Here is a 56,144-nt window from a genome sequence, read left to right as displayed (position 1 = left end):
AGCCCGCAGTCGGCGAGGGCGTGTCGGACCGCCTCGACCGACAGCTGCAGCTCGGAGCGGCCGGAGGCCTTGGAGAACTCGGTCGCCCCGATCCCGACGATCGCGGCCTGGCGCGACAGCGTGCTCACACCGTCACCCGGACCGTCCCGGTGACGTGGTCGCCGAGCGACACCGATCCCACGACCGCGATGGTCGCCACGCCGTCCTCGACCGACGACACGGTGCCGCGGAAGGTCAGCGTGTCGTAGGGGTACGCCGGCGCGCCGAGCCGGATCGCGATGCCCCGCAGCGTGGTGTCGTGACCGAGCGCGTCGACGACGTACCGCTCGACCAGGCCGTTGCTGGTCAGGATGTTCATGAAGATGTCCTTCGACCCGGCCGCCTGGGCGACGTCGCGGTCGTGGTGGACGTCCTGCCAGTCGCGGGTGGCGATCGCGGTGCTCACGATCGTGGTCGGGGTGAGCGGCAGGCTCCACTCGGGGAGCTGGTCTCCGACGTTCATCACTCTGCCTCCGGTCGTCGAGCAGCCGAGGAACGAGGCGTATCGAGACGCCACACGGGCAGCGTCAGCTCGTCGTCGACCCGCTTGAAGTCCACCCGCAGCCGCTGGCCGATCGCGATCTCCTCGGGCGGTACGTCGACCACCTCGGCCACCATCCGCACGCCCTCGTCGAGGTCGACCAGCGCGATCACGATCGGCAGCTCCTTGCCCGGGACGGGCGGGTGGCGGTGCACGACGTACGAGAAGACGGTGCCGGTGCCGGCGGCCACCTCGAACCCGCGGTCGTACGCCTCGCACTCCTGGCAGGCCGGACCGGGCGGGAACCGCTTCGCCCCGCAGGCGTTGCACGTCTGGATGCGCAGCTCCCCGGCGGCAGTGCCGTCCCAGAAGAACTGCGAGTCCCGGTTGATCATGGGACGCACGGTCATGAGCGCTCCCGGGGAATGAACTTCAGGACGCGGAAGAGCATCGTGGCGACCGCCTCGTCCCCGACGTACCAGGTGTTGCGCGACGTCACGAAGTAGCCCTCGCCCATCGCCGTGCTCTTCGGCCCGACGACGGAGTCGAGAGCACTGGTCACCCGCACCTGCTCGCCCACCCGCAGGTAGCGCTCGTAGGTCTGCTCGCAGTTGGTGCCGAGCACCGCGGTGTAGCCCTCCGCGGTGAGGAAGTCGGTCATCCGGCTGAGCGGCTCCTCGGGTGGCCGCTTGCGGCCCAGCCCGGGCATCGTCCAGACCTGGGCCATCGACGGGGGCGCCTCGTCGCCGTCGCGGAAGCGCGGGTTGTCGTAGCCCATCGCGTCCAGCCAGGTGCCGATCGTCGCCTCGTTGACCGGGTACGGCGCCTGCGACTCGCTCGCCTCGCCGAGGGCCTTGATCCGCTCCGCCTCGGCGACGATCCGCTCGTGGGTCTCGAGACGCGCCTGCTCGTCCCTCGCAGGCGCTACTCGACCACCGGACGCCCCATTCATCGCGGCACCCGCGGCAGACCGAGGCCGAACATCGCGATCAGCTCGCGCTGCACCTCCTGGACGCCGCCGCCGAAGGTGAGCACCAGGTTCCGCTTGGCCTGCCCGTCGAGGTAGGTCAGCAGGTCGTCGGTCTCGGTGTCGGAGGGGTCGCCGTACTTCTGCACGAGCCCGACCAGGGCGGCCGAGAGGTGCTGGACCTGGTCGGCGGCGAAGACCTTGGACGACGACGCGTCGCCGACGGAGACCTCGCCGGAGGCGCCGGCGCGGGCGACCTCCCAGTTGAGCAGCTCGTTGACCCGGAAGACCGCGGTCGTCCGGCCGAGCACCTCCTGGACGTCGGGCCGGTCGAGCACCCCCGCCTTGGCGCACCACTCCGCGACGCGGTCGCGCAGCCCCTCGATCCGGCCGGCCGGCCCGAGCATCACCCGCTCGTGGTTGAGCTGGGTGGTGATCAGCTTCCAGCCCTCGTTCTCCTGGCCGACCAGCATGTCGACCGGCACCCGCACGTCGTGGTAGTACGTCGCGTTCACGTGGTGCGAGCCGTCGGCGGTGATGATCGGGGTGAACGAGTAGCCGGGGTCCTTCGTGTCCACGATCAGGATCGAGATGCCCCGGTGCTTGGGCGCGTCGGGGTCGGTGCGGACGGCGAGCCACACGTAGTCGGCCTGGTGACCGCCGGTGGTCCACATCTTCTGGCCGTTCACGATGTAGTGGTCGCCATCGCGGCGGGCGCTGGTGCGCAGCGAGGCGAGGTCGGTGCCGGCGTCCGGCTCGCTGTAGCCGATCGCGAAGTGCACGTCGCCCTCGAGGATCCGCTTCAGGAACAGGTCCTTCTGCTTGTCCGTGCCGTAGCGGATCAGCGTCGGCCCGACCGTCTGCAGGGTGACCGCCGGCAGGTGCACGTCGGAGTACTGCGCCTCGTTGGCGAAGATCGTCTGCTCGACCTCGCCGAGCCCGTGCCCGCCGTACTCCTGCGGCCAGCCGACGCCCATCCAGCCGTCTGCGCCCATCTGGCGCACCACCTTCTGGTACGTCGGGCCGTGCCGGTCGACGCCCATGTCGCGGTGCTCGTTCTCGTCGGCGAGGCCGCCGAAGTAGGCGCGCAGCTCGGCCTTCAGCGCGCGCTGGGACTGGCTGAGCTCCAGGTTCTTGCCGGCCGGGTCCTCGACCGGGACGTCCTCGGCGCGGGCGCCCAGGGCGTGCGCGAGGTCGGTGGCCCAGGAGAAGTAGTGGTGCAGCGGGTAGGTCTCGTCGACGCCCATCCCGCCGTGCAGGTGGTGGCAGGTGCGCAGCGCCTGCGGCGCCTCCGTCGTCACCCAGTACGACGCCACCGCGAGGTCGTCGGCCGCCTCGATCCCCTGGGCGACCCGCCAGACCGCGTTCTCGGCGGCCAGGTCGAGCGTGCGCGAGGCGATGTAGACGTCGGCGATCTGCATCGCGACGGCCTGGAACTGCGCCAGCGAGCGGCCGAACTGCTCGCGGCCCTTGATGTACGTCGCGGTCAGGTCTCGGGCGCCGGTCACCACGCCGGCGGCGGTCAGGGCCAGGCCGGCGATCGCGAGCTCGCGCAGCAGCCGGGCGGCGTCGGCACCGCCCCCGAGCAGCTCGGCCGGGGCGCCGTCGAGCGCGACCGTGTGCTGCGGCTCCTTGCTGGACGAGGTCGACGCCAGCAGCTGGACGCCGGGACCGCTCGGGTCGACCAGGGCCACGGCCGGCGCGCCGTCGTGCGTCACGGTGACGAGCAGGCGGGCCGCGTCCTCGGCGTACGAGACGCCGACCTTGCGACCGCTCACCACGCCGTCGGCGTACGTCGTCGCGGGCGTCGCGGTGATGCCGGAGCCGACCTCGCGCAAGGCCGGAGTGAGCACGGTCTCGCCGCTCACCACCCCGGGCAGCAACGCCTGCTGCTGCTCGTCGGTCCCGTACGCGGCCAGGGTCAGCGCGCCGCAGCAGAGCGTCTCCCAGACCGGGAGGTGGACCGCACGCGCCGCCGTCTCGCGGAGCAGGACGCCGACCTCGGGCAGACCGAGCCCCTCCCCGCCGTACGCCTCCGGGACGGGCAGGGCGAGCATCCCGGCCGCAGCGAGCGCCGGCCAGTCGGCCGAGCGGTCGAGGGCCTCGCGGATCACCGATCGGACGGCCCCGAGGGCCTCCGCCTGGTCCGCATCCGCCTGGATGAATCCGTCCGAGCTCACGCCTTCTCCTCACCAGCCCACGGGGTCGCTTCTCGACGAAACTGTAACGTGTTCTACCCTGAAACGACACGAGCCGTCGAGTGGGAGGACGACGATGGGCCTGCTGTCACCGCGCGACCTGCTGCGTCGCAGCGTCTACATGCCCTGGGCCCGGATCCCGCTCGGTCGGCCCCTCGAGCTGGACGGGCGGGGCACGACGTACGTGACCGACACGCCAGGTCCCACGCCCGATGCCCCGACCATCGTGCTGCTGCACGCGCTGGGCTGCACCGGGCTGCTGACCTGGTACCCGGCGATCGAGCCGCTGTCGCGGCGCTTTCGGGTGGTCACGCTCGACCAGCGCTGGCACGGGCAGGGCATCCGCAGCGACGAGTTCTCGCTCTACGACTGCGCGGACGACGTGGCCGCGCTCCTCGACGTCCTGGAGCTGGAGAGCGTCGTGGTGGCCGGCTACTCCATGGGCGGCGTGGTCGCCCAGCGGATGTGGCGACAGCACCCCGACCGCGTGCAGGGGCTGGTCCTGGCCGCCACCAGCGACCGCTTCCAGCTCAACCTCGCCGAGCGGGCGTTCTTCACCGGCATGGGCACGGCGATGCTCGGCACCCGCAGCCTGTCCCGGTCCCGTACGGCGGTCCGCGCGGCGCGCACCGCCGTACGCGCGCTGTCGCTGGAGCCGAGCGACATCCACGACTGGGCGATGCACGAGTTCCGCAGCACCAGCCCCTGGGCCGTCGGCCAGGCCCTCGCCGCGCTCGGCCGCCACCACTCGCGCCCCTGGCTGGGCCGGATCGACGTCCCGACGGCCGTCGTGGTGACCGGACGCGACCACATCATCCCGCCGGCCCGTCAGGTCGCCCTGGCCCGGGCGATCCCCGGCGCGACCGTCCCCGACCTCGAGGGCGGGCACGCGGCGTGTGTGCTCGAGGCCGAGCGGTTCGTGCCCGTGGTCGTGGAGGCGGCGATCACGGTGTGGGCTCGGCGGCGCGACTTCGCGCGCGGCGCCTCCTGAGCGGCGTCGCGGTGTTCCTGGCCGCGACGGCGGCCTTCAGGGCGGCCAGCTCGGCCGGGAACCGCTGGACCAGGTCGTCGACGTCCGGCATCGACTCGCGGCAGGCGATCACGCCGACGTGGACCTTCCCGTTGTTGGACATCACCGTGATGTTCAGGCCGGCACCGTGGAAGACCGGGCCGAGCGGGCTGAGCACGTCCACGCGCGCGCCGGTGAAGTAGAGCGGCACCGGCGGGCCCGGCACGTTGGAGATGACCAGGTTGTGCACGACCGGGTGCTTCTCGGCGAGTCGCAGGTTGGCGTAGGCCCGCACGGCGAGGCCGAAGGTCCGCGGCGCGGCGAACTCGGCCCAGTCCTGCAGGGCGTCGGCACTGATCGCGTGGTGGTGGTCCTTGGCGTTCTTGTTCCGCAGGGCCATCTCCGAGAGCCGCTCCAGGGGGTCCTCCTCGTCGGTGCCGAGCTTGGTGAACAGCGCGGAGACCTTGTTGGCGCCGCTGGAGCGACGGGTCGACTCACGCACCGAGACCGGGACGGTCGCCAGCAGCGAGTCGTCGGGCAGCTCGCCCCGGTCGTCGAGGTAGGAGCGCAGCGCACCGCCCGCGACGGCCAGCACCACGTCGTTGACGGTCGTCCCCGTCTCCCGCTTGATCGCGCGGACGTCCTCGAGGTCCAGGTCGGCGAGCGCGATCGCCCGGTGGCCGGTGATGGTGCCGTTGAACGACGTGCGCGGCGCGCGCAGCGGCGCGGCCATCGCGGTGCCGGCGCGGGCGCGTCCGACGGTCTTGGTGACGAGCGCCGCCGACGGCGCGAGCAGCCGTACGGCGCTCAGCGGCTTGGTGACGTTGCTGACCACGGCGCGGCCGAGCAGCTCCAGCTGGCCCGGGTCGTGAGCGGGGGCCGGCGGCTCGGCCGAGGCGAGCGGGTCGGCGGCCGGCTCGAGGCTGCACAGGTGCGAGACCAGGTTGGCGCCGGAGACGCCGTCCACGGTCGCGTGGTGCATCTTGGTGAACACCACGATGCGGTCGGACCCGCTGCCCCCGTCGTACCCCTCGATGATCCACATCTCCCACAGCGGGCGGGAGCGGTCGAGCGGCAGACCGGCCAGGTGCCCGACCAGGTCCATCAGCTCGCGGTAGCCGCCGGGCGTGGGCAGGGCGAGGCGGTGCACGTGCCGCTCGATGTCGAACTGCTTGTCGCGGACCCAGACCGGGTGGTCGAGGCCCATCGGGACCCGGCGCAGCTTGCGGGTGAACTCGGGGACGTCACGCACCCGCCGGTCGATCTCGGCCTGCATCGTCGCGAACGAGTAGCCGTCAGGGATCGTGCTCGGGTCGAGGACGATCACCCCGCAGACGTGCATCAGCTGGGCGGGCGTCTCCAGGTAGAGGAAGCTCGCGTCGAGTCCTGACAGGCGGTCCATCACCGTACGTTTCCCTCGGTCGTCGTTCTGGAACGTGTTCTACCCCTCAACGACGGGAGATCGGTCAGGTCCCGTGTCTAGGGTGTGACGCATGTCCTTCCTGCGCCGTCAGGTCGTCACCGCCGCCCTCACCGCCAACGCGATCCGACCGCTGCCGGGCTTCCGGGTCGGCATCCCCGCCTTCTTCGCCGGCTGGCTGACCGGCGAGCTCGCGCCGCACCTGCTGGCGGTGACCGCGGCCGACGCGGCCACGCACGCCCGCGGTCGCAGACGCAGCGTCCGCGGCCTGGCCCTGGCCGCCGCGAACGCCGCCGGCCTGGCCTTCCTCGTCGACCAGGCCCGCCGGGTCGGGACCCGGGCCGAGGAGTCGCTGACCGAGGGCCTCGGTCTCGACTACGTCGAACAGCTCGACGCCAAGCCGACCCCGGCCGACCTCGCCGTCCCGTGGCGGCGGCTGGTCAACCCGTTCCGGATGAGCAGTCCCGACGTGCACCGCCAGCGCGACATCGTCTACGACGACCGCCACGGCCGACGGGGCCTGCTCGACGTCTACACCCCCGCGGCCGGCGTACCCGAGGGCGGTGCGCCCGTGCTGCTGCACGTGCACGGCGGTGCCTGGACGGTCGGGGCGAAGGAGCAGCAGGGCATCCCGCTCATGCAGCACCTCGCGGCGAAGGGCTGGGTGTGCGTGTCGATCAACTACCGACTGGCGCCGCGCGACCCGTTCCCGGCCCAGATCGTCGACGTCAAGAGGGCCATCGCGTGGATCCGCGAGCACATCGCCGACCACGGCGGCGACCCCGACTACCTGGCCATCACCGGTGGCTCGGCCGGGGGTCACCTGGTGTCGCTGGCCGCGCTGACCCCCAACGACCCGGCGTACCAGCCCGGCTTCGAGGACGCCGACACCACGATCCAGGTCGCGGTCCCCCACTACGGCGTCTACGACCTCGCCGGCTCGACCGGGCTGCGCAGCGCCGAGCTGATGCGCGACCGGTTCCTCGGCCCGCGGGTGTTCAAGCGCCGCTGGCGCGAGTCGCCCGAGGCGTTCGAGGACGCCTCGCCGATCCTGCGGGTCAGCGCCGACGCCCCCGACTTCTTCGTCCTGCACGGCTCGCTCGACACCCTCGTCGGGGTCGACCAGGCGCGGCTCTTCGTCGAGCGGCTGCGCCAGGTCTCGAAGCGCACGGTCGTGTACGCCGAGCTGCCGGGCGCCCAGCACGCGTTCGACGTGTTCCCGTCGATCCGCAGCTCCCACGTCGTGCGCGCGATCGACCGCTACCTGCACTGGCACTGGAACGGATACCGCCGCGAACGGCTCACCGACCCAGCTTGAGCTCGTCCAGCACGTGCCACTGGTAGTGCCGGTCCCGGCGGGTCACCACGGCCAGGGTCAGCCGGTCGACCGGCACCGTCGCGCGTACGACGGACGCGTCGGCGACCGCTCGGTCCAGATCGGCCGCCGGGACCGCCCGGTTGAGGTAGGCCAGGCTGACGTGCGGCCGGAACCGGGTGGGGTGCACCACCGGTCGCTCCTCCCCGAGCACCTCCTGGGTCCGGCGCCGCACCAGCGCCTGCAGCTCGCGGAGCGTCTCGTCGGGACCGGCCGTCAGGGCGATGGCGGTCCGGAACCGCACCACCGGGCCGAGCTCGAGCTCCAGCGGCCCCCGACCGGCCAGCCGGCTCCGGACGGTGGCCGCCACCTCGGCGAGCAGGTCCGCACCGAGCTCGTCGTCGTACCCGATCTCGGTCAGCGTGAGGTGCCACCACCGCGGCGGCACGGGGTCGAGCCACGGGGACCGGCCGAGGGCGTCGACGTACGCGTCGAGGGCGGGCAGCCGCACGGCGCCGTCGGGGACCGTGACGTACCAGAACGCGCACGTCCGCTCGTCCGCCCAGTCGGGCCGCCACTGCCAGTGGTCGGCACCGTCCTCCGCGACGGTCACCCCGTTCGTGGTGTCCACGAGAGCCGACGGTAGCCAACCGACGGGCGTCCGCGGTCCCACCGGGACCGACTCCGGGGCGCCTGGGCTCGGGGGCACAGGGTGGTCCGGGCGACTGCACGATCGTGGAGTGCCGCACACGCCAGGTGCGTGCAGGACTCCAAGATGACGCAGGGACCCGGCCCGCAGCCCACCCCGACCCGCGCTGACCTCGCCCCGCAGCCAGCCAGGGCGAGGAGCCAAGCGGACCCGAAAGGCCGGTCCGCGAGGGTGGGAGGAGCTGACGCCCTAGCTCGTCCTACCGGGTTTCGAGGCTCGGGCCTGGCGGCCCTCACACCTCAACCAGCGGATCCTGGGCCAATCCCCCCGGATCCTGGCCGCCGCTTCCTCCCGCTAGCGCGGCAGTCCCAGGATCCGCTCGCCGGCGACGTTGCGGAGGATCTGGGTGGTGCCGCCGGCGATGGACAGGCAGCGGGTGTTGAGCATCTCCCAGACGTCGGCCCGCACGTCGTCGTCGGCCGTGGCGACGACCGCCCGGTCGCCGTGCAGCGCGACCACGAGCTCCGAGCCCTCCTGGCGGTTGCGGACGCCGAGCAGCTTGGCCACCGAGGACTCCGGGCCGGGACCCTGCCCGGCCAGCGACCGCAGCACGGTGCGGACACCGAGCAGCGAGCACACGGTCGACAGCGCGACGGAGTGACCGACGGCCACCCGCTGCGCGGGCGACGCCGAGGTCGCCAGCGCGACCGCCCGCTCCGTCGACTTCGACAGCCGACTGGTGGCCATCGCGACCCGCTCGTTCGCGAGAGTCGTCCGGGCCAGCTTCCAGCCGTCGCCGGGCTGCGCGACCACCATCGAGTCCGGCACGAAGACCTCGTCGAGGAACACCTCGTTGAACAGCGCCTCGCCCGTGATCTCCCGCAGCGGCCGGACGTCGAGGCCGGAGGAGTTCTTCATGTCGACCAGGAAGTAGGTGATGCCGCGGTGCTGCGGCACGTCCGGGTCCGTGCGGGCCAGGCAGATGCCCCAGTCGGCCTTCTGCGCGACCGAGGTCCACACCTTCTGACCGGTCAGACTCCACCCTCCGTCGACCTTCACGGCTCGCGTGCGCAGCGAGGCGAGGTCGGAGCCGGAGCCGGGCTCGGAGAACAGCTGGCACCAGATCAGCTCGCCGAGCAGCGAGGGCCGCACGAACCGCTCGCGCTGCTCGTCGGTGCCGTGCTCGAGGATCGTCGGCAGGGCCCAGCCCGCGATCACGATGTCGGGACGGGTCACGGCGGCCCGGGCGAGCTCCTGGTCGATGACGATCTGGGCGACCGCATCGGCGCTCAGGCCGTACGGCGCGGGCCAGTGCGGGGTGAGGAAGCCGGCCTCGACCAGGCCCGCGCGCTGCTCGTCCGCCGGTCGGGCCGCGATCGCCTCGACGGCCGCCCGCACCTCCTCGCGCAGGCCGTCGTCGCGGCCGTCGAGGTCGACCTCGAGGCGCCGCCGTACGCCGTCGACCGCCCGGTCGGTGAGCCGGGCGGCCGCGGCGTCGGCGTCCCCGAGCAGAGCCCGCAGCCCAGCCGCGCGACGGTAGTAGAGGTGGGCGTCGTGCTCGTAGGTGAAGCCGATGCCGCCGAGCACCTGGATGCAGTTCTTGGCCACCGAGAGGGCGCCCTCGAAGCAGGTCGCGGCGGCCACGTCGCCCGCGAACGCCCACTGCTCGTCGTCGGGACCGAACGCGACCGACGCGACGTCCCAGGCGGCGGCGGTCACCGATTCGGCGGTCTCCAGCATCTCGGCGCACAAGTGCTTGATCGCCTGGAAGCTGCCGATCTTCTGGCCGAACTGCTCGCGCACCTTCGCGTAGTCGACCGCCGTCTCCAGGCACCAGCGCGCGACGCCCGCGGCCTCGGCGGCTCCCAACGTCACCGCGGTACGACGCACCAGCTCCGCGTCCAGCCCGGGTACGCCGACGCCCGCGGTCGGGTCGTCGACCCGCACCGACCCGAACCGGCGGCTCAGGTCCAGCCCGAGGACCGGCGTGAGCGTGACCGCCGAGCGCGGCAGCACCGTCCACGTCCCGTCGAGCTCCAGCAGCACGTGCGTCGCCGACGGCACGTCCCACACGACGTCGGAGAGCCCGAGCGCCACCACGGCTCCGTCGCCGATTACGGACGCCACCGGTGACTCCCCCAGCAGCGCCGCAGCGACCGCCGGGCCGAGCAGCGGACCGGGCGCCAGCTCGTGGGCGCACGCCTCGAGGGCGACCGCGACGTCGAGCACCGACCCGCCCCCACCCCCGGCGGCCTCCGGCAGCCCGATGGTGGCGACGCCCATCTCGCCGACAGCGGCCCACGGCTCGGCGAAGGTCGCGGCCGGCTCGGTGTCGACCGCGCGGACCACCGCGGGACCGTCGAGCGTCGCCGCCCACTTGCGCAGGCTGTCGGCCAGCTCGACGTGCTCGTCGGAGATCCCGATCGACATCGGCGTCCTTCCGGTCGGAAACTAGAACGTGTTCCAACTCTACTAGTCTGAAGCCGTGACCGACATGCCTGCCGACCTGATGGACCACGCGCGAGCAGCGAAGGGGTTCATGCCCGAGGACGAGGGCCGCCTCCTCCACCGCGCGGCCCGCGAGCGACTCCCCCACGGCCCGGCCCTCGAGGTGGGCACCTACTGCGGCAAGTCCGCGGTCTACCTGGGCGCCGCGGCGCGCGAGGTCGGCGGCACCGTGTTCACGGTCGACCACCACCGCGGCTCGGAGGAGAACCAGGCCGGCTGGGAGCACCACGACGCCGAGGTGGTCGACCCCGAGCTCGGCCTGATGGACACGCTGCCGTTCTTCCGCCGCACCATCGCCCGGGCCGGCCTCGAGGACCAGGTCGTCGCGGTCGTCGGCCGGAGCACGACGGTCAGCGCCCACTGGCGCACCCCGCTCAGCCTGCTGTTCATCGACGGCGGTCACGCCGAGGAGCACGCCCAGAACGACTACAGCGGGTGGGCGCCGTGGGTGCAGCCGGGCGGGTTCCTGGTCATCCACGACGTCTTCCCGGACCCGGCCGACGGCGGGCAGCCGCCTTACCACGTCTGGCTGCGCGCGATGGAGAGCGGCAGCTTCGAGGACGTGGAGACGGTCGGGTCGATGCGGGTGCTGCGCCGGGTCTCAGGCGCGGCGGGCGACCCGGTCGGATGAGCCGGACGGGCAGCCGCACTCCAGCGCCAGCTCGGTGAAGTGCGGCGCCAACGAGGTGCCGCGCATGATCCCGGAGCCGGCCGTGCCGTGCCCGGCGACCTCCCCGAGGGCGTCGACGGCGAGGATCACCGCCGCAGCGGTGTACGTCGTGTGCTCGACCGGCCAGTAGACGTCGCGCGGCTCGTCGGTCTCCGCGCCCTCGTCGTACACCCAGCCGGTCCAGTAGCTGCCGTCGCTGTCGCGCAAGTGCTGCATGTCGGCCAGCAGCGCCAGCGCGCGCCGGTGGTCGCCGAGGCAGTCGAGGGCCATCGCGAGCTCGCAGGTCTCGGCGCCGGTCACCCAGGGGTTGGTGTCGACGCAGAGGATCCCGAGGCCGGGCCGGACGAAGTCGTCCCAGCGGCTCTCCAGCAGCTCGAAGGCCGCGCGACCGCGGACCGCGCCGCCGAGGACCGGGTAGTACCAGTCCATCGAGTGCGCCGACTTGTCCGCGAACAGGTCGCGGTGCTCCCGGACGGCGTGGCCGAGCCGGCCGCCGGAGAGCTCCCACTCGGGCTGCGGGTCGTCGAGCAGATCGGCCAGGGCGACGCCGGCGCGCAGCGACTGGTAGATGCTGGCGTTGCCGGTGAGCAGGCAGAAGTCCTCGGTGGGCGTCCAGTTGATGCCGCCCCACGCGACCTGCTGGGCGACCACCCAGTCGAGGGCCGCGCGCACCACCGGCCAGTAGCGCTGCACGAAGCGCAGGTCGCGGCGGACCAGCCAGTGGTGCCAGACGCCGACGGCGAGGTAGGCCGTCATGTTGACGTCGCCACGCTCGTCCTCGGGCGAGCCGGCGACGATCTTCATCGGGAAGGAGCCGTCCGCGCGCTGCAGGCCGGGCATCCAGGCGTAGGCGCGCTCGGCGGCCTCGACCTCGCCGCCGACCAGCATCGCCATCGCCGCCTCGACGTGGTTCCACATGTCGACGTGCTCGCCCACCGCCCACGGCACGGCGCCGCAGGGCTCCTGCATCCGAGCGATGGAGGCGGCGGTGGTGGCGACCTGCCGGGCGGAGAGGACCTTGTCGACGTACGGGAGGCTCATGGTGTCCCGGGCTTGCGAAAGTAGAGCACCATGCTCTTGCCGATCAGCGGGTCGAGGACCTTGCCGGCGTACTGCAGGGTCTTCGGCTGCTTCATGATCTCCCACACCAGCAGCTTGTGGTACGCCTTGGCCAGCGGGTGGGTGTCGTTCTCGACGCCGACCGCGCACTTGATCCACCAGTACGGCGCGTGCAGTCCGTGGGCGTAGTCCTTGCCCTCGTAGACCATCGCCTCGCCCGGCGTGCCGTCGTTGAAGCGGCCGCCCTTGGTGACCTTGTCGACCAGCTCATGGTCGGTGTAGATCCGGATGTGCCCGCCGGCTGCGTTGTGGTACTCGTCCGACAGCTTCCAGTTGATCACCTCGGGCAGCCAGCGAGGCACCGAGATGGCCAGGGTGCCGCCCGGCCGCAGGACCCGGATGAGCTCCTTGATCGCATCCACGTCGGCGTGGATGTGCTCCAGCACCTCGGCCGCCACGATCCGGTCGAACTCGCCGTCGGCGAAGGGCAGCTCGAGCGCGTCGCCCTGCTTGATGTCGGCGGAGGCACCCGCGGGCACCTCGCCGTTCTCCTTCATCGCCCCGAAGATCTCCAGCACGCCCGCCAGCTCGTCGGCGTCCATGTCGAACGCGACGACGTCCGCGCCGCGGCGGTACATCTCGAACGCGTGCCGGCCCCCGCCGGCGCCCATGTCCAGCACCCGCTCGCCGGGACGCAGCCCCAGACGGTCGAAGTCAACGGTCAGCACGCGCGTTCTCCTTCTCGTAGTCCTCGATCACTTCCTGGTACGCCGCGGCCACGGTCGCCGCGACCGCGCGCCAGCTGAACAGCTCCTCGACCCGCTTGCGGCCGGCGGCGCCGTACCGCTCGCGACGCTTGGGGTCGTCCAACAGCGCCCCGACCGCGGCGGCCAGCTCACCGACGTCGCCGGCGGTGACCAGGTCCGCACAGAGCCCGTCAGGCCCGACGACCTCCGGGATCGCCCCGGCCCGGGAGACCACCAGCGGCGTGGCGCAGGCCATCAGCTCGGCGGTCGGCAGCGAGAAGCCCTCGTAGAGCGAGGGGACGCAGGCCAGCTCGGCCGAGCCCATCAGCTCGACCAGCTGGGCGTCGGTGATGCCGTGCACGAAGCGCACCGAGTCGCCGATGGCCAGCTCGCCGATCAGCCGCTCGGTGCGGCCGCCCGGGCGCGGCTTGGTGACCAGCACCAGCTCGATGTCGCGCTCGGTGCGGAGCTTGGCGAAGGCCTCCAGCAGCGTGGCGATGCCCTTCATCGGGGCGTCGGCGCTGGCCATGGCCAGGATCCGGCCCTTGATGCGCGGCTTGGTCGGCGGCACGAAGCCGTCGTCGACGCCCAGCAGGATCACCTGCATCCGGGCCGGGTCGACGCCGAAGTCCTTCGCGATGTCGCGCTTGGACGTCTCCGAGGGCGTCATGATCTTGCGCGCCTTCCGCGCGACCCGGGCCTGCATGCGCAGGAAGCCGTACCAGCGGCTGAGCGTGAGCTTGCGCCACGGGTTGCGGGTCTGACTGATGTCGATGCGCCGGTCGAAGGTGATCGGGTGGTGCAGCGTCGTGATGAGCGGGAGCCCGAGCTTCTCGATGTCGAGCATGCCGTAGCCCAGCACCTGGTTGTCGTGGACGATGTCGAAGTCGTCGACCCGGTCGGCCAGCACCCGGGCGACCCGGGTGCTGAACGTCTTCGGCTCCGGGAAGCCGGCCGTGCACATGGTCGCGAACTCCTCGACGTCGACCAGGTCGCGGAACTCGCGCAGCTTCGGCACCCGGAACGGGTCGGGCTGGCGGTAGAGGTCCAGGCTCGGCACCTTCGTGAGCTTCACGTCGGGGTGGTCGAGCTCGGGGTAGGGCTGCCCGGAGAACACCTCGACGCGGTGGCCGAGGTTGGCCAACTCCCGGCTCAGGTGGCGCAGGTAGATCCCCTGACCGCCCGTGTGGGGCTGGCTGCGATAGGACAGCAAAGCGACGCGCATCTCGTCCCGACTCTCTCTACGACTTGCTGGGCTCATGAACGGCATTCGGACACTTGCCGGGAACGGTGACCCGCCGGGCCGGACGAAGTGGAACGTGTTCCTATCATGTCCCACCGGTTGATAGCCTAGTGCCGCCATCTGGTTTCCTCATCGCCACGCACGCGACAGCGCCGTCGCCACCACGTGTCGGTGACCACGACTCCACCGCAGACGCGACGAACGCATGGGGGCCCCCTTGAGCACCGTAAACACGGCGAGCACCGCCAACTCGCTCAGTGTCGAGGACCTGGGGTCCGCCGCCCAGCGCGATCGGCGCAAGCGCATCCTCGACGCGACCATCGAGCTCGCGTCGACCGGCGGCTTCGACGCGGTGCAGATGCGGGCGGTCGCCGAGCGGGCCGACGTGGCCCTCGGCACCCTCTACCGCTACTTCCCCTCGAAGATCCACCTGCTCGTCTCGGCGCTCGGCCGCGAGCTGGAGCGGGCCGACGTGGCCCTGCGGGACAAGCCGGTCCCCGGCGACACCGCGGCCGAGCGCGTCATCCACGTCCTCAAGCGCACCACCCGCGGCATGCAGGGCGATGCCCACCTGACCGAGGCGCTGACCCGCGCCTTCATGTTCGCCGACGCCTCCGTGCAGGCCGAGATCCACACGGTCGGCATGCTGCTGACCCAGATGATGACCCGGGCCATGCACCCCGAGCAGACCGACCTGACGGACCTCACCGACACCGACGTCGCCATCGCACGCGTCATCGGCGACGTGTGGCTCTCGGCCCTGGTCGCCTGGGTGACCGGCCGTTCCTCGGCGCCGGAGACCGCGCAGCACATGGAGACCGCGGTCGGCCTGCTGCTGCGCGACTGAGCTGCCGGACCTCATTCGAGGAAGGCCGCGGTCGAGCCGCCGAGCTCGATCGGGTCCATCCCGAGCTTGCGGTGGTCCCAGGTGCGCACCCGGTCGACGTCCAGCCGGACGGCCACCCGGTTGTGGGCCATGAACTCCACGAAAGGCCGCAGCTCCTCGGTGTACGGCGCGTTGTAGCGCTCGAAGATGTTCACGCAGACGTCCCAGACGACGCTCTCGTCGTCGACCACCTCGGCCGTGCCCTCGATGGCCAGGCCGCGCAGCTGGTCGTAGGTGTGGCCGGCCTCGACGAGGAAGCTGCACCGCGGGTCGCGACGCAGGTTGACCGTCTTCTGGGCCTTGCGCTTGGTCTCGAACCAGATCTGGCCGTCGAGCACGCCGTACCACATGCCGACCAGGTGGATCTGGCCCTGGGGGCCGAAGGACCCGAGCGTGCACGAGCGCTGCTGCTGCAGGAACTCGAGCTGCTCGGCCTCGCTCATGACGATCTGCGCGCGCTGGTTGGCCATGGCTCAGACTCTCACAGTTCCACTGTCAGGGTGGGCAGGGGTAGAGACGTGTCTCACTCAACCGCCGAAGGCGTGGGTCGCGGTGACCCCACCGTCGATGGCGATCTCGGCCCCGTTGATGTACGACGACTCGTCGCTGCCCAGGAACACGTAAAGCGGGGCCACGTCCTCGGGGTGGCCGACGCGCCGCAGCGGGACCTTGGCGGCGCCGTACTCCATCGCGGCGTCGCCGCCGTGGACCCGGGTCATCGGGGTGTCGATCATGCCGGGGTGCACCGAGTTGACCCGGATGTTGTGGGGGCCGAGCTCGTGGGCCGCACCCTTGGTCATGCCGCGGACCGCGAACTTGGTCGCGCCGTAGGCGACCGTGCCGGCCATGCCGCCCAGGCCCTCGGTGGACGAGGCGTTGATGATCGAGCCGCCGCCGTTCGTGCGCATCGTGCGGGCGACCGCCTTCATCCCGAGGAACGGGCCGAGCTGGTTGACCCGGAACAGCAGCTCCAGGTCACCGATGTCCTGGCGCTCGATCTGGCCGAAGCGGAGCACCCCGGCGTTGTTGGCCAGGATCGAGACCGGGCCGTAGCGCTCGTTGGTCTCGGCGACCAGGGCCACCCAGGAGGCCTCGTCGCTCACGTCGTGGTGGTGGAAGGTCGCGACGTCGGCGCCGAGCTCGTCGGCGAGCGCCTGACCCTCGTCCTTGGCCACGTCGGCGATCGCGACCTTGGCCCCCTCGGCGACGTAGGCGCGGACGATGCCCGCCCCCTGCCCCATGGCACCGCCCGTGACGATCGCGACCTTGCCCTCGAGCCGCCGGCCGCTCACGCCTGCAGCCTCATGATCGAGTCGGCCGCGAAGCCCTGCAGCGGGTCGCGGTCCCCGAAGTAGGAGCCGATCTGCTTGTCGAGGTCGTCGAGGTCCCAGACCGACCCCGACGCGTCGAAGCGCTGCTCCAGGGTCGGCGGGGCGATCAGCGCGACCATCCCGCCGTACACGACGAAGACCTGGCCGGTGATGTTGGCGGCGGCCGGCGAGCTCAGGTAGGCCACCAGCGGGGCGACGTGGTCGGGCGAGTACGGGTCGACCGACTCGCCCGACGTGTCCTCGCCGAAGACCTGGGCCGTCATCGCGGTGCGGGCCCGCGGGCAGATCGCGTTGGCCCGGACGCCGCTGCTGGCCATCGCCCGGGCGGTCGAGACGGTGAGCGCCGCGATGCCGGCCTTGGCCGCGCCGTAGTTGGCCTGTCCGGGCGGCCCGCTGAGGAACGCCTCCGAAGCAGTGTTGACGACGCTCGCCTCCACCGGGGCGCCGGTGGACTTCGCCTGCGCCCGCCAGTACGACGAGGCGTTGCGGCTGAGCAGGAAGTGCCCGCGGAGGTGGACGTGCATGATCGCGTCCCACTCCTCGTCGGACATGTTGAAGAGCATCCGGTCGCGGGTCATCCCGGCGTTGTTCACCACGATGTCCAGCCGTCCGAACCCGTCGACCGCGGCGGCGACCATCGCGTCGGCCGTCGTCCGCTCGCCGACGTCGCCGGCGACCACGCTCGCCTCGCCGCCGCGCGAGCGGATCTCCTCGGCGACCTCGTCGGCACCGCCGGGCAGGTCGTTGAGGACGATCCGGGCCCCGGCGTCGGCCAGGGCCAGCGCCTCGGCGCGCCCCAGCCCGGCTCCGGAACCGGTGACGATTGCGACCTTGCCGTCCAGGTTGACGGACATCCTCAGCCCTCCAGGGTGATCGCGGCGCGCGGGCAGGCCGCCACGGCACGCTTGACGTTGTCGACGTTCTCAGGCGTCGTCTCCTCGGTCTTCAACTGGAGGAAGTCGTCGTCGTCCAGCTCGAACACCTCCGGTGCCATCGCCTCGCACAGGGCGTTGGACTCGCAGAGGTCGAAGTCCACCTTGATCTTCATGGCTACTAGGTCCCTTCACTGGAGTGGCCGGGGAACACGTGCGCGGTCGGGTCGATCGCGACGGTCGCGTTGTTGACGGCGGTCGCCGCCTCGCCGAAGCCGACGGCGATCAGCCGGACCTTGCCGGGGTACTCCGTGATGTCGCCCGCCGCGAAGACGCGGGCGAGGCTCGTGCGCATCGACGGGTCGACCACCACGTGGCGCTTGCGGACCTCGATCCCCCACTGCTGGAGCGGCCCGAGGTCGGCGACGAAGCCGAGCGCGGCGACCACCGCCTGGGCGGGGTACGTCGTGGTCTCCTCGCCGACCGTCACGTCGACCGACGCGACCGTGCCGTCACCGTCGATCGCGGACACCTGGGCCTGGGTGACGATGCGGACCGACGAGTCGCGGACCTGCCGGACGGTGCGCTCGTGGGCGCGGAACGCGTCGCGCCGGTGCACGAGGGTGACCGAGCGGGCGATCGGCTCCAGGTGGAGCGCCCAGTCGAAGGCGCTGTCGCCGCCGCCGACGATCACCACGTCCTTGCCGGCGTACGGCGCGAAGCTCGGGACGAAGAACTCCAGCCCCCGGCCCAGCCAGTCCTCCCCGACCGGCAGCGGGCGCGGGCTGAACTTGCCGATGCCGGCGGTGACCAGCACGGCCCCGGCCCGCACCTCGGTGCCGTCGTCGAGGCCGACCGTCACCCCGTCGTCGCGGTGCTCGAGGGTCCGGGCGGTGCGACCCAGCAGGTACTCCGGCTTCGCGGTGTTGGCCTGCTCGACCAGCCTGGCGACCAGGTCACGACCCTTGACGCTCGGGAAGCCGGCGACGTCGAGGATCTGCTTCTCCGGGTACATGGCGGTGATCTGGCCGCCCAGCTCGGGCAGCGAGTCGACGACCGCGACGCGGTGTCCCCGGAACCCGGCGTAGTAGGCGGCGAACAGCCCGGTCGGGCCGGCGCCGACGATGAGCAGGTCGGTCTCGACGATCACCGCGGTTCGGCCCCTTCCGCTCGGCGCCCCACAACTGGAACATGTTCTAGTTCAGCCAGAAACCTAACCGGCACCCCAGGGGTTGTCCAGCACCGTCCCGCGCCCCGCGAGGACCCGTCACCTGGTCTCCATCTCGGAGACCAGCCACCCGCCGTCGGTGTTCACGACGGTCACCAGCGCGCGGTAGGGCGAGTACGTCGTGTCGCCCCCGTCGCGGGTGATGTACTGGTTGAGGAAGACCAGAGCCTGCACCTCGGTGCGGTTGGCCCGTACGACGCTCTGCGCCACGACCCGGGCCTGCACCTCGATCTTGTCCGTGACGACACCCTCGCGGACGTCGCTCTTGGTGGTGCTGAACTCCTCGGCGAAGGACGGGGTCATCAGCGCCGTCGCCTTCGTCACCTGCTCGTCGTAGTCCTGCCACGACGTGCTGACGATCGAGGTCGCCGCCTCCGCAGCGGCCGACGCCGCCCGCTGCGCGTCGGCCCAGGGCAGCAGGATCGGTCGGTCGGACGGGACGGCGATCGCGCCTGCCTCGGTCGGCTCGCCCGCCGCCGCGGGATCGTCGTCGGAGACGCCGAGGTAGACGGCCATCGCCACCGTGACGACGGTCAGCGCGACGATCGCGGCGAGCAGCACCCGGGTGACCCGGGAGCCGGCGAACAGCCCGGGCCGGGCCGCGGGCGCGGCGCGCTGGGCGGAGTCCTCCGCTGGAGACTCGACGGAGTCGGACTCGGAGCCGGAGTCGGACTCGGGGACCGCCTCGACGCGGTCCGGCTCGTCGAGGTCGAGCTCCTCGACCGCCGTGTCGGCGGCGGTCGGCCCCGGGGCCGCGGGCGTCGTCGTACCGCTCTGCCCGGCGAGCCGGCGGGGACGGGCGGCGGCGGTGCGGGACGTGGTCCGGCGTGGTCGGTCGGTCATCGCATCCTCCTCAGCCCACGAACTGCAGGTCGCGGGTCAGCCAGGCGCCGTCCTCGAGGACGAGCTCCAGCTGCAGTCGGTAGTTGCGGGCGTCCTGCTTGCCCTCCAGGAGCTTGTTCGTCACGGTGCCGGACGCCGCCACCGCGACCGTGGCCGAGTCGGCGTCGGCCGCCACCACGCCCGTCCACACCACGTCGCTCTCCTGGACCGACCGGTTCTCCTTCAGGCTCTTGCTGACCGCGCTGACCGCCTTCTCGAACTGGTCGCGGAACTCCCCCGTCGCGCCGGCCAGCACCGCGTCGAAGGAGGCCTGCGGGTCCTCGTGGGTGATGTTGAGCAGGGCGTTGCTCTCGGCCGTGGCGGCCTCGACGACGGCGGCGAGCCGCTCCTGCTCCTCGTCGTCGGACTCGTCGAGCGCCACCGCCTGCACGTCCTGCTCCCCGGGCAACGACGACGGGGCCGGGTCGTCGCGCAGCCGGTCGACGACGGAGACACCGACGACCACTGCGGCCGCGGCCACCACCAGGACGACGACGTAGAGCAGCAGGTTCAGCCGCACTCGCTTCGAGCCGTTCTCGGGGCCGCTCACTTGCTGGCCACCGGACCCACCAGGAGCCACTTCCACGAGTCCCCTCCCAGGATCGACAGGTTGCCGGGGTCGACGTAGCGGACCGGGTCGCCGTCCTGGTCGACGGCCCCCTCCAGCACGCCCGACTCCGGGTCGTACGACGAACGGTACGCGCGGCCGGACGACGCGGTGCCGCTCCGCGCGTCGGGCACGTAGTTGGCCCCGCGGGCGGCGTACGGGAGCGGGCTCTCGCAGCGGGCGGGGAAGATCGGGCCGTCCGTCAGGTCCTGCGTGCCGCGCCACTCGTCGGGCGGCAGGTAGCCCTTCGTGCACGGCGGCTGGCTGTAGCCGAGCTGCAGGTTGACGTGGCCGTAGCCGTCCCCGGGCGTGCCGGTGAAGCCGGACGCGATCACCCGCGGGTAGGTGACGAGCAGCTGCTCGACGCCCGCGAGGTGCGAGACCACGACCTGGTTGACGCTGATCGCGTTGCCGAGCAGCACCTGGAGGGACGGCTCGAGCCCTTCGAGCAGCTTGCGGACCTCGCGTGCCGTGCCCGGCGTGCCGTCGAGGGTGCCGCGGAGGTCGCGGTCGCTCTCGCGCAGCGCCTTCGTGATGAGACTCAGGTCCCGCGAGAAGCTCCGGATGTTCTCGCCCTGGCCCTGCTGGGTGTCCAGGACGGTGAGCCCGCTGTCCAGCAGCTTCACGGTCTCGTCGGTGTGCGCCGCGGCCTCGTCGACGAACAGCCGCCCGTTGTCGAGCAACCGCTGCAGGGGCGCGCCGGTGTCCTCGAACATGGTCCCGAGCTCCTCGACCACGACCTGCAGCTTCTCCTGGTCGACCGAGCTCACGAACTGGTCGACCTCGACCAGCAGGTCGGCCTCGTCGACGGGCAGGGACTCCTCCGAGCCGGCGATGGTCGCGCCGTCCTCGGCGTACGGGCCGTCGTCGTCGGGGGGCTCGAAGTCGAGGTACTGCTCCCCCACCGCCGAGAGGTTGTGGACGAACATCGGCGAGTCGAGCGGCAGCTCGGTGCCCTCCTCGAGGGCCAGGTCGAGCCGGACGCCGTCGCGGGTGGCGTGCATGGCCTTGACCTTGCCGACCTTGACGCCGCGGTAGGTGACCTCGCTGCCCTCGAACAGGCCGCCCGAGGCCGGGAGGGTCGCGTGCACCGTGATCCCCCGACCGAGCACCCGGTCGACGAAGCCCAGGTAGGTCGCGGTGATGTAGACGATCCCGACCGCGCTCAGCACGACGAACGCCAGGATCCGGATCCGGTTGCCGCGGGTCATCGCGCACCCCCCAACAGCGCCGACAGGGTCGGCTCGGCCGACGCCTCGTCACCCGTGTCGCCCAGCGCGAGCGACGCCTGCAGGCGGGCGACTCCCGAGACGCCCGGGATGCCGGGGATCTCGGGCAGGTTCACGCCCGAGCTGTCGACGCCCGGGATGCCCGGCAGGCCGAGCAGCTCCAGGATGTTGTCGAGGAGCTGCACGACGCCCTCCAGGTCGGGGTTCGGCGGCAGCAGGTTGACCACCACGCAGACCGGGCGGTCGTCGTACGCCGGCTTGCGGCAGTCGCGGATCAGCTTGCCGATCAGGTCGAGGTCGTCGAGCACCTTCGCGCAGGCCGCGCTGCCGAGGCTGCCGCTCTGGATGCACTTCACGACGGCATCGACCACCTCCCCCGGGTCGGGGACGTCGATCGGCGGCAGCAGCCCGCCGTCGGGCAGCAGGTTCTCGAGGCTGATGTCGGCCCGGATCGAGGTGTTGGCGTAGTCGCCCTTGACGATCTCGGAGGCCTCCTTGGGGAACGGGAAGCTGATCAGCAGGTTGAGGCCCGGGGCGAGCGCGTCGCCGGCCTCGTGCAGGCGGGCCAGCACCGGCTGCAGGTGACGCAGCGACGCGAGCAGGTCGTCCTTGCTCCGGGTGATCACCCGGGTGCCGACCTCGCCGAGCTCGTCGAGCGCCCCCAGCATGCCGATCAGCTCGTCGTGCTGCGCGGCCAGCACCTTCACGGCGGGCCCGGCGACGTCGAGGGCGCCGGTGATGGTCTTGCGCTCGGCGTTGAGCGTGCCGGTCAGGCTGTTGAGGGACTCCAGGGCCCGGACGATGTCGAGCTTCTGGGCGTCGAGGGTGCCGATGACGCCTTCCAGGTTGCCCAGCAGGTTGCGCAGCCGGTCGGTGCGGCCGCCCATCACCTCGTTGAGCTCGGTGGTGATGGTGCCGAGCTGGGCCACGCCACCGCCGGAGAGCAGGAAGGACAGGGCGCCCAGCACCTCCTCGACCTCGGGGTTGCGGCCGGTGTCGGGCAGCTCGATCGTGTCGCCCTGACCCAGTCGACCACTGGCCGCTGCTCCGGCGGGGGCCTCCAGCGCGACGTACTTCTCGCCGAGCAGGCTGACCTGGCGGATGTCGGCCGTGGTGTTGTCGGGCAGCTCGATGTCGTCGCGGACCCGCATGGTGATCCGGGCGTGCCACCCGACCCGCTCGACGTCGGTCACCTCGCCGACGGTGACGTCGTCGACCATGACCGGCGAGCGCGGCACGACGTTGAGGATGTCGGCGAAGTCGGCGGTGATCTCGAAGGAGCTGTCGGCGTCGACCGGCGACCCGGGCAGCGGCAGGTCGTAGGCGCCGTCGAACTCGCAGCCCGACAGCACGAGCGCTGCCGCGGCGGCGACGGCGGTCAGCCGGCGGATCACGGGGTGCCTCCCAGCAGTCCGGCCAGCGTGGGATCGTCGACGCTGAGGTAGCGGCTCTGGTCGAGTGCGGGGTCCTCGGCCGGCTGGTCCTGCGCGGCGGCTCCCTTGGCGCCCTTGGCGCCCTGGGCCGTGCCGGCTCCCTCACGCCCGGTCTGGCCGGGCGGGATGAAGGGCAGGTTGCCGGTGACCGGCTCCAGCAGCTGCTCGAAGAGGTCGCAGGTGACGTCCTTGAGGGCCCGCGGCAGCTCGGACTGCTGGACCACGGCGCACAGGAAGCCGTCGGCGTCCCAGACGTTGCCGCCGATGCCGATCCGGGAGCCGATGGTGCCGGTCTGGTTGTTGTAGGCGACCGTCAGGTTGCCGATCGCGACCGGCGCGACGCGTAGCGCGGTGTCGATGCTGTCACGCTCGGAGTTGATCGTCTTCATCACCCGGGTGAGCTGCCTGACGTCGCCCACCAGCGCCTTGCGGTTGTCGCGCACGAAGGACTCGACGGTGCCGACGGCGCGGGCGACCGACCGCAGCGCGGCCTGCAGCTCGGTGCGCTCGGTCACCAGCGAGGAGGACACCCCGGCGAGGTCCTTCATGAAGGCCCGGACCAGGCGGTCGTTCTCGGCGAGCGTCCCGGTGAAGGTGGCCAGCTCGGTCACGGTGTCGAAGAGCGGGCCGGCGCCCTGGCCGAAGGTCTCCGCGGCGCGCGACAGCTCGCGGATCATCTCGTTGCCGGCCGCGCCGTTGCCCTCCAGGCCGTCGGCGCCGGCGCGGAGCAGGTTGTCGAGCGTCCCGTCCGCGTTCACGCCGTTGGGGCCCAGCGCGTGCGACAGGTCGCGCAGGCTGGCGTAGATCCGGTCCAGCTCGACCGGCACGCCGGTGTCGGGCAGCGCGATGTCGGCGCCGTCGGCCATCACCTCGTCACCGTCCGTGTACGCCGGAGTCAGCTGCACGAAGCGGTCCGAGACCAGGGTCGGGGTGACGATCGCGGCCTTGGCGTCCGCGGGGACGTCGACCTCGGCGTCGTACTCCATCTCGACCCGCACCGAGTTGCCCTCCGGCACCACCGCGGTGACCCGGCCGACGTTCACGCCGAGGATCCGCACCTCGCTGCCCTCGTAGATGCTCACCGCCCGTGGGAAGTGTGCCGTGACGGTCCGGGTCTCCTCGGGCTGGCGGACGGTGAAGAACGTCGCCGCCAGCAGCAGCACCGCCACGCCTCCCGCGAGCGCTCGTCGGTTGATCCGTGCCATGACTCAGTCCTCCAGCGGCCCGGGCAGGAACTCGCCCGTGGGGATCGCGAGCAGGTTCGATGCGTAGGCGTCGAACCACGGGCCGGTGCCGATGATGTTGCTCAGGATGGAGACGTAGGGACCGAGGGCGTCCAGGGTCGCCTTCAGCTGCTTCTCCTTGTCGATCAGCAGTCCGAGCAGGTCGTCGACCTCGGCGAGCGCCGGCGCGAGCTGCTCCTGGTTGTCCTTCGCCAGCCCGCGCAGCTCGTCGGCGAGGCTGCGGGCGTTGACGAGCAGCCGGTGCACGGCCTGCTTGCGCTTCTCGACCTCACGGAAGACGAGGTCCGCGTTCTTCATCAGATCGACGACGTCACCGCTGCGGGCGGCGAGGACCTTGCTGACCTCGCGCGAGCTCAGCAGCAGCGCCTGGATCTGCTCGTCGCGCGAGGCCACCGTCTGCGAGAGCCGGGTGATGCCGTCGAGGCTGGCCGCGATCTCGGGGCTGGCCGCGTCGACGGTGTCGGCGACGACGTCGAGGGCCTGCGAGAGCTGATCGGTGTCGATCCGCTCGGTGGTCGTCGTCAGGTCGCCGAAGACGCCGACGATGTCGTACGCCGAGCTGGTCCGCTCGACCGGGATGGTGTCCGCCGGGTCGAGGTCCCCCGGCCCCTCCGGGGTCAGCTGGAGGAACTTCTCTCCCAGCAGGCTGAGCACCTCCACCGAGGCCTTGCTCTCGGTGCCGAGCTGGACGCCGTTGTCGACCTCGAAGCGCACCGTGACCCGGTCCTGCTCGAGCTCGACGGCCTGCACCCGGCCAACCCGGATGCCGCCGACCTGGACCATGTTCCCCTTCCGCAGCCCACTGGCGTCACGGAACTCCGCGGAGTACGACGTGCCGCCGAACCCGGGGAACTTGGACAGGTTGAACGCCGCCGCCATCACCACGAGCATCACCACGACGGTGATCGCGCCGAGGCGGAGGATCTGGGACTCGGTGTAGCGCCTCACTGAGCAGATCCCCCGTTCTCCTCCGTGGCGCCGTTGCAGCGCGGGGCGGACGAGTGGAAGTCGAGGTTGTTCAGGGCGGCCTGGATCTCCTTCAGACCGGGCACGTCGCTGATGACCGGCAGCGTGATCCGCGCGGAGAACCCGCAGACGTAGTAGCTGTACCAGGACCCGTAGGTGCCGGTGCGGGTCTGGTCGGTCATCGACTCGGGCAGCCGGTCGAGCAGCTCCACCAGGTTCTTGCGGTTCTGCTTCTCGTTGAGCAGGGAGGCCAACTTGCGCAGCTCGGCGACGTCGGACTTCAGGATCGGCCGGCCCTCGCGGAGCAGGTCGGCCACCACGACCGTCAGGTCGCTGACGTTCTCCAGCGACGAGCCGATCGTCTCGCGGTCCTTCGCCAGGTCGGTCATCCAGTCCTTCAGCTCGACGATCAGCGAGCTCAGCTGCTGGTGGCGACTGTCGACGGTCTCCAGGGTCTGGCCCAGGTTGTCGATGACCTCGCCGATCAGCTGGTCACGGTCGGCCAGGGTGGTGGTGAGCGACGCCGTCTTGGCCAGCAGCCCCTGGACGGTGCCGCCCTCGCCCTGCAGCACCTGCACCAGGTTCATGCTGAGCTCGTTGACCTGCTTGGGGTTGAGCGCCTGGAAGAGCGGCTGGAACCCGTTGAACAGCACGGTGAGGTCGAGCGCGGGGGCGGTCTGCTCGACCGGAATCCGGCCGTCCGCCTCCAGCCGCTTCGCCGCGCCCGCGTCGGTGTCGCCCTCCTCGAGGGCGAGGTAGCGGTCGCCGACCAGGTTGAGGAAGCGGATCTCCGCGCGCGAGGCGGTGGTCAGCGGGACGTCGGACTTGACCCGGAAGGTCACCAGGGCGCCGGTGCGCTCGTGGTGCTCGACCTTCTTGACCTCGCCGACGCTGACCCCGGCCACCCGGACGTCGTCGCCCTTCTCGAGCATCGAGGCGCTGGTGAAGACCGCCTGGTACTCAGTGCCGGAGCCGAAGCCGACGTTGCCCATGATCGCCGCCAGCAGGCCGGTGACCAGGAGCGAGACCACGGTGAAGATCGCCAGCTTGATGCCTGCGGCGATGGTCACCGCGTTGCGTCGGTTGCGCAGCCGCGCTGCGCCCGCCTGGGCCTGGGTCTCGCTCACGAGTCCTCACCGCCCCGGACGACCGGTCCGTAGAGCAGCGACCCGAGCGCGCCGTAGCTGTCGGCCGGCCGGCCGCTGCGCTCGGCGAGCAGCGCGTTGACGATCGCCTGCTCGCCCGGGCTGCCGGCGTGGCCGCTGGAGGTCGTGGCACGACCGGACCCGAGCCCGGGCAGGATGCCGGTCGGCGCGTTGTCGTCGAGGTCGGTGCCGTCGTCGAAGCTGTTCGGTCCGATCGGCACCGGCGCGTCCGGCAGCCCCGAGCACCACGGGCCGTGCCCGACCTCGCCGTACTCCGGGAGGTCGCGCTCGTCGTAGGCGCGGTACTGCGGGGTCAGGAACTCGATGTACTGCTTGACCTGGTTGCCCTCGAAGGTCTCGGCCAGCCGGGGTGCGTACTTGGCGGCCCCCTTGATCAGGCACGGGAACTCCGGCGAGTACGTCGCCAGCAGCTTCAGCACCGGCTCGGTCACCTCGCCCACCCGGATCAGGTTGGTCTCGTTGTCGCGCAGGATCCGGGTCGAGGTGGTGGCGAGGCCCTGCACGTCGGAGAAGAAGACGTCGAGCTCGCGCTGCTTCTCGATGATCGTCTTGCTGGTGACCGTCAGGTTGCCGAGCACGTCGATCAGGTCCGGCGCGGCGATGTCGTAGGTGTCGGCGACGTCGGCGAGCTTGATGAGGTCCTGGCGCAGGGTGGGCAGGTGGCCGCGGATCGCGGTGAGGTAGCCGTCGAGCTCGTCGAGGGTATCGCCCAGCTGGGCCCCGCGGCCGCTCAGCGCAGTGGCCAGCGCGTTGAGCGTGGCGTTCAGGTCGGCCGGTCGTACGGCGCGCAGCAGCGGGAACAGGTCGGCCAGGATCCGGCTCAGCTCGACGTTGGTCTCGACGCGGTCCGAGGGGATCACGTCGCCGTCGGCGAGGGCACCGGCGCCACCCGAGCGGGGGCGGACGAAGGCGATGAACTTCTGCCCGAACAGCGTCGTGGGCAGGATCTCGACGCTCACGTCGGCCGGGATCTCGGCCGCGGCGTCCGGCTCCAGGGCCACCCGGATCGAGGCCTCCTCGCCGTCCTGCGCGACCTCGCGGACCTGTCCGACCAGGACGCCGTTGATGCGGACGTCGCCGAACTTCGAGAGCTGCAGCCCGGCCCGGTCGGCCTTGATCGTGACCATCACGACCCGGTCGAAGGTCTTGTTGTAGACCGCGATCGAGAACCAGCCGAGCCCCAGGATCAGGCTGAGGAACACGACGCCGGCCACCAGCAGGCGGGTGTGCTCCCGCTTGCTGTCGTGGTGGATGTTGACCAGCACGCCGCGCCTACCCCGTGATCCGCACGGTCGTGGTCGATCCCCAGATCGCGAAGCTGAGGAAGAAGTCGGCGACCACGATGGTCACGATGCTGGTGCGGATCGCCTTGCCGACGGCCGTGCCGACGCCGGCCGGACCGCCGCTCGCGGTGTAGCCGTAGTAGCAGTGGATGAGGATCACCGCGGAGGCCAGGAACAGCAGCTTGCCGAACGACCAGAGCATGTCGACGGGCGGCAGGAACTGCAGGAAGTAGTGGTCATAAGTGCCGGGTGACTGGCCGTAGATGTAGGTCGTGATCAGCCGCGGCGAGAGGTACGACGCGGACAGCGCGACCACGTACAGCGGGATCACGGCGATGAACGCCGCGATCATCCGGGTGGTCACCAGGAACGGCAGCGACGGGATGCCCATCACCTCGAGCGCGTCGATCTCCTCCGAGATCCGCATCGCGCCGAGCCGCGCGGTGTAGCCGCAGCCCACGGTCGCGGCCAGCGCGATCGAGGAGATCAGCGGCGCGACCTCGCGGGTGTTGAAGTAGGCCGAGATGAACGCGCTGAACTTGGCCACGCCGATCTGGCTCAGCGAGGCGTAGCCCTGGATGCCGACCTCGGTGCCGGCGAAGAACGCGAGGAACGCGATCACGCCGACGGTGCCGGCGATGAGGGTCAGGCCGCCCGCGCCGAAGGTGACCTCGGCCAGGGTGTTGGTGATCTCGCGCGGGTAGCGGCGGATCGCCCGCGGCGTCCACGCGAGCGCCTTGACGTAGAACAGCAGCTGGTCGCCGTACTGCTCCAGGGCGTGGCGCCGTCCGCGGAGGAAGGCGCCTCCGAGCGTCCCGATGCTGGCCATCGCCTACAACCCCGGGGGCGGGACGACTTGGAAGTAGATGGCCGTGATGATCGCGTTGATGAAGAACAGCAGCATGAAGGCGACGATCACCGACTCGTTCACGGCTCGGCCGACCCCGCTGGGCCCGCCGCCCGCGTTGAGGCCCTTGTAGGCACCGACGATCGCCGCCATGCCGCCGAAGATGACCGCCTTGATGATGGCGATGTAGAGGTCGGTGAGGCTGGCCAGCGCGGTGAACGAGGACAGGAAAGCGCCAGCCGAGCCGCCCTGGACGATCACGGTGAAGAAGTAGCCGCCCCCGATGCCGGCGCCGATCACGATGCCGATGATCATCAGCGCGACGAACATCGTGGCCAGCACGCGCGGCGCCACGAGCCGCTCCAGCGGGTCGACGCCCAGGACCTCCATCGCGTCGATCTCCTCGCGGATCTTGCGAGCGCCCATGTCGGAGCAGATCGCCGACCCGGCGGCCCCCGCGATGATCAGCGCGGCCGCGATCGGGGCCGCCTCGCGGACCACGGCCAGCACGGCCGTGGCCCCCGCGAACGACTGGGCGCCGAGCTGGCCGGTCAGGTTCCCGACCTGCAGCGAGATGACGGCGCCGAACGGGATCGAGACCAGGATCGTCGGCATCAGCGTCACGCTGGTGATGAACCAGGCCTGCTCGATGAACTCCCGGAACTGGAACGGGCGGGTGAAGATCCGCTTGACGACCTCGACGACCATGGCCGCGATCTCTCCGGGTCCCCGGATGACCGACACAGCACTGAACGCCATCGGTCTCCTCCCCATCCGTACCTGGCCCGAGCGGCCCGGCCACAGTAGAACGTGTTCTCGTTTGCGGCAACGCGGGCCCTTCTACCCGCGTGTTGCCGGAGTCACTCCCTTGCGTGGCGTCCGTCACACTCGATGGCAGGTTAAGTTTCCGTCGTGGACAGTGCCTCGTTCTGGTCGTCGTTCCCGCACGACCCCCGGGACCCGTCGTACGCCGGACTGCGCGCCTCGGACACCGAGCGCGAGATCGTCCAGCGCGCGCTCGGCGAGGCGTACGCCGAGGGCCGCCTCGACCGCGAGGAGCACGACGAGCGCAGCTCGGCGGTCTCTAGCGCGAAGACGCTGGGCGAGCTGCCCCCCGTCGTGGCGGACCTGCTCCCCGTGCTGGCGGCCCGTGTCCCGGCGTCCGACCTGGTGCGGGCCACGCCGTCCGACCTCCAGCAGCGCGCGGAGCTGGCCTGGCGCAAGGACCTGCGCGAGGCGTTCGGCACGTTCCTGCTGCCCACCCTGATCTGCTGGGTGGTCTGGTTCCTCACCACCGGTCCCGGCTCCCACCCGTGGCCGGTGTGGGTGATGCTCGGGACCGGCATCAATCTCGTGCAGACCGGGCTGCGGCGCGGCGAGATCGTCGAGAACCACCGTCGCCGGCTCGAGAAGAAGCAGGCCAAGGAGCAGCGCAAGCGGGAGCTGGGGCCGTGAGCACCGACCAGCCGGTCTACGGACCGCACGATGACCCGCACGCTGAGCGGCACCGGGTCCGCCGGGTGCTCGGCAAGAACCCCTCGGCGGTGCTGCTGGCCGCCCAGCTGGGCGGCGTGCTCGCCTACCCCTACCTGGGCGAGAACCGGCTCGGCTCCGCGCTGTTCGGGGTGGTGCAGCTGGCGATCGTGGGCACGGCGCTGTGGGCGGTCCGTCGTACGCCGGCGCTGTCGTGGGTGGCCCTGGGGATCGGCGTCCCGGCGATGGCCTTCACGATGGTCGAGGCGCTCTCCGACGCGAGCTGGGTGGTGCTGGTCTCTGCGCTGCTGCACGCGCCGCTGTACTTCTACATCTCCTACGGGATGATCCGGTACCTCTTCCACGACGACCGGGTGACCACCGACGAGCTCTACGCGACGGGCGCGGCGTTCACCGTCGTCGCCTGGGGGTTCGCCTACGTCTTCACCGCCGCGCAGGTGGTGTGGCCCGGTTCCTTCATCGGCTCGGACGCCTCGGCGCAGCGGGAGTGGTTCGAGCTGCTCTACCTCTCCTTCTCGACCCTCACCAGCGTCGGGCTCTCCGACGTAGTCCCGGTCGAGCCGCACGCCCGGTCGCTGGTCATGGTCGAGATGCTCGCCGGCGTCCTGTACGTCGCTCTCGTGGTCGCCCGCCTGGTCGGCCTGACGGTCAGCCGCGCGAACCGCTGACTTCCCCCTGCCCACCGCCGAACCGAGAAGGCCCGGGGGTCAGGCGACGACCCGGTCGAAGCGGTAGCCGGTGCCGGCCACGGTGCTGATCCACTCGCGCTGGGTGCCGGCCTTGCGCAGCTTGCGGCGCAGGCTGGCGACGTGGACGTCGACGAGGAAGTCGGACTCGATGAAGTCGCCCGCCCAGACCTCGCGGACCAGGGCGCCGCGGTCCCAGGTCGCGCCGGGCCGGCTGGAGAGGGTCGCCAGCAGATCGACCTCGGTCGGGGTCAGCGGCAGCGGCTGGCCGTCGAGAAGCGCGACGTGGCGCACCGGGACCAGCACCAGGCCGCCGCCGGCATCGACCACCCGGTCGTCCGCCCCGGTGCTCTGCACGGCCAGGCCGGTCGGGGCCGGGGGCGGCTCGGCCGCCGGGTCGCGACGCTGGCGCGGCCGGCGCAGGAGCGCGGCCGCGCGAGCCCGGACCTCGCGGGGCGAGACCGGCTTGGTCATGTAGTCGTCGGCGCCCACGTCGAGGCCGACGAGGCGGTCGGCCTCCTCGACCCGCCCGGTGATCATCACGACGTACGCGTCGCTGAACTCCCGGATCCGCCGGCAGACCTCGACGCCGTCGAGGTCGGGCAGGGTCAGGTCGAGCGTCACGAGGTCGGCGTCGACCTCCCGGATCCGGGCGATCCCGTCCTCCCCGGTCTCGGCCGAGGTGACGTCCAGGTCGAGCTTCCCCAGCACGTGGGCGAGCAGCAGCCGCACGTCCGGGTCGTCGTCGACGACCACTGCGGTCTTGCGTGAGTGCACCGAGCCTCCTGAGCCTGGTCGATCCCCCCAGGTTTTGCCATGATGCCACTGCGGGTACTCCCCGCGGACGCAGCAGTACATGGGGGGCTCTGTCCGGGTGACCGGAGAAGGGCTGAGCAGCACACATGGGGACAGCAACGACCACGGCGGCGCCTGCCGTCGTACCGGAGGAGGACCGGCGCCAGCGCGCCGTCGAGAGCCTCGCCCTGGCCGAGGGACAGCCCGTCGAGCGCCTGGACCGGATCACCCGGCTCGCGCGGACGATCTTCGAGGTGCCGTTCTCCTCGATCGCCGTCCTCGACGGTGACCGAGCCTGGTTCGCGAGCATCCAGGGCGCGGACCTGCGCGGGCTCCCTCGACAGGAGACCTTCAGCGACCGGGCGGACTCCGCCAGCGTCCTGCTGGTCGTGGAGGACACCGCGTCCGACCCCCGCTTCGCCGACCTGCCTGCGGTCACGGACGACGGCATCCGGTTCTACGCCGGACAGCCGCTGCGGGACTCGATGGGCAACGTCCTGGGAACCCTGGGCCTGTTCGACGTCGTGCCCCGGACCCTCGACCAGGAACAGCTCACCACCCTCGTCGACCTGGCCGCCTGGGCCGAGCAGGAGCTCACCGCGTCCACGGAGATGACGCAGGCCCGCCGGGTCCAGTCGTCCCTGCTGCCGGCGCGGCCGGTCCGGGTGCCGGGCTGGACCGTGGACGGCCTCTGCCTGCCCGCGCTGGCGGTGGGCGGCGACTTCTACGACTACGGCGTCGGCCACAGCGTGGCCCACGTCAGCCTCGGCGACGTCATGGGCAAGGGCACCGGCGCGGCCCTGCTCGGTGCCGGTGTCCGGGCCGCGATCCGCGGAACCCACGAAGCCGTGGTCGCCGGGGTCGACCTCGGGATCACCGCCACCCAGGTCGCACGGAGCCTGCTGCCCGACCTCGAGCGGGCCGAGTCCTTCGTGACCCTGCTCGAGGCCGCGGTCGACCTCGACGACGGGTTCGTCCGGCTCGTCGACGCCGGGTCGGGGCTGGCGCTCGTCGTACGAGCGGACGGCACCGCGACCAACCTGAGGGGCGAGGACCGGCCTTTCGGGGTCCTGCCCGACGACCACTGGTCCGAGCAGCAGCTCGACCTCGACCCCGGCGACCGGCTGCTGCTCTTCAGCGACGGGTTGCTGGACCTGCTCGACGACCCGGTCGACTGGGTCCCCGAGGTCGGAGCACTCGTGCACCGGGCCGAGGACGGACCCGGCGTGCTCGCCTCGGTGCTCGCCCTGGGGCACGCCCGGACCCCCCTCGACGACGTCACAGCGGTCGTCGTCGTCCGGGAGCGGGGCCAGTGAGCAGACGTCTGCTGCTGATCCGCACGATCGTGGTGCTCACGGCCGTCCTGGGCGTCAACTACGTCGCCTGGAGGTGGCTGCACTCCGTGCACTGGGCGGCGTGGTGGATCGCCGTGCCGCTGGTGATCGCGGAGACCTACAGCCTGATCGACTCGCTGCTCTTCGGGCTGGCCATGTGGCGGCTCAAGGAACGGGGCGACCCGCCGCCGGCCCCGCCGGACCGAACCGTCGACGTGTTCATCGCGACCTACAACGAGCCGATCGAGCTGGTGATGGCCACGGCCCGGGCGGCCCAGGCCATCCGCTACCCCCACGAGACCTGGATCCTCGACGACGGCAACCGCCCCGAGATGCGGGCCGCCGCCGAGGAGGCGGGGATCGGCTGGATCACCCGGTCGGCGGACTGGGCGAACATGCCGCGGCACGCCAAGGCCGGCAACCTCAACAACGCGCTGCTGCAGACCGAGGGCGAGTTCCTGCTCATCCTCGACGCCGACCAGGTCCCGCTGCCGGAGATCCTGGATCGCACGCTCGGGTTCTTCGAGGACGAGCAGATGGCGCTGGTGCAGACCCCGCAGTGGTTCGTCAACGTTCCCGACGACGACCCGCTCGGCAGCCAGGCGCCGCTGTTCTACGGGCCGATCCAGCAGGGGAAGGACGGCTGGAACGCCGCCTTCTTCTGCGGCTCCAACGCCGTGATCCGCCGCGAGGCGCTGATGCAGCTGGGCGTCTCGCGGTACGCCGGCGAGGTCGAGGTCGGCGTCCAGCGGGCGCTGAAGACCGCCGGCACCGTGATCGCCGAGGCCCGGGAGCAGATCGACCCGGACGACGACCGGGTGATCCGGGCGCTCGACCAGATCGAGTACGACCTCGGCCGGGCCAAGCGCGAGCTCGCGCGCGGAGTGGCGCTGTTCGACGTCACCTACAAGTTCCAGAAGCGGGTCGCCGCCATCCGCCGCGACCTGGTCGAGGCCGATCTGACCGCCCTGCAGGCCGACCTGGCGGTGATCGCCGAGCTGGAGGAGATGACCGGCGAGCCCGGCTCCGGGCTGGCCACGCTCAACCCGGTCGCGCTCGAGCAGATGGCCCAGCGCGACTGGTCACCGCTCGGCGCCGTCGAGACCGTGCAGGCCCTGGTCGAGGCGGTCGACGTCGACCGCGCCGGCGAGGCGCAGCCGATCATGCCGCTGGCCACGATCTCGGTCACCGAGGACATGGCGACCTGCATGCGCCTGCACGGCCTGGGCTGGAAGTCGGCGTACCACGACGAGGTGCTCGCCCACGGCCTCGCGCCGGAGGACCTCCCCACCATGCTGACCCAGCGGCTGCGCTGGGCGCAGGGCACCGTGCAGGTGATGTTCCGGGAGAACCCGCTGGTCCAGCGTCGGCTGACCTGGGCGCAACGCCTCATGTACTTCGGCACGATGTGGAGCTACCTGTCCGGCTTCGCCGCGATCGTCTACATCGCCGCGCCGGTGGCCTACCTCACGATGGGCATCCTGCCGGTGCAGGCGCTGAGCACGGACTTCTTCGTCCGGCTGGTGCCGTTCCTGATCATCAACCAGCTGCTGTTCTTCGTGGTGGCGGCCGGGCGCCCGACGTGGCGCGGGCAGCAGTACTCCCTCGCCCTGTTCCCGGTGTGGATCAAGTCGTTCACGTCCGCCTTCGGCAACGTCTTCCTCGGCCGCGACCTGGACTTCGCGGTGACCCGCAAGACCGGGGCGCTCGACGAGGGCCCGCGCTGGGACCTGATCAAGCCGCAGCTGATCGCCATGGCCGCGCTGACCGCAGGCGTCGTCGTCGGGCTGGTGCGGCTCGCGGTCGGTCAGGCCGCCGCCTTCGGCACCCTCTTCAACATCGTCTGGGTCGTCTTCGACCTGGCCATCTTCTCCGTCATCATCCGCGCCGCGCTCTACCGCGGCTTCAACCCCGGGGTGTCCCCCGAGACCCCTCATGGAGGAGCTTCGTCATGATCGAGATCGACGTCTTCCGACGGCCCGACGGCGTGGCCGTCGTGGTGCCCCAGGGCCGGCTCAACATGGTGGCGGCCCGCCAGATGAAGGACCTGCTGGCGATCCTCCTGGAGGAGGGCACGTCGCGGATCGTGGTCGACCTCGACCGCACCACGTTCCTCGACTCCTCCGGGCTCGGCGCGCTGATCGGCGGCCTGAAGGGAGCCCGGCAGGCCGGGGGCGACCTGCGCATCGCCCGGCCGACGCCCGAGGTGCTCACCGTCTTCCAGCTGACGAACATGGACAAGGTGCTGCGACCGCGCGACGACGTCGAGAGCGCGTTCGATGCCTGACCCCACCCCCGACGGGCTCCATCTCGACCAGTCCATGCCGACCACGCCGGACGCCGTGGACCTGGCCCACGAGCAGCTGGCGCGCCTCTGGGCCGCCGACGGCGACGTGCTCCCGGCCGACCGGGTGCGCTTCGAGCTCGCCGTCATCGAGATCCTCGGCAACATCGTCGAGCACGCCTGGATCGCCGACGAGGGCAGCCCGTCCGAGCGTCGGCTGACCCTGGCCCTGACCCTGACCGACGAGCGGCTCGAGGCCGTGCTCGGCGACAACGGCCGGCCGGCCTCGATCGACCTCAGCACCGCCACGATGCCGGACGCGGACGCGGAGTCCGGTCGCGGTCTCGCCCTCTCCCTCGCCGCGGTCGACTCCCTGGAGTACGAGCGGGTCGAGGGCCGCAACCTGTGGCGGATCCGGTGCGACCGCGCCCCGGCGTGATCGCCCTGCGAGCCGCTCTCGTCGCGGTCGTCACGGTGCTCGCGGGGCTGTTGCTCGCCCCGGGCGCGACCGCGGCCGACGACGTCCCCGCCCCGGAGCAGGGCGCGCCCTGGTACGGGCCCGGCCTCGACTGGACCAAGGACAGTGCGGCGGCGTACGGCGAACGCCTGGGCGAGACCCCCTCGCTCTACAGCCAGCGGGTGAACTACCCGCTCGGCGACGACGACACGACGTACCTGCGCCAGTTCGCCGGCCAGGCCGCCACCCAGGGCGCGGTCGCCGCCGTCACCCTGGAGCCCACGGTCCCGCTCGACGAGCTGACCGTCGCCGACGCCGAGGAGCTCGCCGACGAGCTGGCGACCCTGCACGACGAGCTGGACCAGGTGCTGCTGGTCCGCTTCGCGCCCGAGATGAACGGCACCTGGTACGGCTGGGCCCAGCAGCCGACCCAGTACGTCCGGGCGTTCCGGACCGTCGCCGACGCCGTGCACGCGGCCACGCCGTACGCCGCGATGGTCTGGTCGCCGGTCTACGGCGCGGGCTACCCGTTCGGCGCGGCGTACGGCGACGTCGACCCGGACCGCGAGGGCGACACGGCCGCCCTCGACACCGACGAGAACGGGATCCTCGACGGCGCCGACGACCCGTACGCGCCGTACTGGCCGGGCGAGGACGCGGTCGACTGGGTCGGCATCACGCTCTACCACTTCGGGGTCGACCGGGGTCGCGAGGACAACGACCTCGACCCGACCACCGGCGGCCAGACCGGCGACGACGAGATCAGCGAGGGCTTCGAGCCCGACGTCGCACCCGAGCAGGGCGACCTGGAGGCGCGCCTCGACGAGACCTACGGGTACGGCGACCAGGGGTCCGGGCGCAAGCCGTTCTACGACCGCTTCGCCGAGCGCTACGACAAGCCCGTCCTCCTCGAGACCGGCGCCCTGTGGCGGCCGGACGGCGAGGGGGACTCCGAGATCTCCATCAAGCGCGGCTGGTGGCGCCAGGTCTTCGCGGCCGGCCAGGACCGCCCGCTGATCGCCGGCATCTCCTGGCTGGAGCAGAAGCGCCCCGAGGCCGAGGTGCAGGGCGACGAGGTCGACTGGCGGGCCACCCGCACGGAGCGGCTGGCGGAGGCGCTGCGCCGCGACCTCGACCGGTACGGCGTGCGCGTCGGCCCGGTGACCCGGGTGCTGGACCAGGAGGCCGCCAACGAGGCGACCGCGCAGGGCCGACTCCCCGACGCCGACGACGGCGGCGAGATGGGCTGGATCGTCTTCTGCGCCGCCCTGCTGGCCGTCGCCTTCGTCTTCGCCGGGTTCGCGGGCCGCTTCATCCCGTCGTGGCGCTACCCCAACGAGCACGATACCCGCGACCAGCGGCTCGACCTGTTCCGCGGCTGGATCATCCTCACGGTGGTCCTCACCCACACCGAGCTGACGAGCCCGTACTCCTACATCAGCCTCAACGCCATCGGCGCGATCACCGGTGCGGAGATGTTCGTGCTGCTCAGCGGCATCGTGCTCGGCATGATCTATGCGCCGACGGTGCGCAAGCTCGGCGAGTGGCGTACCGCGGTGGTGATGTGGAAGCGCGCGCGCAAGCAGTACCTCGTCGCTCTCGCCGTCGTCCTGATCATCTTCCTGCTCGGCCTGCTGCCCTTCGTCGACGCCACCGCGATCACCACCTTCACCGACCGCGGCACCGGCGAGAACGGCCAGGTCGTCCAGGGCCAGGTCTACGACCTGTACGCCAACGGCCCGCGGCTCTTCGACTACCCCACCCCCTGGTACGCCGTGAGGCAGCTGCTGCTCCTCGAGATGGGCCCGTGGGTCTTCAACATCATGGGTCTCTTCGTGGTGCTGAGCCTGCTGCTGCCGCCGATGATGTGGCTGGTCCGCCGCGGCTACTGGTGGGTGCTGCTGGCGCTCTCGTGGGCGGCCTTCGTCTACTCGGCGATCTACTCGCCGCACTGGCTGCCGTCGCAGTTCGAGGACGTCTTCCCGCTGCTGACCTGGCAGATCGCCTTCACCCACGGGCTGGTGATCGGGCACTACCGCCGCCAGCTCACCGCGGCCCTCACGTCGCGCTGGGGCAAGATCGCGTGCACGGTCTTCGTGCTCGGGTACGCCGGCGCGCTGGTCTACCTCTGGCTCGGGCACGCCTACGGGTTCGTGACCACGCCGTTCCCGGACACGACGTACGCCTACCTCTACCAGCACGCCTACACCCGGATCTTCCTGCAGCCCGGGCGGCTGCTCGACCTGGTGCTGATGATCGTGGTCGCCTTCGCGTTCCTGACGACCTGCTGGAAGCCGGTCAACGCGGTGGTCGGCTGGTTCTGGACGCCGCTCGGCGCGGCCAGCCTCTACGTGTTCATCGTGCACGTGTTCTTCGTGCTCGCCATCGCCAACATCCCCGGCCTGGACCGCGGCAGCCTCTGGCAGGGCACGGTCATCCACACCGTCGAGATCCTGCTGATCTGGCTGATGGTGAAGAAGAAGTTCCTCTTCTCCGTGATCCCCCGCTAGGGCTCAGCCCTCCCAGCCGGGCGGGCGCAGCTTCTTCGGCAGACCGACCACGACCAGCCGGTACGACTCGTCCACGGCCTCGATCAGCTCGTCGTCCGGGATCGCGCCACCCAACGCGAGGTCGTTCCAGCCGGAGCGGCCGATGTAGGCCATCACGCTCGCGTCACCGGGGTAGCGCTCGAGCCACTCGTCGGCGACCTCGCGCGTGGTCGCGCTCTTCACCCCGACCCGTCCGGCGCCCAGGAAGGCGAAGATCCTGCCGCGCTCACCCGGGCCGACCTTGACCACCGGGTGCTCGTGGTCCCAGGGGTTGTCGGCCCAGGCCCCCGGCTTGGCCAGGCAGTGCGCCTGCATCGTCTCGACGTCCATGCCGAGGAGACTAGGTCGGCTTCCCCGCGTCGGCGTACGACGTCACGACCGAGACGTTCAGCGGGAAGTCGACGGCCAGGTCGCGGAAGAGCAGCCCGCCGGCGGCGGCCGCGGCCTCGACGGTCGCCGCGGCCACCGCGTCGGCCAGGCCGACCGGGGTGTGCACGACGACCTCGTCGTGGAGGAAGAACACCAGGTGTGGACGGGACTCCAGCGGCCCGTCGCCACCGAGGCGCCAGAGCCGGTTGCGGAGGTCGGCGATCCAGCACAGCGCCCACTCGGCGCCGGTCCCCTGGACGACGAAGTTCCGCGTGAACCGGCCGTAGGCGCGGCGGAGGCGGGTCTGGCTGTCGGGGTCGACGGGCGGGTCGTCGGGGTCGCGGTCCCAGGCCTCGCCGAGGCTGGGCGAGCCGCGACCGAGCAGGGTGCGGACGACCTGGGCGCGCTCCCCCGCCCGGGCGGCCTCCTCGACCAGCCCGAAGGCGGCCGGGTAGCGCCGGGTGAGGCCGGCGACCAGGCGACCGCTCTCGCCGCTGGTGGCGCCGTACATCGCGCCGAGCAGGCCGAGCTTGGCGTCGCCGCGGGTCGCGACGGCGCCGTCCTCGACCATCCCCTGGTAGAGGTCGGCGCCCCGGGCGTTCCTGGCCAGGGCCCGGTCGCCGCTCATCCCGGCCAGCACCCGCGGCTCGAGCTGGGCGACGTCGGCGACCACGAAGGTCCAGCCGTCGTCGGCCACCGCCGCGGGCCGGACGACGGTCGGGATGGACAGCGCGCCCCCGCCGTTGGACGACCAGCGCCCGGTGGTCGAGCCCGCCGGCTGGTACGACGGCCGGAACCGCCCGTCGCTCACCCACTGGTCGATCCAGCTCCAGCCGTTGGTCTGCCAGAGGTGGGCGGCCTGGCGGTAGCGCAGCAGCGGGGCGATGCCGGGGTGGTCGAGGCCGCGGAGGGTGGACATCCGGATGTCGGCGACCTCGAACCCGGCCCGGCGCAGGGCACTCAGCAGCTCGGCGCGCGAGTCGGGATTGAGCGTCGGCGCGGCGAACGCCGTACGGACCTCCGCGACCAGCGCCTCCAGCCGGGCCGGCCGGGCCCCGCGCGGCGGGCGCGCGCCCACCAGCTCGGCGAGCAGCCGCTCGTGCACGTCGACCCGCCACGGGATCCCGGCGTGGGTCATCTCGGCCGCCACCAGCGCCCCGGCGGACTCGGCGGCCAGGAGCAGCGCGAGTCGCGACTCCTCGGTCGACGCCGCGACGACCGCCAGCTGCCGGGCGTCCTCGAGGTCGGCGCGCAGGTGCTCGGCGGTGTCGTCCACCGAGAACAGCGCGGGGTCGGACGGCGTGCTCGGCCCCAGCCGGTCCCAGTGCGCCGACTGCTCCCCCACCAGGAGCCCGGCGTCGGCGGCCGGGGCCCGCCGGAGCAGGTGGTGCGCCAGCCGCAGGTCGTGGCAGCGAGCGACCCGGACCCCGGCCGCCAGCAGCGGCGGGTACCACCGCGCGGTGTCGTCCCACACCCAGCGCGGCGCGTCGGGCTCGCGCCGCTCGACGTACGACGGGAGGCCGGCCAGCGCGAGCTCGTGCTCGCGCCCCTCCTCGACGACGAGCACCCGCTCGTCCGGCAGCCGCGAGAGCGCGATCCGGGTCATGGCGGGGGGACCTCCGCCTCCCAGCGGGCCCGCCGCTCGGCGTCGGACTGCTCCCACCAGGGGGTGCCGCGCTCCCCCAGGGCGACCTTGGCCGCCTGCACGCCGTCGCGCGACGCCCGCTCCTCGTCGGTCCCCTTCGTACGACGGACCTCGCGGCGCCAGGCCATCAGCACGTGCTGCAGCTCGTCGCGGCGCTCGGCCGGGATGGCCGGATCGGTCGCGCGCCAGCGGCGGCCGTCGATGACGACGTACCGGCCGTCGGGGGTGTGCTCGGGACCGTCGCTCACACCGGGACGCCGGCTTCGAGCGCCTCCCGATCGATGACCCGACGGGCCTTCACGCGGTAGCGGACGATCTGGGTCAGGCCGAGACCCCAGACGAGGTACTGGACGCTCATCGCCCAGCGGAAGTCGGCCGGACCGTAGTCGGTCGACGTGCCGGGGGCGCGCCAGTCGAGGACCAGGCCGATCGCGACGACCAGACCCAGGCTGGCCACGAAGCCGGCGACGTTGATGATCCCGGTGGCGCTGGCCAGCCGGGCGGCCGGGTTGGAGGTGCGACCCAGGTCGAAGCCGATCACCGACGCCGGTCCGCCCACCCCGGTGACCAGGACCAGGACGACCAGCAGCCCGAGCGGTGCCTCTCCGGGCCAGGCCAGCACCGCCGTCCAGGCCGACACGATCGCGCCGACGATGACCAGGACCATCGACGAGCGGTGCCACGGGTGCCGGGCGACCAGCCAGCCGAGCACCGGCCCGACGAAGGCCATCGAGAGGACGATCAGGCTCAGGAGCAGGCCGGCCTCGGTGCTGGTGCGCCCCTCGCCCCGGACCAGGAACGGGTAGCCCCACAGCAGCGCCAGCGTCGTGGCGCTGCACTGCGAGGTGAAGTGCACCCAGAACCCGAGCCGGGTGCCGGGGTGCGACCAGGACGCGGCCAGGCTCGCGCGCACCGCGGCCGGCGACAGGGCGTGGCCGCGGACGTGCCGGCGGCCCGGGGCGTCGCGGAGCAGCACCAGGCCGAGCAGGGCGAGCACCATCCCGAGCGACGCGGTCACCAGGTAGGCCCGGGTCCAGCCGAAGCTGCCGAGTGCCCAGGTCATCGGCACCGTCGCGCCGATCGCGCCCAGCTGCCCCATGGTCCCGGTCAGCTGGGTGAGCAGCGGGATCCGCCGGGGCGCGAACCAGATCGACAGGATCCGGAGCACGCAGATGAACGTCATCGCGTCGCCCAGGCCGACGAAGAACCGCGCCGCCAGCGCCACCGGGTAGCTCTCGGCCAGCGCGAACCCGGTCTGCGCGAGCGAGAGCAGCACCGCGCCGGTCAGCAGCACGCTGCGGGGACCGAACCGGTCGACGAGCAGCCCGACCGGGATCTGCATGCCGGCGTACACGAGCAGCTGGAGCATGGTGAAGGTGGCCAGCTGCGCGGCGGTGATGTCGAACCGCTCGGTGGCCGCCAGACCCGCGACCGCGAGCGAGGAGCGGTGGAAGACCGCCAGGACGTAGATCGCGAGGGCGACGAGCCAGACCGAGTACGCCGTCCGCTGGCTCGGCGCGGAGGTCTCGGTCACTCCCGCGATCCTACGCTCGACCGACGGCGCCCCGCGCCCGCCCGGACGGGCGGCGGACCGGGCGTGGTCTGGCTCACGGCGACGCTCAGCGACCGCCGAAGATCCGCGAGAGCAGCCCGCGCTGCTCCTGGATCACGGTCGGCAGCGGGGGCGCGTCCGGCGCGGCGGTCCGGCCGCCCTCGGCCTCCGTGACCACCTCGCGCAGGAATGCGTCCACCTCGCCCATGTCGTAGCCCTCGCGCAGCCGCACCCGGGTGAACCGGGCCTCGCCGGCCAGGGTGCGGACGTCGGCGCCCGAGTCGACCGCGGCCGCGAGCTCGTCGAGGAGCTGGTCGACCTCCGACATGTCGTAGCCCTCGCGCAGCCGCACCGGGGAGAACTGCACCGCCACGATGCGCTGCGACCGGGCCGAGCGCGTCTGAGGTGCAGCGGGACGCTCGTCGGGCAGGTACGGCGCCCGCTCCTCGAGCTCGTGCGCCCGGTCGACGATCCACCGCAGGAAGTCGTCGACCTCGGCCATCGCGTACCCCTCGCGCACCCGCACCGGGGTGAACCGGGCCCGGCCCACCAGGTCGCCCACCGGCATCCCGACCTCGACCGCGGCCACCACGGCATCGAGGAACCGGTCGACCTCCTGCATGTCGTAGCCCTCGCGTCGTCGGGGCGTGAACCGGTGGTTCGCGATCTGCTGCGCCAGGTCGGCGCGAGTGATGGGCACGAGAGGAGTCTAGGGACCGCGGCGGGTCTCGATACGGCCCTCGTCCCTCGCGCCTACTCGACCAACGAACACGCCCGCCCACGGCCGGGTCTCGATACGGCCCTCGTCCCTCGGGCCTACTCGACCAACGAACACGCCCGCCCACGGCCGGGTCTCGATACGGCCCTCGTTCCTCGGGCCTACTCGACCAACGAACACCCGCCCACGCCGGGCCTCGATACGGCCCTCGTCCCTCGCGCCTACTCGGCCAACGAAGGCGACGAATCAGCGGCTTCGGTAGTCGAGTGCCGCCGAGGCACGAGGCGGTGTATCGAGACTCACTTCGTCGCCGAGACTCACTTCGCTCGCCTGGCTCCTCGTTCGGAGGAAGTCACTCGAGCTCGTCCCTCGCTCGGCGCCTTCCTCCTCACTTCGTCGCCTCCATCATCTGGCGGAGCTCCTTCTTGAGCTCGGAGATCTCGTCGCGCAGCCGGGCGGCCAGCTCGAACTGCAGCTCGGCGGCGGCGGTGCGCATCTGGTCGGTGAGGCCCTGGATCAGCTCGGCCAGGTCGGAGCTGGGCATGCCGGCCAGGTCGGCTGCGTGCTTGCCGGCGTCGCCCTCGCGCAGGGCGGGCACGGGCTGCTTCGCCTTGACCCCGCCGGCGCGACCCTTGGCCTCGGTGCCGGCCCAGGTCTGGAGCAGGGCCTGGGTGTTCTCGTCCTCACGGGCGAGCATCTCGGTGATGTCGGCGATCTTCTTGCGCAGCGGCTGGGGGTCGACGCCGTGGGCGGTGTTGTAGGCCACCTGCTTGGCGCGGCGCCGGTTGGTCTCGTCGATCGCGGCCTCCATCGAGGGCGTGATCTTGTCGGCGTACATGTGGACCTGGCCGGACACGTTGCGGGCCGCGCGACCGATGGTCTGGATGAGCGACTTGTCGGAGCGCAGGAAGCCCTCCTTGTCGGCGTCCAGGATCGAGACCAGGGAGACCTCGGGCAGGTCGAGGCCCTCGCGGAGCAGGTTGATGCCGACCAGGACGTCGTACTCGCCGAGGCGGAGCTCACGCAGCAGCTCGATCCGGCGCAGGGTGTCGACCTCGGAGTGCAGGTAGCGGGTGCGGATGCCGGCGTCGAGGAGGTAGTCGGTGAGATCCTCGGACATCTTCTTGGTCAGCGTGGTGACCAGGACCCGCTCGTTCTTCTCCGCCCGGGTCCGGATCTCGTGGATCAGGTCGTCGATCTGGCCCTTGGTCGGCTTGACCACGACCTCGGGGTCGATCAGTCCGGTCGGGCGGATGATCTGCTCGACGGTGTCGCCGCCGACCTTGTCGAGCTCGTAGTCGCCCGGCGTCGCCGAGAGATAGATCGTCTGGCCGATCCGCTCCAGGAACTCCTCCCAGCGCAGCGGCCGGTTGTCCATCGCGCTCGGCAGCCGGAAGCCGTGCTCGACCAGGTTGCGCTTGCGGGACATGTCGCCCTCGTACATGCCCCCGATCTGGGGCACGGCGACGTGGGACTCATCGACGACCAGCAGGAAGTCCTCGGGGAAGTAGTCGAGCAGCGTGTTCGGCGCGGTGCCGCGCCCGCGGCCGTCCATGTGCATCGAGTAGTTCTCGATGCCGGAGCAGGACCCCACCTGGCGCATCATCTCGACGTCGTAGGTCGTGCGCATCCGCAGCCGCTGGGCCTCCAGCAGCTTGCCCTCCCGCTCGAACTTGGCCAGCTGGTCCTCCAGCTCCAGCTCGATGCCCTTGATCGCCCGCTCCATCCGCTCCGGGCCGGCGACGTAGTGGGTGGCCGGGAAGACGTAGAGCTCCTGGTCCTCGGTGAGCACCTCGCCGGTGACGGCGTGCAGGGTCATCAACCGCTCGATCTCGTCACCGAAGAACTCGATGCGGACCGCGTGCTCCTCGTAGACCGGGAAGATCTCGAGGGTGTCGCCGCGGACCCGGAAGGTCCCGCGGGTGAAGGCCATGTCGTTGCGGGTGTACTGGATCTCGACCAGCCGGCGCAGCACCGTGTCGCGGTCGTGCTCCTCGCCGACGCGCAGCCGGAGCATCCGGTCGACGTACTCCTGGGGGGTGCCGAGGCCGTAGATGCAGGAGACCGTGCTGACCACGATCACGTCGCGGCGGGTCAGCAGCGAGTTGGTCGCGCTGTGCCGCAGCCGCTCCACCTCCTCGTTGATCGAGGAGTCCTTCTCGATGTAGGTGTCGGTCTGGGGGACGTAGGCCTCGGGCTGGTAGTAGTCGTAGTAGCTGACGAAGTACTCGATGGCGTTGTGCGGGAACAGCTGGCGCAGCTCGTTGGCGAACTGGGCGGCCAGCGTCTTGTTGGGCTGGAGCACCAGCAGCGGGCGCTGCACCTGCTCGGCCACCCACGCCACGGTGGCGGTCTTGCCGGTGCCGGTGGCGCCGAGCAGCACCACGTCCTCGACGCCGCCGTTGATCCGCTTCGTGATCTCGGCGATCGCGGTCGGCTGGTCGCCGGACGGCTGGTAGTCGGATTCGACCTTCAGCGGCGCCACCCGGCGCTCGAGATCGGTGACAGGGCGCATGCGTCCAGCGTAGGCGGGGCCACCGACAGTCGGTGCTCGTCGCTATGTTGTCCCGGTGAGGACGAGCGCACCGAGGACCACCGAGCGGGTCCTGCGGGTGCTGCGCCGGACGCTGATGGCCGTCTTCGGCGTCCCGCTGCTCGTCGCGGTCGTGATGTCGCTCGTCGACTCCTACCGCCGCCGCGGCAAGAAGCCGAAGCCGTTCCCGGTCACCGCGCCCCACCCCGTGCCGATCGGCGACGGCGAGGTGACGACCTACACCTTCGGCCGGGACCTCTACGACGACATGCTCGCCGCCATCGACGGCGCCCAGAAGCAAGTGCTCTTCGAGACCTACATCTGGAAGGGCGACGAGATCGGCGAGCGGTTCAAGGCCGCCCTGTCCGCGGCCGCGGACCGGGGCGTCGAGGTCTACTGCATCTACGACGGCTTCGCCAACCTCGTGGTCTCGCCCCGGTTCAAGCACTTCCCGTCGAACATGAAGGTGCTGCGCTACCCCGTCTACCCGGCCGGCTGGAGGTTCTTCGACCTCACCCGCTACGGCCGCGACCACCGCAAGATCCTCGTGGTCGACGACAGCGAGGGCTTCGTCGGCGGCTACAACATCGGCTCGGCCTACGAGACCGAGTGGCGCGACACCCACGTCCGGATCACCGGCCCGGGCGTGTGGGACCTCAAGCGCGCGTTCGCCGACTTCTGGAACCTCAACCGACGGCGCCGGATCCGGGCCAGCGAGCGGCCGCTGCTGCTGGAGACCGCCTCGACGTGGGAGCCGCGGATCCGGATCCACCGCAACGTGCCTCGGCTGTGGATGTTCCCCATCCGCTCGATGTACATCGAGGCGATCAACCGGGCCAGCGTCAACGTGTGGATGACCCAGGCCTACTTCACGCCCGACCAGGACTTCGTCGACGCGATGAAGGAGGCGGCGCGCCGGGGGGTCGACGTACGCCTGCTGGTGCCGCTGAAGTCCAACCACATCGTGGCCGACTGGATCTCGCGCGGCTACTTCAGCCAGCTGCTCGGCGCCGGGGTGCGGATCTTCCGCTTCAAGGACGCGATGGTGCACGCCAAGACCTCGACTGTCGACGGCAGCTGGTCCACGGTCGGCACCGCCAACATCGACCGGCTCAGCCTGCAGGGAAACTACGAGATCAACGTCGAGGTCTTCGACGAGGCGTTCGCTCAGACGCTCGAGGAGATCTTCGCGACCGACCAGTCCAACTGCCTCGAGCTCACCCAGGGTGAGTGGGAGGCCCGGGACCTGCACCGCAAGTTCACCGAGATGATCCTGGCGCCGCTGCGGCCGCTGCTCTAGCGTCCCGGGCTCAGGCGCGCAGCCCGGCGACCAGCGCGTCGATCATCGGACGCGCGTCGTACCCGAAGGTGCCGTCGCCGACCGACAGGTTGCCGATCCCACGCAACAGGTCGAGCGCGCGGACGCCGGGCGCCACCTGACCGGCCGCGACCGCGGCGTCGAGGAGGGCGGCACAGGCCGGGACCAGCTGCTCGACGAAGTAGGCGTGCAGGGTCGCATGCGCCTCGTCCTCGCCCTGCATGGCCTCCGCGAGGCCGTGCTTGGTGACCAGGAAGTCCACGAACAGGTCGACCCAGCGCACCAGGGCGTCGTACGGCGTGGGGCCGTCGGCGAGCAGGCCCGGGACCGCCTCGACGCATTCCTCCACCTGGTGGCGGAAGACCGCGACGACCAGGTCGGCCCGGGTCGGGAAGTGCCGATAGATGGTGGCCACGCCGACGCCGGCCCGGGACGCCACCTCGCGCACCGGCGCGGCGACGCCGGACTCGGCGAACACCGTGGCGGCCGCGGCGAGCAGCGCCTCCTCGTTGCGCCGCGCATCGGCGCGCTTGGCGGGGGGCACCCGACCTCCTTGCTAAACGGAACAGCGTTCCGTATCGTGGTTTGCGGAACACCGTTCCGCTTACATCATGCCACTTCGGGAGGAACCCGTCATGCAGTACCGCATCCTCGGCCGCACCGGCGTCCGGGTCAGCACGCTCGCGCTCGGCGCGATGAACTTCGGCGCCCTCGGCCGCGTCGGCCCGGACGACGCCACCGCCCTCGTCGACGCCGCCCTCGAGGCCGGGATCAACGTCATCGACACCGCCGACTGGTACGGCGTCGGCGAGTCGGAGGAGATCGTCGGCCGGGCGATCGCCGGCCGACGCGACGACCTGGTCCTGGCCACGAAGGTGTGGGGCCCGATGAGCGAGGAGCGCAACCACCAGGGCGCCTCGCGCCGCTGGATCACCACCGAGCTCGACAACAGCCTGCGGCGGCTGGGCGTCGACCACCTCGACCTCTACCAGGTGCACCGGTGGGACCCCACGGTCAGCGACGAGGAGACGCTGTCGGTGCTGACCGATCTGCAGCGGGCGGGCAAGATCCGCTACTTCGGCAGCTCGACGTACCCCGCCTACCGGATCGTGCAGGCGCAGTGGGCCGCGCGCGAGCACCACCTCGGTCGCTTCGTCACCGAGCAGCCCGGCTACTCGATCCTGCAGCGGGCGATCGAGCGCGACGTGCTGCCGGTGACGCAGGAGTACGGCCTCGGCACCCTGGTCTGGAGCCCGCTCGCCGGCGGCTGGCTGTCGGGGGCGATCCGGGCCGGGCGCGAGATCAGCACGAACCGGGCGTCGCTCGCGCGGGTGCAGGACCGCTTCGACCTCGCGAACCCGGTCAATCGGGCCAAGCTGGACGCCGTCGAGCGGCTGGTCACCATCGCCGACGAGGCCGGCCTGACCCTGGTCCAGCTCGCGCTCGGCTTCGTCACCGCCCACCCCGGGGTGACCAGCGCGCTCATCGGTCCGCGGACCCTCGACCACCTGCACGCCCAGCTCGCGGCCGCCGACACCGTCCTGTCCCCCGACGTGCTCGACGCGATCGACGACGTGGTCGCGCCCGGGGTGGACCTGGCCCCCGACGAGAAGGTCGACACCCCGCCGTCGCTGCTCGACCCCGCCCTGCGGCGCCGCTGAGGCCTACCGCGCCCGCGGGAAGTCGATGACGTCGGCGAGCTTCAGCGCCTTCGCCTTGTCGCCGCGCACCTTCAGCCGCCCCCGCAGGACGCCGGCGACGGCGGAGAGGTGACCGGTCGCGAGCCGGAGGAAGTCGTGGCCCTCGCAGGTGACGGTGGCGTCGCGCTCCTCGCCCTCGTCGCCCGCGGTCACCGTGGCGACGCCCCTCAGCACCCGGACGGTACGACGCTCCACCTCCCCGTCGGGCGCCCCCAGCAGTCGGAACCCGACGGTCAGGTCGCAGCGGGCGGCCTTGCGGGCGTCGACGAACTCGGGCAGCCGGCGGAAGATCTCGTCGAGCACCACGGGGCGGAACCCGGACGACATCACCCGACGCAGGTGCGCCTCGTCGACGTGGGCCAGCACGGTCGCGACGTCGACCGGGTCGAGGCGGGTCGGGTCGACCGCCACCCGGTCGGTGCCGGGCACCACGAAGATGCCGCCGAGGGCCAGCGCCAGGTCGGTGTCACCGACCACGTCGAGGCCGCCGCCGAGCAGCTCCAGCCCGGCGTTCCGCTCGCCGCTGACCAGCCGCACGAAGCCGAGGACGCCGGTCGCGAGCACCACGTCGGCCGGCTCGTCGTCGGCCACGTCGGGGACCAGCTCCAGCCGGCCGTGGTCGACGACGAGGACGTGACGCTCGACGACCCGGTCGTGGCGGGCCAGGTCGAAGCGGATCGAGCCGTGCAGCAGGGCGAGCCGGTGCGGGTCGGCGTACTCGTGGAGCCGGGCGAGGATGCCCCCGACTGCGGCACGGCGCACCTCCGGACGGTCGACGAGCGCGAGGACCTCGTTGTCGGCGGCCGCGCGCACGGCGGCGACCAGCGCCTCCGGGTCCGCCCCGTCGACGTACGCCGAGGCCTCCTCGGCGGAGGCGGTGAGCAGCGGGCCCAGAGATACCTGTGTCATCAGGTAACAGATATCACGGCCGGGTGACCGTCGCCGGGAGGTGCGTCCGCGGGGCCATGCGGGCGCCGTGGCGCGGCCGGCGGAGCCGGGCGATGCCGAGGAGGGCCTGCACCCGACCGCGGTGCGGCCGGTAGGGCTCGAGGAACTCCTCCAGCTGGTCGTCGTCGAACGGCTCGCCGGTCAGCGCCCAGCCGATGTCCCTGGCGACGTGGTAGTCGCCGAAGGACACCGCGTCGGGGTCGCCGTGGGCGCGCTGCAGGGTCTCGGCGGCCGTCCAGCGGCCGATGCCGGGCAGCGAGGTCAGCCGCCGCGCCGCCTCGTCGTGGGGCACCGTCAGCGTGCGCTCCAGGGAGTCGGCGACCCGCGCCGCGGTCACGACCGTCCGGGAGCGCGCGGGATCGACGTGCATCCGCAGCCACTCCCACGACGGCACCGTGCGCAGGGTCGCCGCGTCGGGCTGGACCCACAGGGACCGGTCGGCCCCCGCGCCGGGCGCCCGCTCGCCGAAGCGGTGGACGAGCATCCGGAAGCCCGCGAAGGCCTCCTGGCCGGTCACCTTCTGCTCGATGATCGCCGGGACCAACGACTCCATCACCAGCCCGCTGCGGCCGATCCGCAACTCGCCGTACCGACGGACCAGCTCGGCCAGCACGGGGTGCTGAGGGTCGAAGCCGGTCGGGTCGTCGTCGGCGCCGAGCAGTCCGGGGACCGCGTCGAGCACCCACCCGGCACCGGGCCCCCACGCCTCCGCGTGCACCTCGCCGAGAGCCGGGCGCGACCAGAGGACGAGCGTCGCCGGGCCCTGGGGCGTGCGGATCCCGCGCCAGTGCCGGTCGTCGTCGATGCGGTAGGTGGGGTCGCCACCGCCTCGCTTGTGGATCCGCATCATCTGGACCCCGCACGGCCAGTCGGGGCGCCACACGCGGGTCAGGGAGGACACGTCCCGACGGTACGTCACCCCACGGACAGTGGAACCTGTTCTAGTCTCCGGGATCATGCTGCAGATCTCCGACCGCGACCGCGTCCGCACGCTGACCCTGGACCGGCCCGAGGCGCTCAACGCCTTCAACGAGGCCCTGTACGACGCCACCGCGCAGGCCCTGCTCGACGCCGCGGCCGACCCCGCGGTGGCGGTGGTCCTGCTGACCGGGAACGGCCGAGGGTTCAGCGCCGGCACCGACCTGCTGGAGATGCAGCGGATCGCCACCGACCCCACGTTCGAGCGCGGCGAGCACGGCTTCGTCGGGCTGGTCGACGCGCTGGTCGACTTCCCCAAGCCGCTCGTGTGCGCGGTCAACGGCGTCGGCCTGGGCATCGGGACGACGATCCTCGGCTTCGCCGACCTCGCGTTCATGGCGTCCACGGCCCGGCTGAAGTGCCCGTTCACGTCGCTGGGAGTCGCTCCGGAGGCGGCGTCGTCGTACCTGCTCCCCCGGCTGCTGGGTCGCCAGGACGCCGCCTGGGTGCTGCTGTCGGCGGAGTGGATCTCCGCGCAGGAGGCGTTGGCGATGGGTCTGGTCTGGCGGGTCTGCGAGCCCGCCGACCTCGTCGCCGAGGCGACCCGGCACGCGACCCTGCTCGCCCGGCGGCCGATCTCGTCCCTGGTCGCCGTGAAGCGGGCGATGACCGCTCCTTTGCGTGCCGGGATCGACGCCGCCCGCGAGCGCGAGAACGCCGCCTTCGCCGAGCTGATGGGCGGCCCGGCCAACCTCGAGGCGCTGGCCGCGTTCGCCGAGGGGCGCGAGCCCGACTTCACCTCGCTGCCACCGGGGTGGTGAGCCGCCCGCCCTCGGGATCGAGGGCCGGGCACGTGCCGTATCGTCGCGGCCCGGAGCGGAGCTCCTCCTCGTCGCCGAACCAGAGAGTCGCCAGTCCATGCCTGTCTTCCTGAAGGACGGCCGCTCGGTCCTGTTCGTCCACATCCCCAAGACCGGCGGCACCAGTCTCGAGAAGCTGTTCACCCGGTCCGGGTGGGCGATGGAGGGACGGGTCACCCCCAACACCGACGCCGACCTGTACCGGAAGCTGCGCTGCTCCCCGCAGCACTTCCACCTCGCGCTCCTCGAGCAGGTCTTCCGCCTCGACCGCTTCGACCTCGTGTTCCTGGTGGCCCGCGACCCGGTCGCGCGGTTCCGGTCCGAGTACGTCATGCGCAACTCCAGCTCGCACTTCCAACCGCCGAGCAAGCAGCCCGACGGCACGATCAGCACCGAGCCCGGGCCGGTGGCACAGTTCTGGGACTGGGCCATGGCGCGCTACGACCTGGACCCCTACACGCTCGACAACCACCTCCGGCCACAGAGCGAGTTCCTGGTGCCGGGCGCGGAGGTCTACCACATGGAGGACGGCCTGGAGTCGGTGGCCGCGGACCTGAATGACCGGTTCGACCTCGGCCTGGAGGGCGACCTCCCGCACGCACTGAGGAGTCGCCGACTGGCCGGGGTCCGGAGCTCGGAGGTCTCGGTGTCGCCCGCGCTCCTGGAGCGCATCGGCGACTTCTACCGGACCGACTACGAGCGCTTCGGCTACGCCCTGTCGGCGACCTAGGGGCCCAGGGCGGCCGCTACGTCGTCCGGACCACCTCGGCGACGACCCGACCCAGCTCGGCCCCGGCGTCCTCCTGCAGGAAGTGCCCGGCACCCGCGATCGTGACGTGGTCGCGTCCGCGTGCGCCGGGCACCCGCTCCTGGAAGACCCGGTCCCAACCGCGGGTGGCGGGGTCGCCGTCGGAGTAGCAGGTGACGAACGGCCGGTCGAAGGCCTCCAGCGCCCGCCAGGTACGACGGCCGATCCGCGCACCGGCGTCGCGGCGGGTGAGCGGGAGCAGCGCCGTCATCTGGCGCAGCCCGGCGGTGTGCTCGGCGTCCGGGAAGGGCGCGTCGTACGCCGCGAGGACCTCGGGGGCGAGCGGGTGCGCGGTAGCCGCTCCGACGAAGTCGCCGGCCCTCAGCTCGGGCGCGCGGACGCAGTGCAGGAGGTAGTCAAGCAGCGCCTCCTCGACCACCACCCGCGAGTCCCCCGTGCCGTGCAGCGCCCAGGTCAGCCGACCGTCGAGCGCCGGGTCGGCGGTGTGCAGGATGGTGTTGGCGGCGACGACCCGGGCGAACCGGTCCGGCTCCGCGGCGAGGACGCTCAGCCCGATCGGGCCGCCCCAGTCCTGGGCGACCAGGGTGACGTCGCGCAGGTCGAGGGCGGCGACGAGGCTGCGGGTCCACGCGACGTGCCGCTCCAGCGTGTAGTCCGTCCGCTCGGTCGGCTTGTCGGAGCGACCGAACCCGATGTTGTCGGGGGCGACGACCCGGATCCCGGCGGCGACCAGCACCGGGATCACGTGCCGGTAGAGGTAGGACCAGGTCGGCTGGCCGTGCAACAGCAGCGCCACCGGTCCGTCCGCGGGGCCCTCGTCGAGGTGGTGCATCCGCAGCGGCTCGACCCCGTCGGCGCGGACCTCGACGTACCGGGGCTCGAAGGGGAAGCCGGGCAGGGCGGCGAACCGCTCGTCAGGGGTACGGCGCACGTGCGTCACGCGAGCCAGTCTGGCCCGGGACGCCCGCGGCCGCGGTCAGAAGTCCCAGCGCGTGGCACCGCCCGGCTCGACGGTCTCGACCGCGGCGGCCGAGCGGGCGTCGATCCGGAACACGTGCCACGGCGGCGACCCGGCCGAGGGGGCACTGAACTCCGCGGTGAGCGCCGTACCGCTCTCGTCGACGCGACACGGCCAGCCACCGTCGGCCGACCACTCGGCGGTCCGCGCGGCCACGACGTCGGGGTCGCTCACCACGGTGGCCGTGCCGCCGAGCGACAGGTCGAACACGTCGGTCGCCAGGCTCAGCGCGCACCGCGGGTCGCGCAGCAGGTTGCGGCCCTTGCGCGTCGTGAGTCCGGTCTCGAACCAGAACGAGCCCTCGGCCCAGAGCGCGCCGATGCCGGTGACGTGCGGGCTGCCGTCGGCGTTGAGCGTGGTGAGCCAGCAGGTGTGCCGGTCCGGGCCGCCTCCCCCGGGCGCCTGCTCGAAGCCGGCGTCCAGGCGAGCGGTGACCCGGGCCCAGTCCAGGGGCGCGAGGTCGTACAGGTCGGCGAGGTTGGTGGTGGTCATGGAGGTGCCGACCGGCCCCGGCCCCAGGACTCATCGCGAGCCCTCAGGAGAAGGTCGCCTCCGCGGTCGTGACGACGCCGGCCTCGCGACCGGGGGCGCGGTGGTACTGCCAGTAGAGGTTGGTGTGGGCGATGACCAGGTCGGGGGTCGGGGCGCCGTACGCGCTCTGGTCCTCGGTGGTGTGCGCGTCGGAGACCAGGGTGGCGTCGTAGCCGCGGACCAGCGCACCGTGCAGGGTCGAGCGGATGCACTCGTCGGTCTGCGCACCGGCGACCACCAGCCGTCCGATGCGGCCGGCGGCGAGGACCTCCTCGAGGTCGGTGTCCTCGAAGGAGTCGGCGTAGGTCTTGCGGACGACCGGCTCGCCGTCGGCGACGGTCAGCTCGGGGACGTACTGCCAGCCGGCGGAGTCGATCGGCAGGTGCTCGGGGTGCGAGTGCTGGACCCAGACGACCGGGGTGCCCGCCTCGCGGGCCTTGTCGACGAGGGTGGCGACGTTGGCCACGACCCGGTCGCGGTCGTGGGCGTCGCCGACGACGCCGATCTGGACGTCGATCACGACGAGGGCGGTGTGCGGGCGGTCGGTCAGCGTGGTCATGCGTCTCCTCCAGGAGCGGGGGTGGTGGGGGTCCAGCCGGGGGTGGGGTCCTCGCCGGTCACGCCGTCGATCGCCTCGCGGAGCAGGTCGGCGTGACCGGTGTGGCGGCCGTACTCCTCGAGCAGGTCGCCGATCAGGCGGCGCAGGTTCGCCGGAGTGCCGTCGGGGCCGGTGACGTGGACGGGCTGGTCGAGGCCGGCCGTGGCGATCGCCTCGGTCACCCGCGCGCGGGCCCGGGCCACCGTGTCGTCGTAGCGGGCGTAGAGCTCGGCGGGGCTGTCGTCGGCGGCGCTGCGGAAGTCCCACCCCGGGTCGCCCTCCCAGTCGGCCGACGCCCACGGCTCGCCCGGATTCTCGCCGAACGCCTTCCAGAACGCGTACGTCGCCTCCACCGCGGCCAGGTGCTTCAGCAGCCCGCCGAGGCTCAGCGACGAGCTCGCGATCGGCTGCGACGCGAGGCCAGCGGCGTCCAGGCCGTCGGCCTTGAACCGGAACGTCGCGCGCTGCCGGTCGAGCGCCCCGATCAGCTGCTCGGCCTCGGTGCCGTGGAAGGGCGGCTCCCACCAGTCGGTCATGACGATGCCTCTCGTTCGATGAGGACGGCGAGGTCGCGCTCGGCGAACCGCCGGTGCCACCACTCCTCGTTGATCACGGTGTTGAAGCACTCCCGGAGCGGCAGCTGCTCGCCCGGAGGCGGCCACGCGCTGCCCTCGGGGATGGTGCAGACGTCATCGAGGTGCGTGTCGCCGACCTGGTCGAGGGCGCGGTGGACCAGGGCCTGCCGGTCCGCACGCAGCGCGAGCACCTCGTCGAGCGAGGGGCGTACGGCGCGGTCGCGCGGGATGCCCGGCGAGTCCTCCATCTGGTCCCACGGCAGCGACAGCGGGTGCCACGGGGCCGGGAGCTGGAGCACGCCCCGGCCGACCCAGCTCTCGGTCGCGAAGGGCAGGTGACGCAGCGTCTCGGTAAACGACCACTCGCCGCCGACCTGCTCGTGCAGCAGCGCCGGATCGAGCGCACGAGCCCTCCCGACCGTCCCGTCCCACAGCTCCTCCAGGTGCCGGAAGGCCTCGTGGTAGCCGGCGACGTCGGTCTCGGCGCCCACGCCGATCAGGGCCGGGCCGCCGTCCTGCATCCACTCCTCGTCGTCCATGTCCCCGAGCGTAGGATCCATTGCGGACGATCTGCTTCCGCATCGGAGATTTCCTCGTGACGATCGACGCCAGTCCCACCGCACGGGCCCTGCTCGCGCTCGAGGTCCTGCAGGACTCCCCCGGCATCACGGCCGAGCGGCTGGGTGCGCGGCTGGGCGTCACACCCCGCGCCGTACGCCGGTACGTCGGCATCCTGCGCGAGGCCGACATCCCGGTGGAGTCGGTGCGCGGACCGGCGGGCGGCTACCGACTGGGCCGCGGGATGCGGCCGCCGCCGCTGCTGTTCAGCGGCGACGAGGCGCTCGGGCTGGTGATGGCGGCGCTCGACGGCCAGCACGACGCCGCCGACACCGACGGGCCGGTCGGACGTGCGCTCGGCAAGCTGCTGCGGGCGCTGCCCCGCAGCGTCGCGGCCCAGGCCGAGGCGGTCCGCCGTACGACGGCGCCGGTGCCGGACCGCTCCGGCTCCCGCCCCGACCCCGGCACCACCGTCGCCCTGGTCGAGGCGTGCGCCGAGCGCCGCCGGGTGCGCGTCGCCTACCGCTCCGAGGGCGGCCGGGAGTGGGACGCCGAGGTGGAGCCCTGGGCCGTGGTGGTGCGCTACGGCCGGTGGTACCTCGTGTGCCGCTCGCTGCGCGCCGACGCCGTGCGGACCTACCGGGTCGACCGGGTGTGCCACGTCGAGCCCCTCGCCGACACCTTCGTCCCACCGGCGGACCTCGACCCCGTCGCCCTGCTCGAGGAGAACCTGGCGATCGGCTGGGAGTACGACGTCCGCGTGCTCGTCGACGCGCCCGTCGAGGACCTGCGCCGGTGCGTGCCGCGGACCATGGGCCGCCTGGAGCCGGTCGACGCCGCCACCACCCGGCTGGTCGCCTCGACCGGCAACCCGGTCTACTTCGCGGAGCAGCTGGCCACCCTTCCCGCGCCGTTCCATGTCGAGGGCGGTCCGGAGCTGCGGGCCACCGTCGAGGCGCTCGGCCGGCGGTTGCTGGCGGCCGCCAACCCCGACGGAGCCGCCTTCACACGGTGAGGCTCCTCACCGCCCCGATCCGGAACAGACGGCCACCGGTCGTCGCTGTGCCGAGCATGGCTGATCTCTTCGAATCCCTGACCGCCGGCGCCTGGACGCTGCCGAACCGCCTCGTGATGGCGCCGCTGACCCGCAACCGCGCGACCGGCACCGTGCCCGGCGACCTCGCGGTGGAGTACTACGCCCAGCGCGCCTCCGCCGGCCTGATCATCACCGAGGGCAGCCAGCCCACCGCCGAGGGCCAGGGCTACCTCGACACGCCCGGCTTCCACTCCGCCGAGCAGCTGGCCGGCTGGCGCCGGGTGGCCGACGCCGTGCACGCGAACGGCGGCCGGATCGTCGCCCAGCTCATGCACGCCGGCCGGGTCTCGCACCCCGACAACACCGGCGGCCAGGAGGTCATCGCGCCGAGCGCGATCGCCGCGCCGAACGAGATGTTCACCCCCGACGGCCCGAAGCCGCACCCGACGCCGCGCGAGATCGCCCTGAACGAGATCCCGTCGGTCGTCGAGGGCTACGTCCAGGCCGCGCGGAACGCGGTCGAGGCCGGCCTCGACGGCGTCGAGGTGCACGCCGCCAACGGCTACCTGATCCACCAGTTCCTCGCCCCGGGCTCGAACCACCGGACCGACGCGTACGGCG

58 protein-coding genes (2 of these 58 running past the window's edge) are annotated in these 56,144 nt (G+C 72.0%); 17 read left to right on the top strand and 41 right to left on the bottom strand.

The window, feature by feature from the left end:
* The 5 genes in view from V7S47_RS12250 to V7S47_RS12230 are tightly spaced (each overlapping or abutting the next) and all read right to left on the bottom strand, a layout consistent with a single transcriptional unit that may run on beyond the window.
* On the bottom strand, positions 1–128 hold the 5' end (the start) of the coding sequence (locus tag V7S47_RS12250; protein WP_336561808.1) for a lipid-transfer protein. Its footprint begins 1,039 nt before the window's first position; only the first 128 of its 1,167 coding nucleotides appear in the window; the start codon lies at positions 126–128; the stop codon falls past the left edge of the window.
* Positions 125–502, bottom strand: a complete 378-nt coding sequence (locus V7S47_RS12245; protein WP_090855339.1) for a MaoC family dehydratase — start codon at positions 500–502, stop codon at positions 125–127. Before V7S47_RS12245 ends, V7S47_RS12250 begins: the two co-directional genes overlap by 4 nt.
* A complete protein-coding gene (locus V7S47_RS12240; protein WP_336561807.1) occupies positions 502–930 on the bottom strand; it encodes a Zn-ribbon domain-containing OB-fold protein in 429 nt (142 codons plus the stop codon). The genes V7S47_RS12245 and V7S47_RS12240 overlap by 1 nt, the downstream gene beginning before the upstream one ends.
* The gene (locus V7S47_RS12235) at positions 927–1,472 is read right to left on the bottom strand and encodes an FAS1-like dehydratase domain-containing protein (protein ID WP_336561806.1); all 546 of its coding nucleotides are present in this window, start codon (positions 1,470–1,472) and stop codon (positions 927–929) included. Before V7S47_RS12235 ends, V7S47_RS12240 begins: the two co-directional genes overlap by 4 nt.
* A complete protein-coding gene (locus tag V7S47_RS12230; RefSeq protein ID WP_336561805.1) occupies positions 1,469–3,667 on the bottom strand; it encodes an acyl-CoA dehydrogenase in 2,199 nt (732 codons plus the stop codon). The genes V7S47_RS12235 and V7S47_RS12230 overlap by 4 nt, the downstream gene beginning before the upstream one ends.
* A gap of 94 nt (positions 3,668–3,761) precedes the next feature.
* Here V7S47_RS12230 and V7S47_RS12225 point away from each other — a divergent pair, with 94 nt between their 5' ends.
* Entirely contained in the window at positions 3,762–4,676 is a 915-nt protein-coding gene (locus V7S47_RS12225; RefSeq protein ID WP_336561804.1) for an alpha/beta fold hydrolase, read from the top strand.
* Here the strand turns inward: V7S47_RS12225 and V7S47_RS12220 are convergent.
* The gene (locus tag V7S47_RS12220; RefSeq protein ID WP_336561803.1) at positions 4,630–6,096 is read right to left on the bottom strand and encodes a WS/DGAT/MGAT family O-acyltransferase; all 1,467 of its coding nucleotides are present in this window, start codon (positions 6,094–6,096) and stop codon (positions 4,630–4,632) included. The genes V7S47_RS12225 and V7S47_RS12220 overlap by 47 nt on opposite strands.
* Positions 6,097–6,187: 91 nt before the next feature.
* On the opposite strand from V7S47_RS12220, the gene V7S47_RS12215 reads away from it, so the two are divergent.
* Positions 6,188–7,432, top strand: coding sequence for an alpha/beta hydrolase (locus tag V7S47_RS12215; RefSeq protein WP_336561802.1), 1,245 nt, complete (start codon positions 6,188–6,190; stop codon positions 7,430–7,432).
* Here V7S47_RS12215 and V7S47_RS12210 read toward each other — a convergent pair.
* Entirely contained in the window at positions 7,416–8,060 is a 645-nt protein-coding gene (locus V7S47_RS12210; protein WP_336561801.1) for a 2'-5' RNA ligase family protein, read from the bottom strand. The two genes, V7S47_RS12215 and V7S47_RS12210, sit on opposite strands and share 17 nt — an antisense overlap.
* A gap of 372 nt (positions 8,061–8,432) precedes the next feature.
* Positions 8,433–10,508 (bottom strand): acyl-CoA dehydrogenase, encoded by a 2,076-nt coding sequence (locus V7S47_RS12205; RefSeq protein ID WP_336561800.1) that lies wholly within the window; start codon positions 10,506–10,508, stop codon positions 8,433–8,435.
* 64 nt (positions 10,509–10,572) lie between these two features.
* On the opposite strand from V7S47_RS12205, the gene V7S47_RS12200 reads away from it, so the two are divergent.
* The gene (locus V7S47_RS12200) at positions 10,573–11,217 is read left to right on the top strand and encodes a class I SAM-dependent methyltransferase (RefSeq protein WP_336561886.1); all 645 of its coding nucleotides are present in this window, start codon (positions 10,573–10,575) and stop codon (positions 11,215–11,217) included.
* Here the strand turns inward: V7S47_RS12200 and V7S47_RS12195 are convergent.
* From V7S47_RS12195 to V7S47_RS12185, 3 genes are read right to left on the bottom strand one after another with little or no spacing between them, the layout of a single operon-like run.
* Positions 11,188–12,297, bottom strand: coding sequence for a prenyltransferase (locus V7S47_RS12195; RefSeq protein ID WP_336561799.1), 1,110 nt, complete (start codon positions 12,295–12,297; stop codon positions 11,188–11,190). The genes V7S47_RS12200 and V7S47_RS12195 overlap by 30 nt on opposite strands.
* Positions 12,294–13,043 (bottom strand): class I SAM-dependent methyltransferase, encoded by a 750-nt coding sequence (locus V7S47_RS12190; RefSeq protein WP_336561798.1) that lies wholly within the window; start codon positions 13,041–13,043, stop codon positions 12,294–12,296. The genes V7S47_RS12195 and V7S47_RS12190 overlap by 4 nt, the downstream gene beginning before the upstream one ends.
* Positions 13,030–14,286, bottom strand: a complete 1,257-nt coding sequence (locus tag V7S47_RS12185) for a glycosyltransferase family 4 protein (RefSeq protein WP_336561797.1) — start codon at positions 14,284–14,286, stop codon at positions 13,030–13,032. Before V7S47_RS12185 ends, V7S47_RS12190 begins: the two co-directional genes overlap by 14 nt.
* Before the next feature lie 235 nt (positions 14,287–14,521).
* Here V7S47_RS12185 and V7S47_RS12180 point away from each other — a divergent pair, with 235 nt between their 5' ends.
* Positions 14,522–15,151 carry a TetR family transcriptional regulator gene (locus tag V7S47_RS12180; RefSeq protein ID WP_336561796.1) on the top strand — a complete coding sequence of 210 codons (630 nt, stop codon included), beginning with the start codon at positions 14,522–14,524 and terminating at the stop codon, positions 15,149–15,151.
* An 11-nt stretch (positions 15,152–15,162) separates the two neighbouring features.
* Here the strand turns inward: V7S47_RS12180 and V7S47_RS12175 are convergent, their stop codons facing one another.
* The 15 genes from V7S47_RS12175 to V7S47_RS12105 form a co-directional block, all read right to left on the bottom strand.
* Complete coding sequence (locus V7S47_RS12175; RefSeq protein ID WP_090855306.1) at positions 15,163–15,660, bottom strand: pyridoxamine 5'-phosphate oxidase family protein; 498 nt, start codon at positions 15,658–15,660, stop codon at positions 15,163–15,165.
* A 57-nt stretch (positions 15,661–15,717) separates the two neighbouring features.
* Positions 15,718–16,482 (bottom strand): SDR family NAD(P)-dependent oxidoreductase, encoded by a 765-nt coding sequence (locus V7S47_RS12170; protein WP_336561795.1) that lies wholly within the window; start codon positions 16,480–16,482, stop codon positions 15,718–15,720.
* On the bottom strand, positions 16,479–17,375 hold the full coding sequence (locus V7S47_RS12165) for a 3-oxoacyl-ACP reductase (protein ID WP_336561794.1): 897 nt from the start codon (positions 17,373–17,375) through the stop codon (positions 16,479–16,481). The genes V7S47_RS12170 and V7S47_RS12165 overlap by 4 nt, the downstream gene beginning before the upstream one ends.
* 2 nt (positions 17,376–17,377) lie before the next feature.
* A complete protein-coding gene (locus tag V7S47_RS12160) occupies positions 17,378–17,569 on the bottom strand; it encodes a ferredoxin (RefSeq protein WP_090855295.1) in 192 nt (63 codons plus the stop codon).
* Between the two features lie 5 nt (positions 17,570–17,574).
* Positions 17,575–18,543, bottom strand: coding sequence for an NAD(P)/FAD-dependent oxidoreductase (locus tag V7S47_RS12155; RefSeq protein ID WP_336561793.1), 969 nt, complete (start codon positions 18,541–18,543; stop codon positions 17,575–17,577).
* Positions 18,544–18,660: 117 nt separating this feature from the next.
* Positions 18,661–19,464, bottom strand: a complete 804-nt coding sequence (locus V7S47_RS12150) for a hypothetical protein (RefSeq protein WP_336561792.1) — start codon at positions 19,462–19,464, stop codon at positions 18,661–18,663.
* Positions 19,465–19,474: 10 nt separating this feature from the next.
* Complete coding sequence (locus tag V7S47_RS12145) at positions 19,475–20,053, bottom strand: hypothetical protein (protein ID WP_090855286.1); 579 nt, start codon at positions 20,051–20,053, stop codon at positions 19,475–19,477.
* On the bottom strand, positions 20,050–21,321 hold the full coding sequence (locus V7S47_RS12140) for an MlaD family protein (protein ID WP_336561791.1): 1,272 nt from the start codon (positions 21,319–21,321) through the stop codon (positions 20,050–20,052). Before V7S47_RS12140 ends, V7S47_RS12145 begins: the two co-directional genes overlap by 4 nt.
* Positions 21,318–22,733 carry an MCE family protein gene (locus V7S47_RS12135; protein ID WP_336561790.1) on the bottom strand — a complete coding sequence of 472 codons (1,416 nt, stop codon included), beginning with the start codon at positions 22,731–22,733 and terminating at the stop codon, positions 21,318–21,320. Before V7S47_RS12135 ends, V7S47_RS12140 begins: the two co-directional genes overlap by 4 nt.
* Positions 22,730–23,977, bottom strand: a complete 1,248-nt coding sequence (locus V7S47_RS12130) for an MCE family protein (RefSeq protein ID WP_336561789.1) — start codon at positions 23,975–23,977, stop codon at positions 22,730–22,732. Before V7S47_RS12130 ends, V7S47_RS12135 begins: the two co-directional genes overlap by 4 nt.
* Before the next feature lie 3 nt (positions 23,978–23,980).
* A complete protein-coding gene (locus tag V7S47_RS12125; protein WP_336561788.1) occupies positions 23,981–24,964 on the bottom strand; it encodes an MCE family protein in 984 nt (327 codons plus the stop codon).
* Positions 24,961–26,109 (bottom strand): MCE family protein, encoded by a 1,149-nt coding sequence (locus V7S47_RS12120; RefSeq protein WP_336561787.1) that lies wholly within the window; start codon positions 26,107–26,109, stop codon positions 24,961–24,963. The genes V7S47_RS12125 and V7S47_RS12120 overlap by 4 nt, the downstream gene beginning before the upstream one ends.
* Positions 26,106–27,413 carry an MCE family protein gene (locus V7S47_RS12115; protein WP_336561786.1) on the bottom strand — a complete coding sequence of 436 codons (1,308 nt, stop codon included), beginning with the start codon at positions 27,411–27,413 and terminating at the stop codon, positions 26,106–26,108. Before V7S47_RS12115 ends, V7S47_RS12120 begins: the two co-directional genes overlap by 4 nt.
* A gap of 7 nt (positions 27,414–27,420) precedes the next feature.
* Entirely contained in the window at positions 27,421–28,260 is an 840-nt protein-coding gene (locus tag V7S47_RS12110) for an MlaE family ABC transporter permease (protein ID WP_336561785.1), read from the bottom strand.
* A gap of 3 nt (positions 28,261–28,263) precedes the next feature.
* Positions 28,264–29,037 carry an MlaE family ABC transporter permease gene (locus V7S47_RS12105; protein WP_090855266.1) on the bottom strand — a complete coding sequence of 258 codons (774 nt, stop codon included), beginning with the start codon at positions 29,035–29,037 and terminating at the stop codon, positions 28,264–28,266.
* A 153-nt stretch (positions 29,038–29,190) separates the two neighbouring features.
* Here V7S47_RS12105 and V7S47_RS12100 point away from each other — a divergent pair, with 153 nt between their 5' ends.
* Positions 29,191–29,733 carry a DUF1707 SHOCT-like domain-containing protein gene (locus V7S47_RS12100; RefSeq protein ID WP_336561784.1) on the top strand — a complete coding sequence of 181 codons (543 nt, stop codon included), beginning with the start codon at positions 29,191–29,193 and terminating at the stop codon, positions 29,731–29,733.
* Positions 29,730–30,440: a potassium channel family protein gene (locus V7S47_RS12095; RefSeq protein ID WP_336561783.1), complete on the top strand. Its 711-nt coding sequence runs from the start codon at positions 29,730–29,732 to the stop codon at positions 30,438–30,440. Before V7S47_RS12100 ends, V7S47_RS12095 begins: the two co-directional genes overlap by 4 nt.
* A gap of 39 nt (positions 30,441–30,479) precedes the next feature.
* Here the strand turns inward: V7S47_RS12095 and V7S47_RS12090 are convergent, their stop codons facing one another.
* Positions 30,480–31,235 carry a response regulator transcription factor gene (locus V7S47_RS12090; protein ID WP_336561782.1) on the bottom strand — a complete coding sequence of 252 codons (756 nt, stop codon included), beginning with the start codon at positions 31,233–31,235 and terminating at the stop codon, positions 30,480–30,482.
* 125 nt (positions 31,236–31,360) lie between these two features.
* On the opposite strand from V7S47_RS12090, the gene V7S47_RS12085 reads away from it, so the two are divergent.
* From V7S47_RS12085 to opgC, 5 genes are read left to right on the top strand one after another with little or no spacing between them, the layout of a single operon-like run.
* A complete protein-coding gene (locus V7S47_RS12085) occupies positions 31,361–32,569 on the top strand; it encodes a PP2C family protein-serine/threonine phosphatase (protein WP_336561781.1) in 1,209 nt (402 codons plus the stop codon).
* The gene (locus tag V7S47_RS12080) at positions 32,566–34,542 is read left to right on the top strand and encodes a glycosyltransferase family 2 protein (protein ID WP_336561780.1); all 1,977 of its coding nucleotides are present in this window, start codon (positions 32,566–32,568) and stop codon (positions 34,540–34,542) included. Before V7S47_RS12085 ends, V7S47_RS12080 begins: the two co-directional genes overlap by 4 nt.
* Positions 34,539–34,874, top strand: coding sequence for an STAS domain-containing protein (locus V7S47_RS12075; protein ID WP_336561779.1), 336 nt, complete (start codon positions 34,539–34,541; stop codon positions 34,872–34,874). Before V7S47_RS12080 ends, V7S47_RS12075 begins: the two co-directional genes overlap by 4 nt.
* Entirely contained in the window at positions 34,867–35,310 is a 444-nt protein-coding gene (locus tag V7S47_RS12070; protein ID WP_336561778.1) for an ATP-binding protein, read from the top strand. Before V7S47_RS12075 ends, V7S47_RS12070 begins: the two co-directional genes overlap by 8 nt.
* The gene (gene opgC, locus V7S47_RS12065; protein WP_336561777.1) at positions 35,307–37,838 is read left to right on the top strand and encodes an OpgC domain-containing protein; all 2,532 of its coding nucleotides are present in this window, start codon (positions 35,307–35,309) and stop codon (positions 37,836–37,838) included. Before V7S47_RS12070 ends, opgC begins: the two co-directional genes overlap by 4 nt.
* A gap of 3 nt (positions 37,839–37,841) precedes the next feature.
* Here the strand turns inward: opgC and V7S47_RS12060 are convergent, their stop codons facing one another.
* The 6 genes from V7S47_RS12060 to uvrB form a co-directional block, all read right to left on the bottom strand.
* Positions 37,842–38,207, bottom strand: a complete 366-nt coding sequence (locus V7S47_RS12060; protein WP_336561776.1) for an MmcQ/YjbR family DNA-binding protein — start codon at positions 38,205–38,207, stop codon at positions 37,842–37,844.
* Positions 38,208–38,217: 10 nt separating this feature from the next.
* Positions 38,218–39,852 carry a bifunctional 3'-5' exonuclease/DNA polymerase gene (locus V7S47_RS12055; RefSeq protein ID WP_336561775.1) on the bottom strand — a complete coding sequence of 545 codons (1,635 nt, stop codon included), beginning with the start codon at positions 39,850–39,852 and terminating at the stop codon, positions 38,218–38,220.
* Complete coding sequence (locus V7S47_RS12050) at positions 39,849–40,139, bottom strand: hypothetical protein (protein WP_336561774.1); 291 nt, start codon at positions 40,137–40,139, stop codon at positions 39,849–39,851. The genes V7S47_RS12055 and V7S47_RS12050 overlap by 4 nt, the downstream gene beginning before the upstream one ends.
* On the bottom strand, positions 40,136–41,425 hold the full coding sequence (locus V7S47_RS12045) for an MFS transporter (RefSeq protein WP_336561773.1): 1,290 nt from the start codon (positions 41,423–41,425) through the stop codon (positions 40,136–40,138). Before V7S47_RS12045 ends, V7S47_RS12050 begins: the two co-directional genes overlap by 4 nt.
* An 85-nt stretch (positions 41,426–41,510) precedes the next feature.
* Complete coding sequence (locus tag V7S47_RS12040; RefSeq protein WP_336561772.1) at positions 41,511–42,143, bottom strand: DivIVA domain-containing protein; 633 nt, start codon at positions 42,141–42,143, stop codon at positions 41,511–41,513.
* A gap of 406 nt (positions 42,144–42,549) precedes the next feature.
* Positions 42,550–44,676 carry an excinuclease ABC subunit UvrB gene (gene uvrB, locus V7S47_RS12035; protein WP_336561771.1) on the bottom strand — a complete coding sequence of 709 codons (2,127 nt, stop codon included), beginning with the start codon at positions 44,674–44,676 and terminating at the stop codon, positions 42,550–42,552.
* 55 nt (positions 44,677–44,731) lie between these two features.
* Here uvrB and V7S47_RS12030 point away from each other — a divergent pair, with 55 nt between their 5' ends.
* Positions 44,732–45,994, top strand: coding sequence for a phospholipase D-like domain-containing protein (locus V7S47_RS12030; RefSeq protein WP_336561770.1), 1,263 nt, complete (start codon positions 44,732–44,734; stop codon positions 45,992–45,994).
* 10 nt (positions 45,995–46,004) lie between these two features.
* Here the strand turns inward: V7S47_RS12030 and V7S47_RS12025 are convergent, their stop codons facing one another.
* A complete protein-coding gene (locus tag V7S47_RS12025; RefSeq protein WP_336561769.1) occupies positions 46,005–46,556 on the bottom strand; it encodes a TetR/AcrR family transcriptional regulator in 552 nt (183 codons plus the stop codon).
* 91 nt (positions 46,557–46,647) lie between these two features.
* Between V7S47_RS12025 and V7S47_RS12020 the strand changes: the two genes are divergently transcribed.
* Complete coding sequence (locus V7S47_RS12020; protein WP_336561768.1) at positions 46,648–47,673, top strand: aldo/keto reductase; 1,026 nt, start codon at positions 46,648–46,650, stop codon at positions 47,671–47,673.
* Between the two features lie 3 nt (positions 47,674–47,676).
* On the opposite strand, the gene V7S47_RS12015 is transcribed toward V7S47_RS12020, so the two are convergent.
* On the bottom strand, positions 47,677–48,621 hold the full coding sequence (locus V7S47_RS12015; protein ID WP_336561767.1) for an SCP2 sterol-binding domain-containing protein: 945 nt from the start codon (positions 48,619–48,621) through the stop codon (positions 47,677–47,679).
* Positions 48,622–48,634: 13 nt separating this feature from the next.
* Complete coding sequence (locus V7S47_RS12010; protein ID WP_336561766.1) at positions 48,635–49,561, bottom strand: DNA-3-methyladenine glycosylase family protein; 927 nt, start codon at positions 49,559–49,561, stop codon at positions 48,635–48,637.
* 55 nt (positions 49,562–49,616) lie between these two features.
* Here V7S47_RS12010 and V7S47_RS12005 point away from each other — a divergent pair, with 55 nt between their 5' ends.
* Positions 49,617–50,399, top strand: a complete 783-nt coding sequence (locus V7S47_RS12005) for an enoyl-CoA hydratase/isomerase family protein (RefSeq protein WP_336561765.1) — start codon at positions 49,617–49,619, stop codon at positions 50,397–50,399.
* 97 nt (positions 50,400–50,496) lie between these two features.
* Complete coding sequence (locus tag V7S47_RS12000) at positions 50,497–51,168, top strand: sulfotransferase family 2 domain-containing protein (protein WP_336561764.1); 672 nt, start codon at positions 50,497–50,499, stop codon at positions 51,166–51,168.
* 16 nt (positions 51,169–51,184) lie between these two features.
* Here the strand turns inward: V7S47_RS12000 and V7S47_RS11995 are convergent, their stop codons facing one another.
* Genes V7S47_RS11995 through V7S47_RS11975 form a run of 5 tightly spaced genes read right to left on the bottom strand, consistent with a single transcriptional unit; the run spans position 51,185 to position 54,468 of the window.
* Complete coding sequence (locus tag V7S47_RS11995; RefSeq protein WP_336561763.1) at positions 51,185–52,147, bottom strand: haloalkane dehalogenase; 963 nt, start codon at positions 52,145–52,147, stop codon at positions 51,185–51,187.
* Positions 52,148–52,183: 36 nt separating this feature from the next.
* The gene (locus V7S47_RS11990) at positions 52,184–52,717 is read right to left on the bottom strand and encodes a pyridoxamine 5'-phosphate oxidase family protein (protein ID WP_336561762.1); all 534 of its coding nucleotides are present in this window, start codon (positions 52,715–52,717) and stop codon (positions 52,184–52,186) included.
* A gap of 43 nt (positions 52,718–52,760) precedes the next feature.
* On the bottom strand, positions 52,761–53,315 hold the full coding sequence (locus V7S47_RS11985; RefSeq protein WP_336561761.1) for a cysteine hydrolase family protein: 555 nt from the start codon (positions 53,313–53,315) through the stop codon (positions 52,761–52,763).
* Positions 53,312–53,890: a mycothiol transferase gene (locus tag V7S47_RS11980; protein WP_336561760.1), complete on the bottom strand. Its 579-nt coding sequence runs from the start codon at positions 53,888–53,890 to the stop codon at positions 53,312–53,314. The genes V7S47_RS11985 and V7S47_RS11980 overlap by 4 nt, the downstream gene beginning before the upstream one ends.
* Entirely contained in the window at positions 53,887–54,468 is a 582-nt protein-coding gene (locus V7S47_RS11975; RefSeq protein ID WP_336561759.1) for a DinB family protein, read from the bottom strand. The genes V7S47_RS11980 and V7S47_RS11975 overlap by 4 nt, the downstream gene beginning before the upstream one ends.
* 56 nt (positions 54,469–54,524) lie before the next feature.
* Here V7S47_RS11975 and V7S47_RS11970 point away from each other — a divergent pair, with 56 nt between their 5' ends.
* A complete protein-coding gene (locus V7S47_RS11970) occupies positions 54,525–55,502 on the top strand; it encodes a helix-turn-helix transcriptional regulator (protein ID WP_336561758.1) in 978 nt (325 codons plus the stop codon).
* A 56-nt stretch (positions 55,503–55,558) separates the two neighbouring features.
* A protein-coding gene (locus tag V7S47_RS11965; protein WP_336561757.1) for an alkene reductase crosses the window boundary here: on the top strand, positions 55,559–56,144 show its 5' portion. The gene runs 485 nt beyond the window's last position; only the first 586 of its 1,071 coding nucleotides appear in the window; its start codon is at positions 55,559–55,561; its stop codon lies beyond the right edge, outside the window.

The organism is Nocardioides sp. CCNWLW216 (assembly GCF_037120545.1).
GTDB classification, from domain to species: Bacteria; Actinomycetota; Actinomycetes; order Propionibacteriales; family Nocardioidaceae; genus Nocardioides; species Nocardioides lianchengensis.
This window is presented reverse-complemented; position numbering and strand designations above follow the sequence as displayed.

Coding starts and splice junctions, on each gene's coding strand:
- V7S47_RS12245 (WP_090855339.1), bottom strand. CDS start 502: ATGAACGTCGGAGACCAGCTCCCCGAGTGGAGCCTGCCGCTCACCCCG.
- V7S47_RS12240 (WP_336561807.1), bottom strand. CDS start 930: ATGACCGTGCGTCCCATGATCAACCGGGACTCGCAGTTCTTCTGGGAC.
- V7S47_RS12235 (WP_336561806.1), bottom strand. CDS start 1,472: ATGAATGGGGCGTCCGGTGGTCGAGTAGCGCCTGCGAGGGACGAGCAG.
- V7S47_RS12225 (WP_336561804.1), top strand. CDS start 3,762: ATGGGCCTGCTGTCACCGCGCGACCTGCTGCGTCGCAGCGTCTACATG.
- V7S47_RS12220 (WP_336561803.1), bottom strand. CDS start 6,096: ATGGACCGCCTGTCAGGACTCGACGCGAGCTTCCTCTACCTGGAGACG.
- V7S47_RS12215 (WP_336561802.1), top strand. CDS start 6,188: ATGTCCTTCCTGCGCCGTCAGGTCGTCACCGCCGCCCTCACCGCCAAC.
- V7S47_RS12205 (WP_336561800.1), bottom strand. CDS start 10,508: ATGTCGATCGGGATCTCCGACGAGCACGTCGAGCTGGCCGACAGCCTG.
- V7S47_RS12200 (WP_336561886.1), top strand. CDS start 10,573: ATGCCTGCCGACCTGATGGACCACGCGCGAGCAGCGAAGGGGTTCATG.
- V7S47_RS12195 (WP_336561799.1), bottom strand. CDS start 12,297: ATGAGCCTCCCGTACGTCGACAAGGTCCTCTCCGCCCGGCAGGTCGCC.
- V7S47_RS12185 (WP_336561797.1), bottom strand. CDS start 14,286: ATGCGCGTCGCTTTGCTGTCCTATCGCAGCCAGCCCCACACGGGCGGT.
- V7S47_RS12175 (WP_090855306.1), bottom strand. CDS start 15,660: ATGGCCAACCAGCGCGCGCAGATCGTCATGAGCGAGGCCGAGCAGCTC.
- V7S47_RS12165 (WP_336561794.1), bottom strand. CDS start 17,375: ATGTCCGTCAACCTGGACGGCAAGGTCGCAATCGTCACCGGTTCCGGA.
- V7S47_RS12160 (WP_090855295.1), bottom strand. CDS start 17,569: ATGAAGATCAAGGTGGACTTCGACCTCTGCGAGTCCAACGCCCTGTGC.
- V7S47_RS12150 (WP_336561792.1), bottom strand. CDS start 19,464: ATGACCGACCGACCACGCCGGACCACGTCCCGCACCGCCGCCGCCCGT.
- V7S47_RS12140 (WP_336561791.1), bottom strand. CDS start 21,321: ATGACCCGCGGCAACCGGATCCGGATCCTGGCGTTCGTCGTGCTGAGC.
- V7S47_RS12130 (WP_336561789.1), bottom strand. CDS start 23,977: ATGGCACGGATCAACCGACGAGCGCTCGCGGGAGGCGTGGCGGTGCTG.
- V7S47_RS12110 (WP_336561785.1), bottom strand. CDS start 28,260: ATGGCCAGCATCGGGACGCTCGGAGGCGCCTTCCTCCGCGGACGGCGC.
- V7S47_RS12105 (WP_090855266.1), bottom strand. CDS start 29,037: ATGGCGTTCAGTGCTGTGTCGGTCATCCGGGGACCCGGAGAGATCGCG.
- V7S47_RS12085 (WP_336561781.1), top strand. CDS start 31,361: ATGGGGACAGCAACGACCACGGCGGCGCCTGCCGTCGTACCGGAGGAG.
- V7S47_RS12075 (WP_336561779.1), top strand. CDS start 34,539: ATGATCGAGATCGACGTCTTCCGACGGCCCGACGGCGTGGCCGTCGTG.
- V7S47_RS12070 (WP_336561778.1), top strand. CDS start 34,867: ATGCCTGACCCCACCCCCGACGGGCTCCATCTCGACCAGTCCATGCCG.
- V7S47_RS12060 (WP_336561776.1), bottom strand. CDS start 38,207: ATGGACGTCGAGACGATGCAGGCGCACTGCCTGGCCAAGCCGGGGGCC.
- V7S47_RS12055 (WP_336561775.1), bottom strand. CDS start 39,852: ATGACCCGGATCGCGCTCTCGCGGCTGCCGGACGAGCGGGTGCTCGTC.
- uvrB (WP_336561771.1), bottom strand. CDS start 44,676: ATGCGCCCTGTCACCGATCTCGAGCGCCGGGTGGCGCCGCTGAAGGTC.
- V7S47_RS12020 (WP_336561768.1), top strand. CDS start 46,648: ATGCAGTACCGCATCCTCGGCCGCACCGGCGTCCGGGTCAGCACGCTC.
- V7S47_RS12015 (WP_336561767.1), bottom strand. CDS start 48,621: ATGACACAGGTATCTCTGGGCCCGCTGCTCACCGCCTCCGCCGAGGAG.
- V7S47_RS12005 (WP_336561765.1), top strand. CDS start 49,617: ATGCTGCAGATCTCCGACCGCGACCGCGTCCGCACGCTGACCCTGGAC.
- V7S47_RS12000 (WP_336561764.1), top strand. CDS start 50,497: ATGCCTGTCTTCCTGAAGGACGGCCGCTCGGTCCTGTTCGTCCACATC.
- V7S47_RS11990 (WP_336561762.1), bottom strand. CDS start 52,717: ATGACCACCACCAACCTCGCCGACCTGTACGACCTCGCGCCCCTGGAC.
- V7S47_RS11985 (WP_336561761.1), bottom strand. CDS start 53,315: ATGACCACGCTGACCGACCGCCCGCACACCGCCCTCGTCGTGATCGAC.
- V7S47_RS11980 (WP_336561760.1), bottom strand. CDS start 53,890: ATGACCGACTGGTGGGAGCCGCCCTTCCACGGCACCGAGGCCGAGCAG.
- V7S47_RS11975 (WP_336561759.1), bottom strand. CDS start 54,468: ATGGACGACGAGGAGTGGATGCAGGACGGCGGCCCGGCCCTGATCGGC.